The organism is Pelobium manganitolerans (assembly GCF_003609575.1).
Lineage (GTDB): Bacteria > Bacteroidota > Bacteroidia > Sphingobacteriales > Sphingobacteriaceae > Pseudopedobacter > Pseudopedobacter manganitolerans.
Genome location: NZ_MBTA01000027.1, coordinates 229,008 through 286,678, shown reverse-complemented (window position 1 = coordinate 286,678; position 57,671 = coordinate 229,008). Strand labels below are relative to the sequence as shown.

General features: G+C 41.0%; 42 protein-coding genes and 1 pseudogene (2 of these 43 cut by a window edge). 26 read left to right on the top strand and 17 right to left on the bottom strand.

The features are described from left to right. The 5 genes from BCY91_RS14670 to BCY91_RS14650 all read left to right on the top strand — a co-directional run. Nucleotides 1-1,417, top strand: partial view of a putative LPS assembly protein LptD gene (locus BCY91_RS14670; protein ID WP_245989157.1) — the 3' portion only. It extends 1,202 nt beyond the left edge of the window; only the last 1,417 of its 2,619 coding nucleotides appear in the window; its start codon lies off the left edge, out of view; the stop codon is at nucleotides 1,415-1,417. Nucleotide 1,418: 1 nt separating this feature from the next. Then, complete coding sequence (locus tag BCY91_RS14665) at nucleotides 1,419-2,669, top strand: competence/damage-inducible protein A (protein WP_120182788.1); 1,251 nt, start codon at nucleotides 1,419-1,421, stop codon at nucleotides 2,667-2,669. A gap of 177 nt (nucleotides 2,670-2,846) precedes the next feature. Next, nucleotides 2,847-4,196, top strand: a complete 1,350-nt coding sequence (locus BCY91_RS14660) for a dihydrolipoamide acetyltransferase family protein (RefSeq protein WP_120182787.1) — start codon at nucleotides 2,847-2,849, stop codon at nucleotides 4,194-4,196. 252 nt (nucleotides 4,197-4,448) lie between these two features. Then, the gene (locus BCY91_RS14655; RefSeq protein ID WP_120182786.1) at nucleotides 4,449-5,144 is read left to right on the top strand and encodes a PAS domain S-box protein; all 696 of its coding nucleotides are present in this window, start codon (nucleotides 4,449-4,451) and stop codon (nucleotides 5,142-5,144) included. 214 nt (nucleotides 5,145-5,358) lie between these two features. After that, nucleotides 5,359-6,894 carry a SulP family inorganic anion transporter gene (locus tag BCY91_RS14650; protein ID WP_073418541.1) on the top strand — a complete coding sequence of 512 codons (1,536 nt, stop codon included), beginning with the start codon at nucleotides 5,359-5,361 and terminating at the stop codon, nucleotides 6,892-6,894. 198 nt (nucleotides 6,895-7,092) lie between these two features. Here BCY91_RS14650 and BCY91_RS14645 read toward each other — a convergent pair whose 3' ends face one another. Beyond that, nucleotides 7,093-8,133, bottom strand: a complete 1,041-nt coding sequence (locus BCY91_RS14645; protein ID WP_073418542.1) for an IS110 family RNA-guided transposase — start codon at nucleotides 8,131-8,133, stop codon at nucleotides 7,093-7,095. 239 nt (nucleotides 8,134-8,372) lie between these two features. Here BCY91_RS14645 and BCY91_RS14640 point away from each other — a divergent pair. Beyond that, a pseudogene (locus BCY91_RS14640) lies at nucleotides 8,373-8,957 on the top strand (PAS domain-containing protein); the annotation flags it as partial. Nucleotides 8,958-9,162: 205 nt separating this feature from the next. Here BCY91_RS14640 and BCY91_RS14635 read toward each other — a convergent pair. Continuing rightward, nucleotides 9,163-9,510, bottom strand: coding sequence for a hypothetical protein (locus BCY91_RS14635; protein ID WP_120182784.1), 348 nt, complete (start codon nucleotides 9,508-9,510; stop codon nucleotides 9,163-9,165). A gap of 61 nt (nucleotides 9,511-9,571) precedes the next feature. Beyond that, a complete protein-coding gene (locus tag BCY91_RS14630) occupies nucleotides 9,572-10,348 on the bottom strand; it encodes an XRE family transcriptional regulator (RefSeq protein ID WP_120182783.1) in 777 nt (258 codons plus the stop codon). A 154-nt stretch (nucleotides 10,349-10,502) separates the two neighbouring features. Here BCY91_RS14630 and BCY91_RS14625 point away from each other — a divergent pair, with 154 nt between their 5' ends. The 3 genes from BCY91_RS14625 (at nucleotide 10,503) to BCY91_RS14615 (ending at nucleotide 15,398) form a co-directional block, all read left to right on the top strand. Continuing rightward, complete coding sequence (locus BCY91_RS14625; protein ID WP_120182782.1) at nucleotides 10,503-10,844, top strand: GIY-YIG nuclease family protein; 342 nt, start codon at nucleotides 10,503-10,505, stop codon at nucleotides 10,842-10,844. A gap of 93 nt (nucleotides 10,845-10,937) precedes the next feature. After that, complete coding sequence (locus BCY91_RS14620) at nucleotides 10,938-14,435, top strand: PKD domain-containing protein (RefSeq protein WP_120182781.1); 3,498 nt, start codon at nucleotides 10,938-10,940, stop codon at nucleotides 14,433-14,435. 3 nt (nucleotides 14,436-14,438) lie between these two features. Continuing rightward, a complete protein-coding gene (locus BCY91_RS14615) occupies nucleotides 14,439-15,398 on the top strand; it encodes a PorP/SprF family type IX secretion system membrane protein (protein WP_120182780.1) in 960 nt (319 codons plus the stop codon). Between the two features lie 15 nt (nucleotides 15,399-15,413). On the opposite strand, the gene BCY91_RS14610 is transcribed toward BCY91_RS14615, so the two are convergent. From BCY91_RS14610 to BCY91_RS14600, 3 genes are all read right to left on the bottom strand, one after another. Beyond that, complete coding sequence (locus BCY91_RS14610; RefSeq protein ID WP_120182779.1) at nucleotides 15,414-17,240, bottom strand: ABC transporter ATP-binding protein; 1,827 nt, start codon at nucleotides 17,238-17,240, stop codon at nucleotides 15,414-15,416. An 85-nt stretch (nucleotides 17,241-17,325) separates the two neighbouring features. Continuing rightward, complete coding sequence (locus tag BCY91_RS14605) at nucleotides 17,326-17,835, bottom strand: hypothetical protein (protein ID WP_120182778.1); 510 nt, start codon at nucleotides 17,833-17,835, stop codon at nucleotides 17,326-17,328. A 1-nt stretch (nucleotide 17,836) separates the two neighbouring features. Continuing rightward, a complete protein-coding gene (locus BCY91_RS14600) occupies nucleotides 17,837-18,613 on the bottom strand; it encodes an SAM hydrolase/SAM-dependent halogenase family protein (RefSeq protein WP_120182777.1) in 777 nt (258 codons plus the stop codon). A gap of 101 nt (nucleotides 18,614-18,714) precedes the next feature. Between BCY91_RS14600 and BCY91_RS14595 the strand changes: the two genes are divergently transcribed. The 6 genes from BCY91_RS14595 (at nucleotide 18,715) to lysA (ending at nucleotide 24,755) form a co-directional block, all read left to right on the top strand. Continuing rightward, nucleotides 18,715-19,683, top strand: coding sequence for a PhoH family protein (locus tag BCY91_RS14595; RefSeq protein ID WP_120182776.1), 969 nt, complete (start codon nucleotides 18,715-18,717; stop codon nucleotides 19,681-19,683). A gap of 107 nt (nucleotides 19,684-19,790) precedes the next feature. Further along, a complete protein-coding gene (locus tag BCY91_RS14590; protein WP_120182775.1) occupies nucleotides 19,791-20,735 on the top strand; it encodes a phosphoribosylaminoimidazolesuccinocarboxamide synthase in 945 nt (314 codons plus the stop codon). Between the two features lie 56 nt (nucleotides 20,736-20,791). Continuing rightward, complete coding sequence (locus BCY91_RS14585; protein WP_120182774.1) at nucleotides 20,792-21,169, top strand: STAS domain-containing protein; 378 nt, start codon at nucleotides 20,792-20,794, stop codon at nucleotides 21,167-21,169. A gap of 22 nt (nucleotides 21,170-21,191) precedes the next feature. Then, nucleotides 21,192-22,103 (top strand): ribonuclease Z, encoded by a 912-nt coding sequence (locus BCY91_RS14580; protein ID WP_120182773.1) that lies wholly within the window; start codon nucleotides 21,192-21,194, stop codon nucleotides 22,101-22,103. Nucleotides 22,104-22,274: 171 nt separating this feature from the next. Further along, nucleotides 22,275-23,588 (top strand): aspartate kinase, encoded by a 1,314-nt coding sequence (locus tag BCY91_RS14575; protein ID WP_120182772.1) that lies wholly within the window; start codon nucleotides 22,275-22,277, stop codon nucleotides 23,586-23,588. Nucleotides 23,589-23,597: 9 nt separating this feature from the next. Continuing rightward, nucleotides 23,598-24,755 carry a diaminopimelate decarboxylase gene (gene lysA / locus BCY91_RS14570; RefSeq protein WP_120182771.1) on the top strand — a complete coding sequence of 386 codons (1,158 nt, stop codon included), beginning with the start codon at nucleotides 23,598-23,600 and terminating at the stop codon, nucleotides 24,753-24,755. Between the two features lie 173 nt (nucleotides 24,756-24,928). Here the strand turns inward: lysA and murA are convergent, their stop codons facing one another. The 5 genes from murA to BCY91_RS14545 form a co-directional block, all read right to left on the bottom strand. Beyond that, a complete protein-coding gene (murA, locus tag BCY91_RS14565; RefSeq protein WP_120182770.1) occupies nucleotides 24,929-26,233 on the bottom strand; it encodes a UDP-N-acetylglucosamine 1-carboxyvinyltransferase in 1,305 nt (434 codons plus the stop codon). A gap of 27 nt (nucleotides 26,234-26,260) precedes the next feature. Beyond that, nucleotides 26,261-26,980 (bottom strand): DUF4290 domain-containing protein, encoded by a 720-nt coding sequence (locus tag BCY91_RS14560; RefSeq protein WP_120182769.1) that lies wholly within the window; start codon nucleotides 26,978-26,980, stop codon nucleotides 26,261-26,263. A 172-nt stretch (nucleotides 26,981-27,152) separates the two neighbouring features. Further along, nucleotides 27,153-27,791, bottom strand: a complete 639-nt coding sequence (locus BCY91_RS14555; protein ID WP_120182768.1) for a uridine kinase family protein — start codon at nucleotides 27,789-27,791, stop codon at nucleotides 27,153-27,155. Further along, nucleotides 27,781-28,701, bottom strand: coding sequence for a DPBB and LysM peptidoglycan-binding domain-containing protein (locus BCY91_RS14550; protein ID WP_245989155.1), 921 nt, complete (start codon nucleotides 28,699-28,701; stop codon nucleotides 27,781-27,783). The genes BCY91_RS14555 and BCY91_RS14550 overlap by 11 nt, the downstream gene beginning before the upstream one ends. A gap of 16 nt (nucleotides 28,702-28,717) precedes the next feature. After that, a complete protein-coding gene (locus tag BCY91_RS14545; RefSeq protein ID WP_120182766.1) occupies nucleotides 28,718-29,467 on the bottom strand; it encodes a DUF4905 domain-containing protein in 750 nt (249 codons plus the stop codon). A gap of 20 nt (nucleotides 29,468-29,487) precedes the next feature. On the opposite strand from BCY91_RS14545, the gene BCY91_RS14540 reads away from it, so the two are divergent. After that, on the top strand, nucleotides 29,488-30,822 hold the full coding sequence (locus tag BCY91_RS14540; RefSeq protein WP_120182765.1) for an NfeD family protein: 1,335 nt from the start codon (nucleotides 29,488-29,490) through the stop codon (nucleotides 30,820-30,822). 22 nt (nucleotides 30,823-30,844) lie between these two features. Then, on the top strand, nucleotides 30,845-31,327 hold the full coding sequence (locus tag BCY91_RS14535) for a Dps family protein (protein ID WP_120182764.1): 483 nt from the start codon (nucleotides 30,845-30,847) through the stop codon (nucleotides 31,325-31,327). 798 nt (nucleotides 31,328-32,125) lie between these two features. Here the strand turns inward: BCY91_RS14535 and BCY91_RS14530 are convergent. The 3 genes from BCY91_RS14530 to BCY91_RS14520 form a co-directional block, all read right to left on the bottom strand. Next, nucleotides 32,126-34,969: a TonB-dependent receptor gene (locus BCY91_RS14530; RefSeq protein WP_120182763.1), complete on the bottom strand. Its 2,844-nt coding sequence runs from the start codon at nucleotides 34,967-34,969 to the stop codon at nucleotides 32,126-32,128. 34 nt (nucleotides 34,970-35,003) lie between these two features. Next, a complete protein-coding gene (locus BCY91_RS14525; protein WP_120182816.1) occupies nucleotides 35,004-35,846 on the bottom strand; it encodes a hypothetical protein in 843 nt (280 codons plus the stop codon). 199 nt (nucleotides 35,847-36,045) lie between these two features. Continuing rightward, nucleotides 36,046-36,729, bottom strand: coding sequence for a pseudouridine synthase (locus BCY91_RS14520; RefSeq protein ID WP_120182762.1), 684 nt, complete (start codon nucleotides 36,727-36,729; stop codon nucleotides 36,046-36,048). A 749-nt stretch (nucleotides 36,730-37,478) separates the two neighbouring features. Here BCY91_RS14520 and BCY91_RS14510 point away from each other — a divergent pair. From BCY91_RS14510 to BCY91_RS14480, 7 genes are all read left to right on the top strand, one after another. Further along, on the top strand, nucleotides 37,479-40,316 hold the full coding sequence (locus tag BCY91_RS14510; protein ID WP_120182760.1) for an SNF2-related protein: 2,838 nt from the start codon (nucleotides 37,479-37,481) through the stop codon (nucleotides 40,314-40,316). 8 nt (nucleotides 40,317-40,324) lie between these two features. Beyond that, a complete protein-coding gene (locus BCY91_RS14505; protein WP_120182759.1) occupies nucleotides 40,325-40,966 on the top strand; it encodes a transposase in 642 nt (213 codons plus the stop codon). Nucleotides 40,967-40,978: 12 nt separating this feature from the next. Then, on the top strand, nucleotides 40,979-43,954 hold the full coding sequence (locus BCY91_RS14500; protein ID WP_220699484.1) for a DNA methyltransferase: 2,976 nt from the start codon (nucleotides 40,979-40,981) through the stop codon (nucleotides 43,952-43,954). A gap of 11 nt (nucleotides 43,955-43,965) precedes the next feature. Further along, the gene (locus BCY91_RS14495) at nucleotides 43,966-45,864 is read left to right on the top strand and encodes an RNA-binding domain-containing protein (protein ID WP_120182758.1); all 1,899 of its coding nucleotides are present in this window, start codon (nucleotides 43,966-43,968) and stop codon (nucleotides 45,862-45,864) included. Next, on the top strand, nucleotides 45,864-49,088 hold the full coding sequence (locus BCY91_RS14490) for a DEAD/DEAH box helicase family protein (protein ID WP_120182757.1): 3,225 nt from the start codon (nucleotides 45,864-45,866) through the stop codon (nucleotides 49,086-49,088). Before BCY91_RS14495 ends, BCY91_RS14490 begins: the two co-directional genes overlap by 1 nt. A 124-nt stretch (nucleotides 49,089-49,212) precedes the next feature. Continuing rightward, nucleotides 49,213-49,440 carry a hypothetical protein gene (locus BCY91_RS14485; protein WP_147387948.1) on the top strand — a complete coding sequence of 76 codons (228 nt, stop codon included), beginning with the start codon at nucleotides 49,213-49,215 and terminating at the stop codon, nucleotides 49,438-49,440. Between the two features lie 148 nt (nucleotides 49,441-49,588). Further along, nucleotides 49,589-50,656, top strand: coding sequence for a mechanosensitive ion channel family protein (locus BCY91_RS14480; RefSeq protein ID WP_120182755.1), 1,068 nt, complete (start codon nucleotides 49,589-49,591; stop codon nucleotides 50,654-50,656). An 86-nt stretch (nucleotides 50,657-50,742) separates the two neighbouring features. On the opposite strand, the gene BCY91_RS14475 is transcribed toward BCY91_RS14480, so the two are convergent. The 3 genes from BCY91_RS14475 to BCY91_RS17670 all read right to left on the bottom strand — a co-directional run bounded on the left by BCY91_RS14475 (nucleotide 50,743) and on the right by BCY91_RS17670 (nucleotide 56,329). Then, the gene (locus BCY91_RS14475; RefSeq protein ID WP_120182754.1) at nucleotides 50,743-51,735 is read right to left on the bottom strand and encodes a PorP/SprF family type IX secretion system membrane protein; all 993 of its coding nucleotides are present in this window, start codon (nucleotides 51,733-51,735) and stop codon (nucleotides 50,743-50,745) included. 20 nt (nucleotides 51,736-51,755) lie between these two features. Beyond that, nucleotides 51,756-55,817, bottom strand: coding sequence for a PKD domain-containing protein (locus BCY91_RS14470; protein ID WP_120182753.1), 4,062 nt, complete (start codon nucleotides 55,815-55,817; stop codon nucleotides 51,756-51,758). A gap of 371 nt (nucleotides 55,818-56,188) precedes the next feature. Continuing rightward, nucleotides 56,189-56,329, bottom strand: a complete 141-nt coding sequence (locus tag BCY91_RS17670) for a hypothetical protein (RefSeq protein ID WP_182995400.1) — start codon at nucleotides 56,327-56,329, stop codon at nucleotides 56,189-56,191. A 181-nt stretch (nucleotides 56,330-56,510) separates the two neighbouring features. Here BCY91_RS17670 and BCY91_RS14465 point away from each other — a divergent pair, with 181 nt between their 5' ends. Together BCY91_RS14465 and BCY91_RS14460 are read left to right on the top strand one after the other, a co-directional pair. Further along, entirely contained in the window at nucleotides 56,511-57,470 is a 960-nt protein-coding gene (locus BCY91_RS14465) for a 3'-5' exonuclease (RefSeq protein WP_120182752.1), read from the top strand. A 2-nt stretch (nucleotides 57,471-57,472) separates the two neighbouring features. Beyond that, on the top strand, nucleotides 57,473-57,671 hold the 5' end (the start) of the coding sequence (locus BCY91_RS14460) for an aldose 1-epimerase family protein (RefSeq protein ID WP_120182751.1). Its footprint extends 671 nt past the window's final position; 199 of the gene's 870 nt are visible here — the first part of the coding sequence; the start codon lies at nucleotides 57,473-57,475; its stop codon lies beyond the right edge, outside the window.

The window sequence follows — 57,671 nt, the reverse complement described above, 5'->3', positions numbered from 1 at the left end:
GAACTTTAGCATGACCACCCTAAACCCCTTCGATTCAAAAGATAGGGTAGGCGAACAAAAATGGTATCAGCGCATAGCGGTAGGCTATTCGCTACAAGCCGATAACCAGCTAAGCACTTACGATTCTTTGTTGTTTAAGCCGGCCAGCTTACGTAAAATCAGAAGTGGGGTACAGCACAACATCCCGATTTCGATGTCGTCGAAAATTTTAAAATATTTTCAGTTTAGCCAAAGCATCAACTACAGCGAGAAATGGTATTTCCAAACGGTCCGCAAGCATTACGTGGCACGTCCTACGCCAACAGGCACCATAGATTCTACCGCAATTGATACCATCCCAGGGTTCAGAAGAGCATCTGAATACAGCGTAGGCGGAAGTTTAAACACCAAAATTTATGGCATGGTTAACTTCAAAAAGGGGAAGCTGATGGCCATACGCCACGTGTTGACGCCTAATATCGGTTTCTCTTACCGCCCAGATTTCGGTAAGCCCCAGTTTGGTTATTATGATAGCTTGCAGGTAAACCAATACGGCGAAAAACGTGCTTATTCTATTTTTGAGAATGGTTTATACGGCGGGCCGGGCAACGGACGGAGTGCGGCAATTAACTTTGGTTTGGATAATAATATTGAAATTAAAGTCCGAAGTTCCAAGGATACCACCAACAACGGCGTCAAGAAAATTCCTATTCTGCAAGGCTTGTCTATCAACGGCTCCTATAATTTTGTGGCCGATAGCATGAAGCTGTCGCAGTTAAGCTTTGGAGGACGAACTTTTTTTACCGAGAAGTTGGGCGTTAGTTTTTCTGGAACATTAAACCCTTACGTTTTTTATACCGAGACCGTAAGTGGTAGGTTAGTAGGCAAAGATATTGACCGTTATCGCTGGGAAGACGGGAAATTACCGCGTTTAACCAATTTTAACTTTTCTTTTGATTACAGCTTAAACTCCAATTCGCTGGGCAAAAACAATAAATCAAACAATCCGCCACAGCAAAACAACAGCGATTTATTTAGCCGTGTAAACGCCCAACAGGCAGATCAGCTGCAACAAATCAGTCGCAATGCCAACGCTTTCGTTGATTTCAACATTCCATGGAACCTTAGTTTCTATTACAATTTCAATTATAGCAATACGGGCTTGCAACGCCAAATTGTACAAACTTTAAACGCCAACGGCGATTTTAACCTTACACCCAAGTGGAAAGTGCAGTTTAATACCGGCTACGATTTCCGTAACAACGCCATCAGCTTAACTTCTTTCTCCATCTATCGCGATTTGCACTGTTGGGACATGTCCGTCCGTTGGATTCCTTTTGGTCCTTACCAAAGTTACAGCGTGGATTTGCGTGTTAAATCTTCTATTTTGCAAGATTTGAAACTGAGCAAACGCAGAGAGTTTTATAACCAATTTTAACATGCAGGCAGAACTGATTACCATTGGCGATGAGATTTTAATTGGCCAAATTGTGGACACCAACTCGGCCTGGATGGCCGTAGTTTTAAATGAAATAGGCGTCAAGGTCAAACAGATTAGCTCTGTTTCTGATGACGAGGCGCATATTTTAGCAGCTTTAGCCGATGCCGAAACGCGTGCCGATTTAGTTTTAATAACCGGAGGTTTAGGCCCAACTAAAGATGATATCACCAAAAAAACCTTAGCTAAATATTTTGATTGCGATGAGTTTGTGACGCACGATGAAAGCTTGAAAGTAGTGGAACAAATTTTCGCCAAATACAACCGCCCCTTGCTGGAGGTTAATAGGCAACAAGCTTTGGTGCCAAAGGTATGCACACCTATTTTAAACCAGGTAGGCACTGCGCCAGGGATGCTTTTCCGCAAAGGGACCAAACTTTTTATTTCAATGCCCGGTGTTCCGCATGAAATGAAGCATCTGATGACAGCTTCGGTTTTGCCCTTGATTAAACAGCAATACCAGTTGCCGGCAATTTATCACCAAACCATTCTCACCGCCGGTTTGGGCGAATCTTTTTTAGCCGAGAAATTGACAGCCATAGAAGAACGTTTGCCTGCTTATATCAAATTGGCCTACTTGCCAAAACTGGGCTCCGTACGTTTGCGTTTGAGCACCACTTTAGAAGCTTCGCCAGTTTTGATGGCAGAGCTTGATGCTTTTGCTGATGAAATTATGGCAACAGTGCCGGAAGCTTGCATCACGAAAGGAGATTTACCTATCGAAAAAGTGATTTTGGATAAAATGGCTCAAAAAGGCCTAACGCTTTCGTTGGCCGAAAGTTGTACAGGCGGAGAAATTGCGCATCAGATTACCCAACATGCCGGGAGCTCAAAAGTTTTTGTCGGCGGCGGTGTTACCTACTCAAACAGTTTAAAATCTAAGTTACTAGGTGTAAAACAGCAGACTTTGGAAAGTTTTGGTGCTGTAAGTGAAGAAACTGTATTGGAGATGGCGGAGGGAGCGGTGCAAAATTTTGGATCAGATTACGCCGTTGCAGTGAGCGGAATTGCCGGTCCGGATGGTGGAAGCGAAGAAAAACCCGTAGGTACCGTTTGGATTGCAGTGGCAAATAAACATCAAGCGAAAGCTAAACGTTTTACCTTTGGCAAACATCGTATCCAAAATATAGAAAGAGCAACAATGGCCGCTTTTACATTCCTATTTCACTTTTTAAAAGAACAGGAAGATTAGATTTTTATTTTTTTTCGCGTTACTCCGCATCGGTTGATTAGGAAGATGGAGCTAAAAATCAGCTTTATAAACTGTTTTTAGTTGCGCTAAAAAATAGGCTTAACAAAAAAACCACGCTTTGCTTGGCTAGGAAAAACATTATATTGTTAATTTTGATAGCAAAATAAAACAGACTTCATGGCTATATACGAGCTTTTATTGCCTAAAATGGGAGAAAGCGTTGCGGAAGCAACTGTGATTAAATGGAACAAACAAGTTGGCGACCGGGTTGATGTAGAAGATAGTGTTCTGGAAATTGCAACAGACAAGGTAGATTCTGAAGTGCCGTCTCCTGTGCAAGGAACATTGGTGAAACAGTTGTTTGAGGAAAACCAGGTTGCGCAAGTTGGAGATGTGGTTGCTTTAATTGAAACCGCAGACGAACAACAAAAACAGCTGGCGGTTGCTGAAGAAGCTTCTGAGGATTTAGCGGAAAATTCTGAACAAAGCCCGGTTGAAGATATTCCTTATGTTCCGCAAAAAGAAGAAGCTCAAGAAAAGCCCGTTAAAACCTCATTCAACAGTTCGGAGCGTTTTTACTCGCCTTTGGTGAAAAGCATAGCGCAAGAAGAGGGGATAAGCATAAGCGAACTGGATGAAATTAACGGTTCTGGCACAGACGGACGGGTTACCAAAGATGATTTATTGGCTTATATCTCTAATAAAAAACAGAAGGATTTTGCAGGTACAGCTACTCCAGAACAAGAAACTGGGGCGCCGGTAGTAAATACCGCTACTGAAACGGCTCCCAAACCTGCGCCGGTTGAAGTTCCGGCTTTGAAAGACGAAATTGTTGAGATGGATCGGATGCGGAAAATGATATCCGAGCATATGATACACAGCAAGGAAGTTGCCGCGCACGTAACTTCTTTTGTGGAAGCCGATGTAACCAACTTGGTGCTTTGGCGCGATAAAGTAAAGGCCAGCTTTGAAAAACGTGAAGGCGAAAAAATAACTTTTACCCCCGTATTTGTAGAGGCAGTTACTAAGGCTATTAAAGATATGCCTATGATTAATATCTCTTTAAATGGGCATCAAATTATCAAAAAGAAAGACATAAATATTGGTATGGCGGCCGCGTTGCCTAATGGCAATTTGATTGTGCCGGTAATAAAAAACGCCGACCAGCTCAACCTAGTAGGCTTAACAAAGGCCGTGAACGATTTAGCTAAACGGGCGCGCGAAAACCGTTTGCAGCCCGAAGAAATAAAGGGAGGCACTTTCACTTTAACCAATATCGGCGGTTTCGGGAATATCATGGGCACACCAATTATTAACCAGCCGCAGGTAGCTATTTTGGCTGTTGGCGCCATCAAAAAGAAACCTGCAGTTTTAGAAACCGCTTACGGCGATGTAATTGCAATTAGGCATATGATGTATCTTTCTTTATCCTACGATCATCGAATTGTCGACGGCGCTTTAGGAGGGATGTTTGTAAAACGCGTAGCGGATTATCTGGAAGCTTGGGATGTAAACCGAGAGATTTAGCAAGTCGTATCGCGCCGTAGCGGTAGTGTTAAGAGGCTACATGTTCCCGATAAGGTGCTTAACCGATTTTTCCCTGAGTATATAATCTGTAATTGTTTAAGTTAGGATTAGGGTGTATAAACCGTATATTGCCAGCTTTTCGCGGTTCGTTTTTTCACCAATTATGGATTAGTTGAGCTAAGATTATTTTAAACCCGTACAAGAAACGCAGTTATGTTGCATCTGCCAGATACATAACTGATAAGTTCGATTATGTTGAACAGCCCCTGGAAAGTCATATTTATTTATCTAATAACAAGCCTGCTGTGGTTTTTAACTAGCAACGGCTTAGTCCATCTGTCGGCGTCTACGATAGGCGTTAAGGAAGCTCATCTTCATCTGGCCAAAGACGTGCTATACGTGGTAGTCAGCAGCTTTGTTTTTTTTGTCATTATCCGGTTTGAGAGAAAATCCTTAGCGCGGTCAGTGAAGCAATATAGGCAGCTTTTTTTCTCTAATCCAAATCCAATGTGGATATACGACAGGGAAACGCTGAAGTTTGTAGAAGTTAATAATGCCGCAATCAGACATTATGGCTACACCAGAGATCAATTTCTGCGGAAGAAGATATTGGATATTCGGCCCGAGGAAGACCGAGATAAGGTTTTGGAGGCAGCAACGAAAATGCCTAAACAATTTAATATCTCTGGTTATTGGCGTCACCTAAAAAAAAGCGGAGAAATCATTTCGGTTTTTATAACCTCTCACGGCATAGAATTTAACGGTAGAAAAAGTGCGATGGTAATGGCGCAGGATGTGACGCTGACCATTGAAAACCAAGCCGAATTAAAGAAAGCTTATGAACTAGAAAGGAGCCTGAAAGAAGAACTGGAAAACAGCATAATGTTAATAAAGCAATCTACAGAAGAGATTCTGTGTTGTAAAACAAATTTTTTTAGTTTTATTTAGTGATAAATTGTGTAAAATGACTTTAAATTGTACTTTTGCGTAACTCAATGAAAAGAACAGTACAAATATCATCTCAAGTTACGCCGCCTTGATCTTAGGCTAAACTGTTTTATTTTCCCAATTTTAATTTATTGGCTTTTTTATCGTACCCGAAGATTTTACTTCAGTGTACCCACTTTTTATTCAAATTTTACATATTTAAACATAATTTTTTATGGAGAAAATTATCAATTTGTTTGATTTCAAACAGAAAATTAATTACAAGAATGAAATTCTTGCAGGTCTTGCAGTTGCCATGACCATGATACCAGAGTCTTTATCGTTTGCTATTTTAGCGGGGCTATCGCCATTGACAGGTCTTTATGCAGCCTTTTTAATGGGTATTGTAACCGCAATTCTAGGGGGCAGACCTGGAATGGTTTCCGGAGGCGCCGGAGCGACTGTTGTTGTACTTATTGCACTGGCAGCATCACATGGGGTGGAATATCTTTTTGCTGCCGTTATAATGGCAGGTCTTATGCAATTTTTAGTAGGAATTTTTAAACTTGGTAAATTTGTACGCCTGATCCCGCAACCGGTAATGTACGGTTTTTTAAATGGTCTTGCAGTAATCATTTTCATGGCACAGGTAGCACAATTTAAAGTAGTAGAAAACGGAATAGAAGGTTGGATGCAGGGTTCTGCCCTCTATTTAATGGCGGGATTGACGTTGTTAACCATAGCAATTGTATTTATATTACCAAAATTTACAAAGGCGGTTCCTGCATCGTTAGTAGCGATAATTGTTGTATTCGGTATCGTATATTTTTTCGGTATTGATACTAAAAAAGTAATTGATATAGCTTCAGTAGGTGGTTCACTGCCATCATTTCATATTCCAGAAATACCGTTTAATCTGGAAACCCTGAAAATTATTTTCCCCTACGCCTTAGTAATGGCAGGTGTTGGGTTGATTGAAAGTCTGTTAACGCTTAATATGGTTGATGAAATAACTAGTACAAAAGGACAATCTAACCGTGAGGCTGCCGCACAGGGCATAGCCAATATCACCAACGGTTTCTTCGGAGGAATGGGTGGATGTGCAATGGTTGCCCAGACTTTAGTGAATATCGGAGCTGGAGGGAGAGCCAGACTTTCTGCAATAGTTGCATCTATAGCAATCTTATTGATCATTCTGGTTGCAGGTCCTGTAATAGAACAAATTCCAATGGCGGCATTAGTCGGGGTTATGATGATGGTAGCTATAGGCACATTTGAGTGGGTCAGCTTTCGAATTATTAATAAAATGCCTCGACACGACATTTTTATTGGTATGCTGGTAGCAGTTATAACTGTACTATTACACAACTTAGCTTTAGCCGTTTTGATAGGTGTAGTTATTTCAGCTCTTGTATTTGCCTGGGAAAGTGCCAAACGAATACGTGCAAGAAAGTATGTAGATGAAGATGGTGTAAAGCATTACGAAATTTTTGGACCGCTGTTCTTTGGTTCTACTGCCGCATTTATTGAAAAATTTGACGTACTAAATGATCCGAATGAAGTTGTAATTGATTTTAAGGAAAGTAAAGTAGTTGATATGTCTGCTATTGAAGCTTTAAATAAAATTACGGAGAAGTATCACAAGGAAGGTAAAAAACTACATTTACGACATTTAAGCCAAGATTGCAGACAGTTACTGAAAAATGCTGAAACAGTTATAGATGTGAATATTATCGAAGATCCTACCTACAAAGTAATGACTAATAAGTAACATTGGTCTATTTAAGTTTACATCGAAAGCTATCAGATTTTTTCTATGGTTTTCGATGTTTTTTTATGCATTTCAGCCTTTTACTTTTAAACTAAGTTTAAATATTAGATTTAAATAAACCCAAAAATGGTTCGGGGGTTATAAGCTAAAGCCAACCTCTTAAACAAATTATCGATAGAGAATTAAGCTTCTCTTTATTTACATCGCTACTTCCTGAAACGGAATGATTTGATGCTGGTGTTCTGAATTATAATAAGAATTGTTTTTCCATAATATAAAAGTCAATTCTAGCAGTTTTCTTTGGATGGCAACTATAGCCTTCATTTTGATACCATGCCTTGAAACCATTCTTAAGAAAATATCTCTGAACCTTTCATCAGTCCTAATTGCAGCTAATGCTGGAAAGTGCATTACCTTTCTTAAATTCCTATTACCCCGCTTGGAAATTCGAGGTTTGGATTTCACTGAAGTTCCAGATGTCTTTTCTCTTACATCTAATCCTGCATAACTAACCAACTGTCTTTTATTCTTTATTAACTCGAATCCGTTGGTTTCGGCGATAATGGTTACAGCAGTCAGATTTCCAATGCCAGGAATTGAAGATACTATTTTCATCTTTTCTACTAGAGCTTGATCTCCTTTGATAAGGATAGCAATTTCTTCTCTTATCTGCTTTTCCTGCAAATCAATAAGAGCTATTCTTTTTTTAGTTCGTTTAACTGAGCTTTCACTTGAAGTTGCAGAAGTACGTTCTGCGTGCAGTTGATTTTTCAACATTGTACGCTCATGTACAAGCTGCTCACGTTCCCGACAAAGCTGTCTCAAATCATTAAATATTTTTAAAGGAGGTTGCCATAGTTCCAATTGCCTTTCCAAACCAAATCTAGCAATCGCTTGTGAAGCGCTCTTGTCAGTAATGGTTTTTATGTCAAGTGTTTTTGCATAATTACTGATCTTGTTTGGCAAAACGATGCTGACTTGTTTTTGAATACTGTAAAGATAGTACGCTAAGGATTCATGGTAAACTCCTGTTGCTTCCATTACGTACCGTACTTCTGTTGTAGTTGATGTCTGTTTATTTACCCACGATACAAGACTTGAAAACCCTTTTTTAGTATTGGGAAATACTTTGTAGCCATAGACTTCTATGCTGATCTGTTCATCCATTCTACCAAGCGATACAACTAATTCATTTTGTGCAACATCAATTCCTACTGTCTGCTTTAATAATACCTTCATCTTATATGGTTTAGGTAAGTGATAACCTTCCTTCATCTTTTCTCCTGACTGGATATACTGGCTATTAGACTCATAATAATGAGTAAATTCCTTACATTCTGTTCAGATTCTAAAAGGTTAAAGAAGAGGAGGCAGTCTCTTTTCTTGAATATACCATAAGGCTATTTAAAGCAAAATCTGCTCTCGCCCTTCTTCACTTAGATTATATTATACAAACATAGGAGAAGCAAAAATTTGCCGAGGTAATAGAGCGAATTAACAATATGGTTGTTATTACCAATCCTCAGGGCCAAATTACCTGGGTTAACAGCGCATTCACCAATTTTACAGGCTATAATTTAGACGAAATAGTAGGCAAAACCCCGGAAATATTACATGGGCCAAAAACGGATCCTAAGCTACAAGAGAAGGTTATGGAGTCTTTGAAAAATAATGTTTTTGTACCATTTGAGGCATTAAATTACACCAAAGCAGGAAAGGAATATTGGGTAGAATTTAATCTTTCTGCTATTTACAATGATAAAAATGAAATAGAGCGATACATCGCCATCCAAAATGTGATAACGGAGCGAAAAGAAAAGGAAGAAAAAATAAAATCTTACACCAATACACTAAGAAAACTTGCCTGGACCAATTCTCATGCGGTAAGGAAGCCGGTAGCATCTATTTTAGGTTTGGTAGATTTATGCAACCACACTAACGAGATTGACGAAATAAAGAAGCTACACGCGCTCATCCACGTTTGTTCGTTAGAATTAGATGAACTTATCAAAGAAATGGGGAAAGAAATATTTAAATATGAAACGGGAGATTTTGACAGCTAATTGGCTGGTATATAGCGGTGATGCTACAAAGCAAGCAGATAAACCATGGTAAAGAGGAGTTGGCTTAAAAAGACTAGTAAATTTTGATTGGAACTTTTTAATAAACCATAGCCAGCCTTACAACCTCAAAATGCAACCTGCTTTAGGGTTGCATTTTGAGGATACATTAACTAACAAAATTTTTAATTTTTGGATAGCCTTTGGGTTAGTTCGCTTTAGTGGCAGCTTGCTGGGCTTTTAGCTCTTTTTGCTTAGCTTTTTGCTCGTCTGTTAACGTTGCTTTTACTACTTCGTTGTATTTTTTGCTGATGGCTTTCGCTTGTTCTGCATCGGGCTGGTTACCTTTGCCGGCGGCGACTTTTAGGGCGTCCATCGCTTTAAGTTTCTCTAGCTGGGCATTGTAAATAGCCGTTTTTTGTTCGCTGTTTAAGCCCAGATTTTTTTCCATCATTTCCGTAGCGGTCTGCGCTCTTTCTTCAGCGGTTTTCTTTTGGGCCAAGGTTGCGGTGCTTACCAATGCAAGCAACGCAAAAGATAAAATGTATTTCTTCATCGTTATTGATTTATTGCTTTTTGAACTTGAAAAACAATAAAGGTTTAACAGGCTTCCGAAATTAATTTTTGTCTTGTTGCAGTTGGCTAATAGAACGTTGCATTTGCGACATCATGGCTGTTAAGCTTTCCATAGTAGGCTCTGGCGTTGGTTGTGGCAACTCGGTAGAAATGTAGGCTTTGGCGCGCCAAATCTCCATAATCTCCTCTGGCATAATATGGTAAGCTTGGTAAACTGGGTTGTCGGATATTAGTTTTAGACCTTTATCTGCCCTGATTTTTGAGCCTATCCTTTTATATACAACACCTTCGTTGCTGCTGATGATTACTGCCGTTTCTCCTACTTTCAAATCGTTCCAATTCTCTACATACTCCGAAATAATAATGGAGCCAGATGGCAAAGGCAACATCGAATCTCCTTTTATTTCAAAAGCACGGTAAGTTCCTTGCTTAAACATCGGCAAAGAAAATTTGGGCAAACTGGCTACAAACTCGGGGTCGGCGTAGCCGTTTAAATAACCTGCACTGGCCTTTACCGGCACCAGCTCTATGTTTTCTTTGTCGTCTTTATCTACCGTGATGCTAAGTATGCGTACGTTAGATCCATCAGCTTTAGGCTTTGGCTTCCATTGCGCATTAATAGTTTCGTTCACTAACTCATCCATACTTACCTCAAAAAATTCGGCAAACTTTTTCAAAAGGTCGTACTTGGGGTCCGCGCGTTCTTCTTCATAAGCGCCTACCAAAGATCTTTTTATTTCCATCTCATCAGCAAACTGTTGCTGCGTGAGGCCTTTTTTCTTTCTAAGGAATTTGATGTTTGCTGAAATTTTTCCCATTTCAAAAATAATTTGGTTTTACTAAAAAAGTTAGTATTTTTATGCCAATAAAATTAGTAATTAATTTTTGCTTTAAGGAAATCAAATTTAAAATCGTTTTCCACATGTTAACAAAACGGTGGCAAGCGCTTCAAAGACAGTAAAAAAGAAGAAGATGAAAAAGTACGTATTCATAGTAGCCGATAGAAACCGCAACAATTTACACGTGGGCTTAAGTGCTGATATATTAAAAACGATGGAGCTGTATAAAAAGATGCCCAGCTTAATGTTTGATGCCAGCCAACAGCTAACAAGACTGGTGTATTTTGAAGAGTTAAACACCGAGAGCGAAGCTAATACACGTTTTACCCTGTTAAATAGATTTACGCGTTCGCAAAAAGAACGTTTGGTGCGTTCGGTAAATCGCGATTGGACAGATTTAACTACGCCTTTGCGTCATGAGCATTTGAATTTCAGCGTGCGTTTGCCTCAGCATATTTTAAGTTTTGCCTCTTAACACCTGTAAAGCTTAAATCGTTTTTCTTTAAGCTAAGCACTCAACAATGTTCTGTTATATTCGTAATATTGTTGTAATGTATTTTACTTAAAAATGAGGCCGTATTTTAAACTAATTGCTTTTCTCGGCTTCTTCCTGTTTTTCCAACACACGCTGTTTGCGCAACGTATCTCTAACGAAGGCACAGATTTTTGGCTTTGTTTTCCTGATCATGTTCCTTCGGATGATAAACTCGCAACGCTTTCCTTATTTATCACGTCCAAAACAAACTCTAGCGGTAAAGTTACTTGTGGCTCATCTACACAAAGCTTTACGGTAAAGGCAAATACGGTAACAGAAGTTTTTGTGCCACGTGACGCTTCTTTTATCGGTCCGGGCATTAAAATTTCAGAGAATAAAGGTATCCATATAAAAGTAGATGAAGGTATGGGCAAAGTGGTGGTGTATGCTCACGTGTTTGCCGGGTTCCGCTCTGCAGCAACTTTAGTGTTGCCCACAGAGGCGCTGGGGCGTAAATATTTTGCAATGGCTTACGAACAAATTCCGCAAACCGATGGTTTTCTCTCTCAATTGGCTGTTGTAGCGGTAGAACCCCAAACAACTTTCAAGCTTACGCCGGTAATAGGAGGCGTAAAGCAGAGTGCTATATCAGTCACTTTGGAAAATGTTGGGGATGTTTACCAGTTTCAAAACAAATACGATGTAACCGGAAGTCTGGTGGAAGTGGATTCGGCAATTTCGGGATGTAAAAGAATTGCGGTTTTTTCTGGAAGCTCGGCCATAGGGATTAACACCCCAACGTGCAATATATTTCCTCAAAACGGATCTGCCGACCCGCTTTTGCAACAGCTTTACCCTATTGAAAGTTGGGGCAAAATATTTCCGGTGGTGCCGTTTTACGGGCGCGATGCCGGAAGCATTTTTAGAGTTTTAGCGGCAGAAAACCAAACCACCATAAAGGTGAACGGAATTAGCACAATGCTAAACGCTGGCGAGTTTTACACCACAGCTCCAATTACCGCTGCGTCTTTAATTGAAGCCGATAAACCCGTTTCCGTTGCACAATACGCCATTAGCGAATATTGTTCGGACAGCAGAAACCAAATAGACGGAACCCGCCATGTTTACGGCGACCCGGATATGGTTATCCTTAACCCGCTAGAATACAGTATCGATAAGATAACTTTATACTCGTCAACCAAACTAGCCATTAGTGAGCAGTATTTAAACGTGGTGATACCTAGCGCCAAAGTTTCCAGCTTTAGCATCAATAACGATCAAATTAAGGCCAGTTTTAACCCAATTCCAACAAACCCTGCTTATTCTTACGCGCAGATAAACCTTACCGGAAAAGGCGCTAATTTTAGTTTGGTGGCAGATACAGGCTTTAACGCCATAGCCTATGGTTTTGGTTCTACTGAATCTTACGCCTATTCTGCCGGCACAAGCTTAGCCAGTACTACTATCGTAAATGCGCTTAAACAAGGGACCAATGAGACTGTGGATGTTGCGTGTGTGCAACAGGCTTATGATTTTAATTTGCTATTGCCTTACATCCCAACTCAATTAAGTTGGCAAGTTGAGTCTGGCGAGAAGCCGTTTGTTGTCACAAATCCGAGCTATAAAAAGGTGGTAGTCAACAACAAACAGCTATACCAATTCAACTATCCGGCGAATAAAACCTTTGCCAGTGCGGGTACAAAAACAGTCAAAGTTATTGCTTCATTACCGGTAAATGCAAATGTATGCTCCACTACAGATACAGAAGTAATTAGTTATGCTTTAGAGGTAATGGATTTGCCGGTTCCAGAATTTGATGTGCCTACCGAAATTTGTGCAGGCAATGGTGCGCAATTTACCTTTGTAAATAACAATATTGGGGGCAACATTGCTAAATGGTACTGGGATTTTGGCGACGGAACCACATCCACAGATAAAAATCCGCTTCATACTTACGCGGGCGCGGGTACTTATAAAGTTAAATTAAGCTTGATAAGCAGGTCCGGCTGCGCTTCTGATTTCACAGAAAAAACAGTGAAAGTTGTTGAATTGGCTGGCGCCGATTTTGAAATGCTGGATCCTTTGTGCAGCACAAAGGCCATCCGTTTTTCCGATATTTCGCACGCTACGCAAAATGTTAAAACATGGTTGTGGGACTTTGGCGACGGTGGTACAAGCTCGCTACAAAATCCGGTTTATACCTTTGCAAAAAGCGGTACCTATAAAATTGGTTTAACAATCACTTCGCAAAGCGGTTGCAACCAAACCATTCAAAAATCCATTCAAATTTACGATCCTGCGGTAATAGATTTTGCCGATCCGGCATCGTGCATCAGTGATATGGTAAGTTTTGAAGCCATTGTAAAAAGCGGTACGGTTAGCAGTTGGCACTGGGATTTTGGCGACGGCTCTGTAGATCCGGTAGAACAAACCAAGGCTAAACCGCAGCATCGGTATATAAGTGCCGGAAATTACGTGGTAACCTTAAACGCTACAACCGGAGGCTGCGTAAGTACCATAAGCAAACCTATTACTATCAGCGGCGCCAATCCAAAGGTGGCGTTCGAGGTGTTGGATAAAGAGCGGTTGTGTAGCAACGTGCCGGTGAGCTTTAAAAACACATCTAGCATCGCTTTCGGAAACATTGTAAAAATCGAGATTATTTACGATTATAAAAACGCCAGTCCGTCTGCTGTTTTTACAGATATAAATCCGTTGCCTGATAAGGTTTATACCCATCAATACCCAAAATCTGCGTTAAACCAAAATTATCAGGTGGTTTTCAGGGCTTACTCGGGTCAAGGCTGTTTCCAGGAATCGGCACCTACGACCATCACCGTAAACGGTACGCCAGATATTGTTTTTGAGGATGTGCCGCCGGTATGTGCCGATGCGCCAAAAATAGATTTGCGCAAGTACGCTAAAGAACTTTCTGGAATGCTTGGCGCAGCTACTTTTAGCGGAGCAGGAGTTACCGGCAATGATTTTGTGCCAGGTGAGGCCGGGGTAGGGGCGCATCCTGTTACCTTCACTTTTTCATCGGCGAAAGCCTGTGCCACTAGTATAAGCAAAGTAATTACCGTAAACCCTTTGCCTACGGTAGATGCCGGTACCGATGTGGACATTTTATTAGCCGGCGAAAAACAATTAAATGCAAAATCTACTGGTAAAGCAATAACCTATAAGTGGTTTCCGGCCACTGGTTTAAGTAACGATAGTATTGCCAATCCAATAGCATCGCCCACCGAAACCACCAAATACATTTTAACGGTAACATCTACAGATGGCTGTGCCGTTGCCGACGAAATAACGGTTACTGTGCATAAAGACCCACGCATTCCTAATGCGTTCTCGCCCAATAACGATGGCGTAAACGATACCTGGGCCATTAAATACTTGGAAAGTTTTGTAAAAGCAACCATCCGTATTTTTAACAGGGGCGGGCAACAGGTATTTTTTGCCGAGCGTTATACCGACGCTTGGGACGGCAAATACAAGGGAATTGAGGTTCCGGTTGGGGTTTATTATTATATTATTGAACCTAATAACGGCAGAAATCGTTACACGGGTTCTGTTACGGTTTTGCGGTAGAGGATGAGAAGATTAATTTGCTGTTTCTTGTTTTTTTCTATTTCTGCTTCTGCGCAGCAAAGGCCCCATTATACGCAGTACTTGCAAAACATGGAGATTTTAAACCCAGCCTTAACGGGCATGTATAAAGCCATGCACGTAAAAATGGGATTCAGAAACCAATGGCTTGGGATGCAAGATGCGCCAAAAACTGTTTACCTAACAGCCAGCACGCCTTTAAATTTGGACGGCAGTTTGTTAACAGCCGGTTCTGCAGATTATGGCATAGAAGAACCTTACACCCGGGCAGACAAGGACGGATATTATGCATCTGATAACCATCATGGATTAGGTATTAGTTTTATAAATGATAATACCGGGCCAATTAACCGCACAAGCGCTAACCTTGCCTATGCCTATCATTTGTTATTGGGAGATGAAGCTAACTTGTCTTTTGGCGCAAGCGGAGGTGTAAGTAGGATTGCTTTAAACACCGCTGATTTGGTTTTTGACGATCCCGACGAACCTTTACTGCGAAATGTAGAAGCAGTTAAGTGGACACCCGATTTAAATGTAGGCTTTTACTTGTATGGGCCACAATACTTTTTGGGAGGCTCTATGCAACAAGTGATTAAACAAAAATTATCTTTTAACGACCTGTACGAGCAAGGCGCCGAAGTATCGCATTATTTTGTAACTGCGGGCTATCGTTTTTTTGTGGGCGAAGACATTTCTTTTACGCCGTCCCTTATGGCAAAAAAAGTTGCACCATTTCCAGTTTCTTATGATGCTAATTTGAAAATAGCATTCAGAAATAATTTTTGGATGGGCGGTTCTTTCCGAAAAAATGATGCTTTCTCGGTATTGGCGGGCTTTACGGTTAATAAAATGCTCGATTTTGGTTACGCTTATGACAGCAACATCTCACAGATTAAAAGCATTAACTCCGGCTCTCACGAGTTTGTTCTGGGTTTAAAATTTTAGCGTTTATTTAAGATGTTATTGAAACTCAAACTGCAAAGAGCTCAAGCGTTTGTAAATTCCGTCTTCCAGTTCAGAAAGTTCTTTATGCGTGCCACTTTCGGCAATTTGCCCTTTATCTAAAACAATAATTTTATCCGCTTCACGGATGGTAGATAAGCGGTGCGCAATGATGATGGAGGTACGCCCTTTCATCAAAATCTCTAGCGCTTCCTGCACTAATTTTTCCGATTCGGAATCTAAAGAAGAAGTGGCTTCATCCAAAATTAAAATGGCCGGGTCTTTCAGTAGCGCACGCGCAATCGCAATCCGTTGCCTTTGTCCGCCCGAAAGCTTAACGCCACGTTCGCCCACAACAGTTTCATAACCTTCCGGGAAACCAGAAATAAAGTTATGCGCATTTGCTTTTTTTGCTGCTTCAGTAATTTCTTCGTCACTAGCGTTTATTTTGCCATAGGCAATATTTTCGCGGATGGTGCCGCCAAACAAAATCACATCTTGGGGTACAATGGCTACCTGGTTTCTAATATCAGTAAGTGAAAGCGAACCGATGGCTTTGCCATCAAACAACACTTGGCCCTTTTGTAAATCATAAAAACGTAAGATTAAGCTGGCAATGGTAGATTTGCCTGCCCCAGACGGCCCAACTATCGCAACCTTTTCGCCGGCTTTGGCCTCAAAAGAAACGCCTTTTAAAACAGCTACATCTTTGCGTGACGGGTAATTAAAGTAAGCGTCTTTAAACGCGACGTTTCCATGAAGCACTTCTTTAATCTGGTTATTTTTTGGGTCGATGGATATGGCTTCGTTTTGTTCGGCCAATATTTCCAAAACCCGCTCAGACGCACCAATAGCTTTTTGAACATTGGCATACATATCGGGGAAGGTTCCCATAGCGGCGCCAACAAAAAATGAATACAATAAATAGGCGATAATGTCACCAACGGAAAGGCTTCCGGCCTCTACCAACAAAGCGCCGTACCATAACACGCCCATGATAGCGCCAAACAAACAGAAGACGATAAAAGAAGCGAAAACACCGCGGTAATTCGCGCCTCTCAAGGCAATTCTCACTACTTCACGTAAGCTCTTATCATAACGTCCTGCTTCATAAGCTTCGCCTACAAAAGCTTTTACGTTAGAAATCCCCTGCAAAGTTTCTTCTACTATCGTGTTAGATTCGGCCAGTTTATCTTGCGCGCTGCGCGATATCTTGCGCAAGGCTTTACCAAAAACTATCCCCGCTACCACAATCACGGGCAAAATGCACAATAAAAACAGCGTAAGTTTAACAGAAACATAAACCAAAATAGCTATACCGCCCACAAATAAAATAATTTGGCGGATCATTTCGGCTAGGGTAGTGGTGAGGGTGTCTTGCACCTGAGATAAATCGGCAGAAATTCTGCTGTTTAATTCGCCCACGCGGCGGTTGGCAAAAAAATTCATCGGCAAGGTAATTAGTTTAAAGTAGGTGTCTCTCCTAATATCTGCCAATGCTTTTTCGGCTACCTCCACAAAAAGCCTGATCCTGAAAAAAGAAACCGAAGCCTGCACAAACAAAATTCCGAAGGCAATTAAACCAATCTCATTTATGGATGCCGGCAAGCCGTATTTAGGTGCTTTATCTACGGCTACATCAATCATTACTTGGATAATTGCCGGAAAAACCAAACCCACCAAACTAGATATAAAAAGGCATACCATGCCCACCGCAAATTTGCCTTTGTAGGGACCTAAGTAGCTTAGCAGGGCGCTAATTTTTTGAAGGTTTTCTTTGTTGATTTTTGATTTGGTGAACTCCTGAGCTGGAGCGGAACTGCTGTTTAATCCGTTTCTGGCCATTTAAATAAGAATCTTTTTAGCAGCGTAACAAATACGCTACCGCAAACAATGGCAGCAAAAGTAGAATAATAAAGCGCTTAGCAAGCTATTTTGCCGAAATTTTACGGTAAACAAACAGAGCAAAGCTGATGATGGCGAGGCCTAGGGCAAAGGCCACCAACTGATAAAACTTTTTGCTGTGTTTAAAGTTTTGGATCTCGGCTTTTAAGCTTTCGTTTTCGGTTTGCAGCTTGTTGATAGTCCGCATGTAGCCCAAATTCCGGCTTTCCGATTCTTTAGACTCAGATACCACCTTTTCCTGTTGGTAAGTTTTAAAATCCAGAAGTGTTTTGGTTTCGCGCAAAATAGAGTTATCCGTTTCGATAATTTCTTTAAGGATATCCATGCTTTTTTGCATGTCTTTTTTGGTTTTTAAACCAAAAATTCCGGTGCGCGAGTTCAGGCTCTCCGTAAACTGGCCATATTTTGCTACGCGCGAATTAAGCATTGTGTTTATTTTGTTGCGCTGCAGTTCGTAGGCTAAACTATCCGGATTTTGTGCGGCACCCGCGCTTAAAGATGCCAGTATCAGAATTAAAAAAGCGAAAGATTTCATCCTATTTAAATTCAATTAAAACCATATCGTTGGCTTTTAAGCCTAAAAGCTTACCAGCTTTGCCTTTATTAATAGCAATTTCTAAATGGTCCGAGATGCCAAATAAACACAGCTTTTCTCCTTCTGGCACTTCATCATAATGCCAGCTTAGCTGGTTAATGGTTTCGCCACGTTTAAAGTGGAGCTCAAATTTGCGCCCCGCCTGCACCTTGGTAAATAAATCTTTGGTGATGTTGGTAATTACATTCTCAAAAGAATCAATAAATATCACACTGCCCTTAATCGTGTTCTGCTCAATTACTGGGCGGAAGTATATCTTCTCTTGAATCTCAAACGTGCGTTCTCCAATTTCTTGCAGCGCCCCGCCTGATGCCAAATGGCAGGCTGCTTTCACAAATATATCTGCTAAAGGGAAATGCAAAAACTTTAAGCTTTGTAAAATGTTAAGCTCCACCACTTCCTGTGGTGCTTCCTCAAAAATCAGCGAAAAAATCCCGTTATCAGAGCCAACAAAAAAGTGGTCGCGGTATTTGATTGCTAAGTATTTGTTAGATGAGCTGTACACCGTATCAATACCTATTAAATGGACGGTATTTTTTGGGAAATAGTGGTAGCAGTTTTTTAAAAGAAAAGCTGCTTTCGCGATGTTGAAGGCATCAATCTCGTGGGTAATATCAATAATATTAACGGTTGGCAAAGCGCTTAGGATACTTCCTTTAAGCGCAGCCTGGTAAAAATCTTTATAACCCAAATCTGTGGTTAAAGTAATTATTGCCATTAATATTTTTAATAATTTTTCTTAATCTTGTATCACGGGATTAGCGCTACAAATATTCAATTTTTAATCCACATTCATATTAGAAACATAAAAACGATACATTGAACGAACTGAAAATTACTTTAGAAACGGTGAATCCGGCAGTGCTTTGGGGACCAAATAATGAGTATTTTGAGTTAATAAAGCGTTCTTTTCCAAAACTTAAAGTAGTTGCCCGGGGTAATGAGGTGAAAGTTTTAGGCGACGAACAGGAGATTATTCAATTTAACACCAAGCTTACCGCCATCATCAACCATCTGGATAAATACCAGAATATCACCAGCAACGATATTGAAGCTTTGCTGGGCGAAAAAGCCGTACAGGCTAGCAAAACCGTAAATGAAGACGGTACAGTGGCTGCTCCATCTGCATCCGAAGTTTTGGTTTACGGCCCCAACGGCATTATGGTTAAGGCCCGCACAGATAACCAAAGGCGCATGGTGGATAGCATCGTAAAAAACGATATTTTATTTGCCATAGGGCCTGCCGGTACCGGTAAAACCTACACCGCCGTAGCCTTAGCAGTGCGTGCCTTAAAAAATAAAGAAATTAAACGCATCATATTAACGCGTCCGGCGGTAGAAGCAGGGGAAAACCTCGGCTTTTTGCCCGGCGATATGAAGGAAAAAATAGATCCTTACTTGCGTCCGCTTTATGATGCTTTGGACGATATGATCCCGGCCGAAAAGCTGAAAACCTATCTGGAAAACCGCACCATTGAAATTGCGCCTTTAGCCTTTATGCGCGGGCGTACGTTGGACCATTGCTTTGTGATATTGGACGAGGCGCAAAACGCTACCGATATGCAACTAAAAATGTTTTTAACACGCATGGGGCCATCTGCTAAATTTATTGTTACGGGCGACGTTACTCAGGTAGATTTGCCTAAAAGACAACAATCGGGTTTATTTAATGCACTGCGCATCCTTAATAATATAAAAGGAATAGATCTTATCTACTTGAGCGGAAAAGACGTGGTGCGCCATAAATTGGTAGTGAAAATATTAGAAGCTTACGGGGATATACAATAAATAATTGATGTGAGATATGAGATATGAGGTCGATTAGGATTTTCAATAGTCTCCATTCTTGAATTTCTGTCTCAAATCTCACGTCTCCTGTCTCAAATTTCAACAAAATGCAATCCATAAAAGAAACAAATTTTAAGTTCCCTAAACAAACTGGCTTTTATAAAGGCAAAGTGCGCGATGTTTATACCATTGATAACCAATATTTGGTGATGGTAGTTACCGACAGGATTTCGGCATTTGACGTAGTATTGCCAGAAGCCATACCGTATAAAGGCCAAGTGCTTAACCAAATTGCAGCCGATTTTTTAGCCGCTACAAAAGATATTGTGCCTAATTGGGTAGTAAATGTGCCGGATCCGAGCGTTACCATTGGCAAAATTTGCGAACCTTTTAAAGTAGAAATGGTGATTAGAGGCTATTTAGCAGGCCACGCTGCACGCGAATATGCTGCGGGCAAACGCGAAATTTGTGGCGTGAAACTGCCCGAAGGTTTAAAAGAAAATGACCGTCTTCCGGAACCTATCATCACGCCAACCACTAAGGCCGCGGTAGGGCATGATGAAGATATATCGCGCGAAGCCATTTTAGAACGTGGCATTGTGAGCGAAGCAGATTACCTTCAACTAGAAAAATACACACGCGCTTTATACCAAAGAGGAACAGAAATAGCCGCCAAACAAGGTTTAATTTTGGTAGATACTAAATATGAGTTTGGAAAAGCAGACGGGGTGATTTATTTAATAGACGAAATTCATACACCAGATTCTTCACGCTATTTTTATAAAGATAGCTATCAGCAATTGCAAGAAAAGGGCGAGCCACAGAAGCAACTTTCAAAAGAATTTGTGCGCCAGTGGCTTATAGAAAACGGTTTCCAAGGGAAAGATGGACAACAGGTACCGTTGATGGACGTAGCCAAAGTGCAATCCATCTCTGAGCGCTATATAGAACTTTATGAGAAAATAACAGGCAGAGATTTTGTTAAGGCAGACGGAGAAAATGTGTACCAACGCGTAGAACAAAATATTTTAAACGCGTTAAAAAGCCTTTAATTATTCTGTTTTATTTTAAAAAGAAAATAAACTAATTTAGAGGATTAAGTTGTGATATGAAATTTACGATAGATAAGCACGAAAAATATGTTTTGGTGAAATTAGAGGAGAACAAACTCAACTCTTTGGTTTCTCCTAAATTGAAGTCAGAACTAATCTTGACAAACACCGAGGGTCAACGGAACATTATTTTGGATATGACGGAGGTGAAATACGCCGACTCTAGCGGTTTAAGCAGTTTGTTGGTAGGCCACCGTTTGTGCAAAAATGCAGAAGGCGTTTTTATTTTAACCGGCATCAACGACGCGGTTTCCAGGTTAATCACCATCTCTCAGCTAGACAATGTAATTACCATTGTACCAAGCGTAGAAGAAGCGATTGATTTAATTTTTATGGAAGAAATTGAAAAAGAATTAAAAAAGGAGAGCAACTGAAACAGCTCTACAAGCACTACCGATGAAATTTGAGGTTACGATTTTGGGCAGTAGTTCGGCAACCCCTATATTTCATAGAAACCCTACTTCTCAGATACTGAACATTAACGATAAGCTTTTGATGATTGACTGTGGCGAAGGTACACAGCAACAAATGCTTCGTTATGGGATAAAGTATCATAAAATAGATCATATCTTCATCAGCCATTTGCATGGCGATCACTTTTTTGGTTTAGTCGGTTTAATTTCATCCATGCATTTAAACGGGCGCACTAAGCCGCTTTACTTGTATGCACCGGCAGAAATCAAGGAAATTTTAGAAATACAATTTAAACATTCTGGTACGCAGCTTAAGTTTCCGATAGAATATCATTTTACCCAAACAAATGAAGCGGAAATTATTTTAGACAACAATGGTTTTACCGTGCAAACCTTTGTGCTTAACCACCGCATCCCGTGCACAGGCTTTATTTTCAGAGAGAAAGAACGTTTGCGCAAAATCAATAAAGCGCTTACAGAGGAGTTAAACGTTCCGCAACAATATTTTCAGCTTTTAAAAAAAGGGATTGATTTTATTGATGAGGCGGGCGTAAGACACAAAGCAAAGGACCTCACCTTTGAACCGGATGTGCCGCGAGCTTATGCCTATTGCTCGGATACGCTGGCCGACGGGAGCTACAACGTGCATTTAGAAAACGTGGATACGCTGTACCACGAATCTACTTTTATGCATGATATGGCCGATAGGGCTAAAGAAACTTTCCACTCTACCGCACGCGAAGCTGCCGAACTGGCAAAATCGCAACACGTTAAAAAACTTTTGATAGGGCATTTCTCTGCCCGCTATCGCGATTTATCGCCTTTATTGTTAGAGGCACGTGAAATTTTCCCCAATACTTTCCTTGCCCAAGAAGGCGAAACGTTTTTAATATAATCACGCTCACGTATCGGGCGAAAGCCAAAATTAGCAGTTGCGTTTTTTACAAAGGCCTCTGCATCGCGCAAAGCAATATAATTGCCTTTTTGTAGCACAAAATCAAAGCCTTTTGCTATTTTAGCGCGCGTTTAAAAACAATATAAAAATCAAAGATTTATCAATTCAAGAATGAAAGTTTTAAAATTCGGAGGAACATCTGTAGGCAGTCCAGAGCGGATGAAAAAGTTGCTGGATATTGTTAATCCGCAAGAGAGGCAGATTATGGTGTTATCGGCGGTTTCTGGTACAACTAATAGTTTGGTAGAAATAGCCCAGGCTTATTTGGCAACGGATAAGGTGAAGGCTGGCGAATTGGTTAAAGCTTTAAAAGATAAGTACGAGGTTTTTATTAAAGAGTTGTTGCAACAGCCCCAATTTTTGGCGCAAGCTAAAGATTTAATCGATTATCATTTTGGTATCCTGGCGGCTTTTGCTAACGATTTATTTACCGCGGTTGAGGAAAAAGTTGTTTTAGCTCAAGGCGAACTGCTTTCTACCACGCTTTACCACATTTATCTGAAAGAAATCGGCGTGCCTTCTGTATTGCTACCAGCACTGGATTTTATGCGCACAGATGAAGATAACGAGCCAATTGTAGATTATATTACAGAGCATTTGCAGCCTTTGCTGGATGCGTCAAAAGACGTAAATCTGTTTATCACGCAAGGTTATATCTGCCGTAACGCTTTTGGCGAGATAGATAATTTGAGAAGGGGAGGCAGTGATTATACCGCTTCTTTAATTGGCGCGGGCATCAAAGCGGAAGAGGTGCAAATTTGGACAGATATTGACGGAATGCACAACAACGACCCGCGTATTGTTAAAGGCACCAAGCCGATTGCGCGTTTGTCTTTTGATGAAGCGGCAGAATTAGCTTATTTCGGCGCCAAAATTTTACACCCACAATCGGTTTTTCCGGCACAGAAGTATAAAATCCCTGTGCGCTTGTTAAACACCATGGAGCCACAGGCTTTTGGTACTTTAATTTCATTAGAAAGCGAAAAAGGAAAAATAAAATCTATTGCCGCTAAAGACGGCATTACCGCTATTAAAGTACAAAGTAGCCGTATGTTGTTGGCTTATGGCTTTTTGCGCCGTGTTTTTGAGGTTTTTGAGCGTTATAAAACGCCGATAGATATGATCACAACATCTGAAGTGGCAGTTTCTGTAACCATTGATGATACCCGTTACCTAGGCGAAATTACCAAAGAACTGAGTGATTTTGGCAACGTAGAAGTAGATGTGAACCAAAGTATCATTTGTGTAGTGGGCGATTTAGGCGCTGGCAGCCACGGTTTCGCATCGCGTGTTTTTGAATCTTTAAAACATATTCCTTTACGGATGATTTCTTACGGTGGCAGCAATTACAATATCTCTTTTTTAGTGAAAACAGACGATAAAGTAGAAACTTTGAGAAGTTTACACAACCGTTTATTTGAATAAAACTAACACATGTTTAATCAAGATATTGTTAACAATTTCCAAAACAAGGAAACACCGTTTTATTATTACGATTTAGAACTGCTAAAACGCACTTTAAAAGCTTGCGCTGATGCAGCCGATAAATATCGCTTCCATGTTCATTTTGCGCTGAAGGCGAATTTTAACAGCCGTGTGCTGCAAACCGTAAAGGATGCAGGTTTAGGCGCCGATTGTGTATCGGGCGGCGAAGTGAAGAAAGCCATTGAAAGCGGTTTTAATGCCCAGCAGGTGGTATTTGCCGGTGTAGGTAAATCGGACCGTGAAATTAATTATGCTTTAGATCAGGATATTTTTGCCTTCAATGTAGAGTCTATCCAAGAGCTTGAGGTAATTAACGAGCTTGCCCGCGCAAAAAATAAAATTGCGAGGGTAGCCATTCGTATTAACCCAAATGTAGATGCGCACACGCACCATTACATTACTACCGGGCTTGATGAGAATAAATTTGGAATTAACTCTTGGGATTTGCAGTCTGTAGCAGATGCATTAAAACAAAGCACAAATCTAAGTTTCTTGGGCATCCACTTTCATGTGGGTTCGCAGATTTTGGACATGAACGTGTTTAAAAGTTTGTGCGTTAAGGTAAACGAAATGCAGGCTTGGTTTGAAGAAAGGGGGATGCCAGTGAAAGTGCTTAACGTTGGCGGCGGTTTAGGCGTGGATTATCATCAGCCAGACACCAACCCAATCGCAGATTTTGAAGCCTATTTTAAAATATTTGCCGACTTTTTAACAGTTAAACCGCACCAGGAAGTACATTTTGAATTGGGTCGTGCGCTGGTAGCGCAGTGTAGCAGTTTAATATCGCGGGTGCTGTACATGAAGCACGGTATCAAAAAGAATTTTGCCGTTTTAGATGCCGGGATGACGGAGCTGATGCGCCCCGCTTTATACCAGGCTTATCATAAAATCGAAAACATCAGTAAGCTAGGGCAACCGGAAACAATGGCATATGATGTTGTAGGGCCTATCTGCGAATCGTCCGACTGTTTCGGTAAAGATGTAAACTTGCCAACAACCCAGCGTGGTGATTTGATTGCTTTACGAACAGCAGGTGCTTATGGAGAAGTAATGGCTTCGGCATACAATTTACGTCCAGATATCAAGCACGTTTATTCGGAAGATTAGTTTGCGTTTGCATAAGTGTTTTAAATCCCGGTTTCTATTGGAAATCGGGATTTTTTACAAAGTTTGAACTAGATACCTTACCTTGTCCGAGCAGGGTCTTTCGCAGAAGACCCTGCGACTTTTGTTTCAACCAATAAAAAAGCCCCAAATTTCTTTGGGGCTTTTTTATTCATTTAAACTCTTCTGATATCAGCGCCAAGCGCTTTTAAACGTGTGTCAATATCTTGGTAGCCGCGTTCTATCTGTTCTATATTATGAATTACGCTTTTGCCCGACGCAGAAAGTGCGGCAATTAATAGGGAAACTCCTGCACGTATGTCTGGCGAAGTCATCTCAATACCTTTTAACTGGTAACGTTTGTCTAAACCAATCACCGTAGCGCGGTGCGGGTCGCAAAGGATAATCTGCGCGCCCATATCAATCAGTTTATCTACAAAAAATAAACGGCTCTCAAACATCTTCTGGTGGATCAGCACAGAACCTTTTGCCTGCGTAGCCACCACCAATAAAATAGAAAGCAAATCTGGCGTAAAGCCTGGCCAAGGCGCATCTGCAACGGTTAATATAGAACCATCAATAAAGGTGTCTATCTCATAGTGTTTTTGTGCCGGAATGTAAATATCGTCGCCACGAAGTTCGAACTGTATGCCTATCCTCCTAAAAACATCGGGGATGATGCCCAGTTCTTGGTAACAAACATCTTTGATGGTAATTTCCGACTCTGTCATGGCAGCTAAACCGATGAAAGAGCCAATCTCGATCATATCTGGCAGTAAACGGTGCTCTGTACCGCCTAAAGCTTCTACGCCTTCAATAGTTAACAAATTAGAACCAATGCCAGATATTTTTGCGCCCATCCGGTTCAGCATTTTGCACAGCTGTTGCAGGTACGGTTCGCAGGCGGCATTGTAAATGGTGGTAGTGCCTTTGGCCAATACCGCAGCCATTACAATATTGGCGGTTCCGGTTACAGAGGCTTCGTCCAATAAAATGAAAGTTCCTTTTAACTGCGTTGCGTCAATGTTGAAAAAGCCGGTTTCTGCATTGTAAATAAACTTTGCGCCTAATTTCTCGAACCCTAAAAAATGGGTATCTAACCTGCGCCGACCAATTTTATCGCCCCCGGGTTTAGGAATGGCCGCCTTGCCAAAACGTGCTAAAAGCGGACCTACAATCATAATAGAACCTCTTAAGCTGCCGCCTTTGGCTTTGAAGGTTTGCGACTGGAAAAAATCGAGGTTAATATTAGCAGCTTTAAACTGATAAGTGTCTTTAGAGATGCGGTTAACCTCAACACCTAAATCGCCCAACAGCTCAATCAGCTTATTTACATCTTTAATATCGGGGATATTGCTGATGGTAACTTGCTCTGGTGTTAAAAGAACGGCAGATAATATTTGTAAAGCTTCGTTTTTTGCTCCTTGTGGGATAATTTCTCCCTTTAAAGGTTTGCCTCCGCGAATCTCAAATGCATTCATATAAAAAGCGCTGATTGATTAGGTGTTTTATTGCTGGTTAGGTCTTCTGTTACCTCCGCCGCCGCCGTTATGGTTGCGCTGGCGGTTTTTATTATTGTTGTTATTGTTTTGCTTGCCCCCGCCTTTGCTCGAGTTTTTTTGCGAGCGGCCGTTGTTGTTATTGTTGTTGCTGTTGGCAGGTTTTAAATCAACTTTTGCTAACACCACATTGCTCACATCCAGCTCACCGTCAGAAAGCTCGGTTAAATCGCTCAAAATTTGGTCATCGGCAACGTGGTCTTTATTCCAAACTACATAGGCCATCTTCATAAAGTTGGCGATAGAGTTGGTCATCTGGTCGCGCTTCTCGGGCTCGGTAATAGCTTTTGCCTTTTTTATCATCAGCTCTACCGTGTGGCCATAGTGTTTAAACTTTATGCGCTTTTGCGGATAGCTAAGCACCTCTGGCTTAAAATTAATTTGCTCTTGCGTTGGGTTCGGGTAAGGCGAATCTACGTCAATCCTGAATTTAGAGATGATTTGCAGATGATCCCAAAGCTTATGCTTAAAATCGGGCACGTCGCGCAAATGCGGATTTAAAAAACCCATCATATCTATAACTACTTGGGCGTAGCGGTTTCTTTCTTCCTTGGTTGGAAGAGCTACAATATACTCGACCATGTTTTGCACATTACGGCCATATTCGGCTAAAATGAGCTTTTCCCTGGAAGTGTTGTAGTCGAAATTGTTTTCTATGTTATTTGTCATTCTTGATGATTGCTGTATTTGCCCGGCCGGATGCCTGCAAAAACAAAAATTTGTGCAAATCTAAAAAAAGCTTTGTGTATTAAATTAAAGCCTAAATATTTTTGTGGAATTATTTATTTCAAAAGCAGTACATAAAGGTATAAAATCCTCAGCAAAAAGCAAACGTGCCTTTTTAAAGCTTTAGCCTTTGCCTCAAGTCTGCCGAGATATTTTCGGTAAAGCTTAAAATATTAGCCAGCTCGTTGCTGTTATTGTCGATGATTACGTCGCATTGCTTGCGGTGCGGCATCAAAAACTGGTTAAAAGCAGGCATTACGTGGTTTTCCCATTTGTACATCACATCCTCGTGCGAGTAGCCACGTTCCACCAAATCACGCTTAAGCCTTCGTTCTAAAGCTATTTCTGCCGTGGCGTCAATAAATATCCGGTAATCAAAAATTTCATTGATCTTTTTAAAATGATAAATAAAAAGACCTTCCAAAATTAAAATGGGCGCCGGTTGTATGGTAAGCAGTTTGGCTTGCGCTTTAGGATTGTTAAAGGTGTATTCTTGTTTCCGAACGGTTTTGTAACTTAACAAGTCAAAAACGTCTTGCTCAAATTGCTCTACTTCAAAGCAGGTAGGCAAATCAAAATTGTGCAGGCGGTTTTCTTCGGGCGTCATAGGCCCTTGCGGGATATAGTAATCGTCTTGCGATACCAAACAAACCTCTGCCGGCGTAAAATGGTTTAAAAAAGCGTTTAAAAAGAAGGTTTTTCCCGAGCCGCTTCCGCCGGCCACACCAATAACATAGGGCTTTTTATTGCTCATTCGGCATCCCAAAAGTAATGTTTACCAAAAATCTTTTGTCCAAAGCGCCTATGGCTTCTGCACATGATTTGGTAACCACAATAATTACGTCTTTGGTGGTTTCATTCTCTGTAAAACGTCCTACAACCTTGGCAAAAACGCTGCGGTTGGTCATGGGGTTGGTTACTTTCACAATAGTGCCTACCGGTGCCACGCGGTGCAAAGCGTAACTTTTTGAGGCGTCTAAATTATTGTCGTCTATCCAAACCGCCAAGCCTTTATCGTTCATTTCGGTAATGCCATAACGGTTTTTAGGTATAGCGATGCCTTGCGAATCGGTAGAGTCCATATAACGGATGCGGTTAGGGTTTTGTGCTATGGTTTCCGTTTTCTTTTCTAACACAACGGGCTTTCCCTGCTCGTTTTTTTGGACTACCGGATTAAGGCTTACGGCCTCACTACTGATTACTTTTAAGTTTTGCCCTACGCTTAAGCTGTTGCTTTTTAAGTTGTTCAATAGCTTTAAATCATCCACACGCATATTGTATTTGCTGGCAATGGCGTAAAGGGTTTCGCCGGCCGCTACTTTGTGTGTAATCTCTTTTTTAGCATTGCTGTCTGTTTTAGGTGGCGAGCTAAAAGTTACCGGTTTACTGCTAAAAGCTTGCTCGGTAGGGATTTTTACGATATTGCCTGGGTGCAAAGCGATGTTTCCGTTAAAGTCCATAATCTTCGCCGGACTAACATTATACAACCTGCCCAGGGCGTAATAGGTCTCTTTAGTTTCAACTTTATGTAGGATGATTTTTTTTCCGTTGATGTTTTCAACTCCGATGGAGTCTCTGAGCGAAGCGGCAAATAAACCCGGGCTAAGCAGCATCAAAAAAAAGAACATTAGATTTTTAGTGGTCATGAAACAGCAATTATTCATGTTAAAAATTTTGCAATTATACGAAATATGTCACAATCTCCGACTTGTTTTTTAGGTACACCAGCCGGTTGTGCCATACAAAAAACGTATCAAAACTCAATTTTTGTATCTCGCTATTCATAATTTCTTGTAACAAAAGCTGTCCATTTTTTTGCACCTCAATTAATTGCTTGTAAGCGTTGTTGTTAGGCTCAAAAAAAGAAGTAATGGTTAAATTATGGTAGTTTAAAACATAACGTGTATCTAAAATAGCGCTACCCTGTAACATTTTGGGGAGCAAAATATCGTTACCTAAATAAGTAAAGTTGTTGATGTCTTTGGTTTCGATGTTTTGCAGAAGAACGCCGGTTTGAGCGTTTAGCAAAACAAATTTGCGAGGCAATAGGCGGGCATCATAAGCAATAATTCCTTCATTAGTAAAAGCTTGCAGGCCTACGCTAAAATTTTGCCAAACAGTAGCTTTAGTGCTTAAATCCATGGCTACTATCCCTTTTTGCACCGGCGAAAACTCGGACTCTAATCCGGTGAAATATAAAATGCCTTGGTGCACCGTATGGATGTTTAGTTGCCAATCTGGAGGGAAAGCATAAGCATCTAAAAGAAGTTGTTTGTTTATAAAATCATAAGCATAAAAAGTAATGCTTTTATCGGCTTTGCGGCATTCCCACACCATAATGTCCTGCGCCTCATCTAAAATAATTTTCCAAATTATGCCCTCAACTTTTAAGGAGTATGCCAGCTTTAAGCTATCTTTATTTGCAATCATGATTTTCAAAACTAGTAAATATGAATTTTATTAAATACCTATGCCTTTTTTTATTGCTTAGTGGCGGCCTGCAAACCTTTGCCCAAACGCAAGTTTATCAGCTTAACCTAAAAAACGAAATTAATCCGGCTGCTTGGCGTGCTACCCAAAAAGCTTTTGCCAATGCCCAGGCCAGTGGCGCCGAAGTGCTGTTAATTGATATGAACACCTATGGCGGGATGTTGGATTATGCCGACTCTATCCGCACTAAAATTTTAAACAGCAAGCTAAAAACCATTGTTTTTATAGATAACAACGCAGCATCTGCGGGTGCTTTAATTTCTATTGCTTGCGATAAAATTTACATGAGCAAAGGCGCTACTATTGGCGCTGCCAGCGTGGTGAACGGGCAAGGGGAGGTGCTGCCAGAGAAATACCAATCGTACATGCGAGGGTTGATGCGTACCACGGCCGAAAGTAAGGGGCGCGATCCTAAAATAGCAGAAAGCTTTGTGGACCCCGTTGTAGCCATCCCGGGATTGGTAGAAAAAGGTAAAGTACTAACCTTAACCACCGCAGAGGCTATAAAATATGGCTATTGTAACGGCGAGGCAAGTTCTGTGGAGGATGTTTTACAGCAAGAAGGCATCAATGATTTTAGCAAAAACGTGTACGTGCCTAGCCCCATGGATCATATCATCGGTTTTTTAACCAGTCCTGCGGTAAGCAGCATTTTAATTTTGTTGATGATGGGCGGCATTTATTTTGAACTACAAACGCCCGGAATAGGCTTCGCATTATTGGTAGCGGTAGTAGCCGGATTGCTGTTTTTTGCTCCGCTGTATTTAGAGGGCTTAGCCGATAACTGGGAGATTTTGCTATTTGTGGTGGGGATTGGGCTGCTGGTGTTAGAGATATTCTTTATCCCCGGATTTGGAATATTTGGCGTAGCCGGGATTGTGTGCATTGTGGTTGGCTTGGCCATGAGTTTGATATTAAACGACTTTTTTGATTTGAGCGTGAGCGGTAGCGAACGCGTAGTACAATCATTTTTAATTGTACTTGGCTCTATCATCGGTTCTATATTTTTATCGGTGGTGTTTGGGGGCAATATTTTACGTTCCCGCGCCTTCCAGCGTTTGGTTTTGCAAGACGAACAGAAAGCCACCCAGGGCTATCAGGTTAATAAACCCCAGTTTGAGCTGTTGGGCAAAAAAGGCTTTGCTAAAACGGACCTGCGGCCCTCTGGTAAGATAGAGATTGACGGCGAATGGTACGAAGCGGTTTCTAATGACGGCTACATCGAAAATGGAACAGATATTGTTGTATCTAAAATTGAAAACTACAACCTAATTGTACGCAGGTTTAGTTCATAAAACAACATACAAAAACAATATTATGGCAGTAAATAAAATTGGGTTAAAAGACAAACCCGTTATCGAATTAGCAGATCATTTAAATATTTTATTGGCAAATTATCAGATTCATTATCAAAAAGTTAGGGGTTGCCACTGGAATGTAAAAGGCCACCATTTTTTTGATTTACATGTTAAATTTGAGGAATTGTACAACAATGCACAGCTAACTATTGACGAGCTTGCCGAGCGCATTTTAACTTTAGGCAAAGCACCGGTAGCGACCTATGCAGAATACATCAAAAACTCTAGCATTAAAGAAATTACAACAGAAGGCTTATCTGAAGAGAAAATGGTGGAAGCTATTTTGTCCGACTTTAAACAGCTAATTGAGCTGGAGCGCGAAGTTATTGAAAACGCCACCGAAAATGCAGGCGATGAAGGTACAGCCGACATGATAATCGGTTTCTTAAGATTTAAGGAAAAAACCAGCTGGATGTTTAGAGCTTGGACCGGTAAAAACTAGTAATCTACCTTTTTGATCTATCTATAAGGGGCTGTCTTTTAAAAGGGCAGCCTTTTTTGTTTGTTAGGTGGTAGGTGTTTGTTTGTTGGATGGTTAGGTGTTAGTTGGTTAGGTTCTCGTGCGGGTTTGTTGGATGGTTGCGGGGTTAAAGAAAGTGGGAGAGCAACGTATGTATGCTGCTGATGTTTTAAGCCAACGACTAAGTGTTGCGATTGTAAATATGTCTTCAGCTGTACGCTTTTGTCAATATTAGTCATCCAATGTCATGGTTTGTCATTGCTTGTCGTCCAATGTCGTGGTTTGTCTAAGTTTGTCACAGCGTATTTTAGGAATATTCGATCGCTCGTCCTGTAGTGGTCCTGTGGTGGTCCTGTAGTGGTTCTGTAGTTGTGCTGGGTGGCGAGCAAGGCTAAAGGAAAAAGGCGTAAGGTATAAGGGAAAGGTGGCGAGCTAAAAGGCTTAAGCATAAAGGTGTAAGGCTTAAGCATAAAGGTTTAAGGTGAAAGGTGTAAGGCCCCAGCTAGCGCTGGTTTATAACAGTGTTTATTTTGGGTTTTTGGACAAGCGTGTTAGCGAGTCATAGCCTCTTCTCCATTATTTAATCCGGAGAGACGCTCCGCTTAACTCTCCGGACAGCGATGGTGGCAAGCTATAAGGCTTATGGAAAAAGGTGTAAGGCTTAAGAAGCTTGCAAGTTCTCATATCTCAAATCTCCCATCTCAAATCTAAACTTTCAGTAAGGAGCAAGGTAGAGGCGCTTGCAAGGTCTCCCGTCTCATATCTCAAATCTCCCATCTCTTAATAAAAACTTCCGTCACCGCGTCTTCTTATATCCCTTCCGCCTCTGCCTACTGCGCCGGTCCATTTTTGCAGGTTCATGCTTAGGTTAAGCATCACGTAGCGGCTATTAGGGTTGGTTACTATCTCGGTAAAACCGTATTCGCTGGTGCTGCGGTTAATAAAGTTATTTTGGTTAAGCAAATCATAGGCTCTTAGCTGTAGCGAACCCTTGTTTTTAAACACGCGCATCTGCAACATGGTATTAATTACAAAAGGATTATTGGTTACGTTGGTGCCAATGCCGCTTACAAAGTTTTTGCTTAGGGCATAGCCAAACTGCAGGTTTTTAGTGAAATAAATATTGCCATCTAAACTTAAAGCCCATACTCTTTGCAAAATATTTCTGCCGATAGAGTAGTTGGTTTTGTTAAAATCAAAAGATACGTAAGGGTTAATCTCCAACCAATCATTAGGGTTTATGCGCGGACCAAAACTTTCTTTAAAGCCCCAAGTATCAGAAAAGGTTTTAATGTTGTTGCTCATCGCTACTCTTCTGCTTTTATCAATACTGCCACTTAAAGAAAGGTTATATTTACGATCTGCACTCTGTTTAGAGATGCTGTAATCCACACTTTGGTTATTGCTTCCGCTGATGTTGATATAGCGCAATTCGCTCTTTTTACTGCCATAAGCATCCGGAATAATCACCGTATTGCTGGTAACTTGGTTTTCTATAAAAGAAGAGTTGATGCGCAGGTTGTAGTTAAAACGCGAATTTGGCAGGTAATTGCCGTACTGGCCCACCACAGAATGCGTAAAAGCGGCTTTCAAATCTGGGTTACCCACCACTGGTCTTTGTGGGTTAGATACATCGCGCACCGGCTGTATCTGGTCAAAATTTGGTTCGCTGGCGTTACCGCGATAGTAAACGGATAGAGCATGTGTACTGGACCATCTCACCTGAAAGCGCGCTATCGGGATCAGCTTAAAATAATCTTGATCTGTTTTGGTACCTAAGCTTACTTTTTCGCCTACCAAAGAGGTGTTTACACTGGTAATACCCAAAGAAAAGCTGTATTTGCTGCGGTTATCGCCATACTTATAGTTTACCGAGTTACGATACTGCGTAAAGAAATAATCGAACACGTTACTTAAAGAATCAACCACGCTACGGGTGCCGTTTAAAGCAATATTGCTGGTATAGCGGGCATTATCATAACCGCGGCGCTCCACGTTCGAGTTAAACTCTAAACGCGACATGGCGCCCAAAGGCTCGGAGTAAGTTAAGCTTCCGCGATAGTTTTTTTGGTCGTTGTCTGTATTAATGGCGCGGTTTACGATAGAGTCTTTAAGTACAGTATTGGTATCGTCCAGATAATAGCGGATGGTATTGTTCTGTATCGATTCGTTGTCGTTTATGCGCGAGCCCAACGTAAGTTCTGCAGAAAAAACACGTCCGGGTTTACGCAACCACAGGTGCTGGTAGGCGATGGTTCCGTCTATATTGGGCGTTTTGTTGCTATTGCTGCTGTTGTTAAACTGGTCTTGATGGATAAAACCGGTTTGCAACGAAGTTGAGGTGTTGCGCGAACTGGTATTTGATAAATTGATATTTGGCCTAAACTGTATAAAATTGGCGCTGTCGATATTATACTCAATCTCGAAATTGATATTGTGCGAGCCACCAAAGTTCAGGTTATCAGCATTCCGTTTGGTAAAAGTAGTTTGCCTTACGTCGTTACTGTCAATGGTGCTCATTTCCGAGTAGCTGTCTGTAAGCGTGTTGTTATCGTTGTAGTTGTAGGCATAATTCGCTAAGAACTCTACTTTACTGCCAAATTTATCCCGGTAAGTAAAAGAAGGGCGGGTTCTTAAGCTTTCGCCGCCAGAGGCATTCCCGCTTCCGCCACCGCCAAATCCGCTGCCGCTACGCCCCCCACGGTTACCGCCGCCGCCTAAACGGCCAATGCTGCTGTTGCCACCGGCTATACCGTTTGGCGTTTGCATAAAAGTTCCGTTAAACGTAAGGGTTTGGTTCATGTTTATCCGGGTAAGGTTGGCACTGGCTTCGGCCTGGTTTAATGTTCCGGCACCAAAGTTTAGCCTTGCCATATTACCTACAGATTTAGATGCTTTTGTGGTGATGTTTAAGATTTTTGAAGGGTCGCCGTCTTTAATGCCGGTGCGGGCTGCGGTATTTCCATAATCATCTACAATCTGTATTTTCTCCACAATTTCGGCAGGCAAGTTTTGCACGGCAGTGGCTACGTCGCCACCGTAAATTTCTTTGCCGTTTAGTTTTGCTTTGGTAATAGCCGTCCCGTTTACGGTTAAAGAGCCGTCGTTACCTACTTCCATGCCCTCCATTTTCTGCAAAAGCTCATCAACCGTTGCGCCTGCCCGCACCACATAATCATCGGCTCGGTACTCAATGGTGTCTGTTTTGTAAACGATAGACGGGGTGCCGTTTACAGTAACGGCATCTAACATGCGGGTATCTTCTTTTAAAACAATCGGGTCCAGCGTTAGGCGCGGGGTAGCATCGTTATACTTGCCCGAAATTACTTTGCCGGCATAACCAATAGAACTTACGCTTAAAGTAAACACCCACGATTTTACGTTGCGGAATACGAATACCCCATCTTCATTGGTGCTGGTACGCATGGTGTCTGCAGATGAAGTTAAAGTGACAGTAGCGCCAATAACTCCTTGGTTTGTAGAGTCTTTTGCTATTCCGTTAACCTGTCTTAGCGGCAGTGGCTGCGCTTTTGCCTGTGCAAAAGATTTGTTGCTAAAAAGCAAAGCGATTAAGAAAAAACAGGCAAAGACTGTCCCTACCAACTTTATGTAAAGTTTTTTCATGTTTTATTTTAACGATAAAATTTTCTTTGAATAATTATTTAGCCAACGTGTATTTGCCCCAGAAATCAGTTGGGGTCATCATGTCCTGAAAGTTAAAACCCCCACGCATTCCACCACCTCCGGGCGCACCGCCTCCAAATCCGCCGCCTCCGCCTCGGTTGCCACCAAAGTTACCGCCACCACCAAAGTTGCGCATCTCCAATCCGTTCACTTTAATGTTATAACCAAAGCTATCGCTAATGCCATCGGGGATAAGCTCTAGCGGAATGCAAAGCTCGTAGGTATAAACACCATCTTTACTTAGTTTGGCAACTGCCTTAATGCTATACTCGTTGTAAACAGAAACAGAGCTATCGGCCACGCCTTTAAAGCCAAAAACTTTAATGTCTTTAGCTAAATCCAACTGCTTCTGCATCATGGCGTGTTGCATAGAATCGCGTTGCTCTTGCGTCATCTGCTGAAAAGATCCAAAACTACGTCGGCCGCCGCCACCCATAGCTGCCCGTCGGCTGGTCTGTGTAATTGCCGGATAAGTTAGGCTTAGCACTTCTTTTGTTCTTTTTTTACCATCGGCATTAATGCTGAAGGTGATGCCTCCCATCATAATTTTGCGCGTGGTATTTATGTCAGATGCCTGCATCACCACATAAAGTTTTTTATCATCATTAGCAACGCTGTAAGCTAAACCGGTACTCTTGTTAAATGCCTTTAAGGGGCTTTGCCAATCTTTGGCGTCGCCATCTATTTTAACGGTGTTCGCTTTTAGGTTGCCGTCTTGCACATCGGGCTGTTTTTGCGCAAAGACACTACCGCTACATAAAATAGCCGTAATAAGCAGTGTGCTAGCCAAACGGGAGCTAGGGGTTAATTTGTTCATTATGTTGGATTTTTTTGGAGCATTCATCGCCGTTGTTTTTTAAAACCAGTGCGCTAACTGCGCTTGTTTGATGTTTGTTTTTTTACAGCAACAAAAATAGTTTTTGTTAGGCAAGCAAAAATTAAATGATACAAGATTGAATAATAGTGCTACAAAAGCACTTAAAAAATCGATGAAAAAGCCAGATGAATTGTCGGCTCTACAATTTAAAGCCCATCAGCTGGCACATGCGTAAAAATTCTGGCTGAGGCCTAGCCAAATAGTTTACCCATTGTTTGTTGATAGGGTGGGCGAAACTGAGCGAAGAAGCGTGCAACAACATGGTATCCATTTGCCAGTTGGTTTTAAAAAACTTGTTCTGTTTATTGCAACCGTGGGGTCTGTCGCCTATAATAGGATGGTTGATGTGGGCAAAGTGCTTGCGTAGCTGGTGCATACGGCCGGTTTGCGGACTGGCTTCTACCAACGAATAGCGCGAGGATGGATGTTTGCCGAAGGCAATAGGCAGTTCTGCCCTCTGCAAAGTTTTAAAAGCGGTAAAAGCATCCTGTAGCACGCCGTTCTCTTTTAATAATGGATAGTCTATTTCGCCTTCATCAGGCGCAAAGCCCCGCACAATAGCCAGGTATTTTTTGGTGATTTTATTCTCTCTAAAGAGTGCCTGCAATTGCTGATTGGTTTCGGCATTTAACGCAAACAGCAACAAACCGCTTGTTTTACGGTCCAGCCGATGTGCAGGCCACACGTTTTGCCCCAGTTGGTTACGTAAAAGCTGTAAGGCAAACTCTTCGGCATCTCGCGCTATGGGCGATTGATGCACCAACAGTCCGTGAGGTTTATTGATGAGCACTAAATCTGCATCTTGATGTACGATTTCGAGCATTTGCGAAGCTGTTATTTTTGCGCGAAGTTAATGTTATGCAGCGGATTTGCTTTGTTTATTGTGCTTTGCTTTTGCGATAAATCAGGGTCGTGCCTATTGAAGTACGAGGTTTTCTATGGCAGTTGTTGCGGTTTTGCGTGTTTTGGACGGGATGCTTTAGAGCGCTTTTGTTGAAGCCTCCTTATTTTTTAGGGTGCGTTTTCGGACAAAAATAAGGTTAGGTTTACTGAGATTAGGAGCGAAATTTGGTCGTTTTTATTATGTTTACCCATTACAAGAGGGCACTTGTATATCTTGCAGCGTATAGCTTTCTAAAGGGCAAAAAAAGCAATTTAGGCCTAATCCTCTAAAAAAACTATTTCCTAAAGGCGCGCTGCCGAACTTTGCTGGGTTTTGCCGGACTTTGCCGAGTTTTGCCACATTTTTGCACTTTTCTTCGAGACTTCTTCGAGACCGCTTCGAGAAATGCCCCCATTTTCTCGAAGGATTCCCGAATGAGGGCGGGAGGGGGTTGGGGAAGCATATAGCTGTAACCAGTGATCGCCATACGCTTTTCCTTAATCAAAGAAATTAACCCGAATTTATCTTTATCAAAAAATATAAATATTTCGCTTTCTACTACGCTGGAAGCGATTTTTAATAGCTAATTTTTATAATTTAGCTTAAAAGAGTTTCATGCTAAGCTATCCTATAGTAAACACCTTAAATGCTTGACATGGCGTTATCTTATTATCTTTAGCACTTAAATAATGATAAACAGTTATCAAGCAAAATACTTCGCTTACGAATTATCGAAAAAGGCTACCGCAGAAAGTCCAGAAAAATTTGGTGCGACCTTAATGGATGCTAAAGTGGAATTAAATCCCCATCAAATTGAAGCGGCATTATTTGCATTTAAATCACCCTATTCAAAAGGAGCAATTTTAGCAGACGAAGTAGGCTTAGGTAAAACTATCGAAGCAGGCATATTGCTGAGTCAAAAATGGGCTGAAGGTAAACGTAAAATTTTAATCATCTGTCCATCATCGCTGCGTAAGCAATGGGTAAACGAGTTAGCTGATAAGTTTTATTTAAAGGCTGAAGTAGTTGATAATATTTCCTATAATAAAAAAATACGTGACGGTGTAAAAAATCCATTTGATGCGGAAGCAACTATTAAAATTTGCTCCTATCAATTTGCACGTAAAAAAGCAGAAGAAATTCAATTAACATCTTGGGATTTAGTGGTCATAGATGAGGCCCATTACCTGCGAAATGCCTACAAATACGGTAACGTTACCGCCCAAACCATTCAAAATGCAATACGTGATTACAAAAAAGTATTGCTTACGGCTACTCCACTACAAAACCGTTTAGACGAATTGTTTGGCCTGGTTTCTTTTATAGATCCGGAAATTTTTGGAGACATAAAGTCATTTCGCCGTAACTATGTATTGGAGTCAGGAGCACGTGATATTGAAGGTTTGAAGGAAAGATTGCATAGTATCGTTCATAGAACACTGCGTCGTGATGTGAAAGAATTCATTAATTATCGTGAGCGCATTCCCATTACCCAAAAATTTACGCCTACCGCAGAAGAACAAGATTTATATGAAAAAGTATTAGATTATTTGCGTCAAGAAATAACTTATGCTTTTCCGCCAGGTCAAAAGCATTTAATGCAGTCGGTGATTTTTAAATTATTGGGTTCATCATCTTTTGCCATTAGTAGAACCCTGGAAGCTTTGATCAAAAGATTAAAACATCTTCTGGAAAGCTCAAAAATTGTGGAAGACGATTTATATGAAATGTTTTTGGAAGAATATGAGCATTTGGACGATGATTTAGATGAATCTGACGAGGAACTAGAAGATGATTTTGTCGAAATAACGCTTGATGATAAAATCGCTATTGAGGCAGAAATAAAGCAACTGGAGGAATTTTTATCTTTATCAAACCAAATCCAGCACAACGAAAAAGGTGAAAAATTAATCATTGCTTTGGAACGCGGTTTTGAAAAGCTGAAGGAGTTGGGTGCGTCTCAAAAAGCATTAATTTTTACTGAGTCTACCCGTACCCAACATTATTTATTTGACCGTTTATCAAAAGAAAAGTATAACGGCAGAATCGTTTTGTTTAATGGGCAAAACAGTGATGAAACTTCAAAGCAAATCTATCGTGACTGGTTAGCGGATGAAAATAATGCCGGAAAAATAACAGGTTCGCGAGCGGTAGATATTCGTCAGGCATTAATTGATGCCTTCAAAAGTGATGGGTTTGATGTGATGATTGCTACTGAAGCCGGAGCTGAAGGCATTAACCTGCAGTTTTGCAGTATGATTGTGAATTATGATTTACCTTGGAATCCGCAAAGGGTAGAACAGCGCATTGGGCGTTGTCATCGTTATGGGCAGGAACACGATGTGGTGGTCGTTAATTTCTTAAACGCATCCAATGCCGTTGAAGCACGGGTTTACGAGCTTCTTGATAAAAAATTCAGATTATTCGACGGTGTTTTTGGCTCATCTGATGAGGTTTTGGGAACCATTGAAAACGGAGTTGACTTTGAAAAAAGAATCATTGAAGTGTACAAACTCTGCCGGACAAAAGAAGAAATAGAAAATTATTTCAACCAACTCCAGAAAGAATTTGAAGATCAAATCGATAGCAAAGTAAAGGCTACACAATCTAAACTATTCGATCATTTCGAAGCTAGTGTAATCGATAAACTGCGTATCACACTTTCCGAAACCACAGTGTTTATCGAGAAATACGAAAAATGGCTGTGGGAGCTTCTACGATTTTATATGAAACATAAAGCCCAGTTTATATACGACGATTTTACTTTCGTTCTTAATACTGGTGAGAAATACACGCTAAACAAAAAGCGAGAAGACGCTAAGCCTTTTCGTTTACAAAGTGCTATCGCACAACAAATCATTCGACAAGGAAAAAAGGAACAAACGCCTTTCGCGCATTTAAAATTCAATTTTTCGGATGCAAAAGTTACCTATACCGATATTGAAAAACTAAAATCAAAGCAGGGAATTCTTAAAATAACCAATTTAGAAGTCTCCTCAGAAATCGAATCACATTCTGTATTGTTATTTACAGGGAAAACTATCAACGGCGAAATCTTAAACGATGAAATTTGCCGTTTCATCCTTGGATTGCCGTGCATAGAAGAAGGAAAAGGCAATTTTAAAACGGAAGATATAGAGCAGGTGCATCAAAAAAACAAGCAGCAAAAGCTGGATCATCTCGAAGATACGGATGCTTTGTTGATGCAGCGCGAATTCAAAAAATTTCACAACTGGGCTGATGACAAAATTGCTTTTACCGAATCCGAATTACGAGAAGCCAAAAAAGCAGAAAAAGAAATAGACCGTCAGGCCATGCAGGAAGGTATTTCTACCAGTGAAGCTTTAATATTTCAGGAAGCATTGGCAAAAGCAAAGAAAAAAGTGAGTAGGCTGAAGCGTGAAATGTTTGATCGTGAAGATGAAATTGAACAGGAACGTGACCAAATGATTGAGGAAGCCAGGCAAAAACTAAACAGAGCAATTACAGAAGAAGAAGTGTTTACTATTTCTTTTGAATTGATATAACATTCCAAATGGTACAGCCGTTGAAAAACAGAAAATCGCCGAGAGCATCGTGGTGGGATTATTCCACACCAGGTGCCTATTTTGTGACCATCTGTACCAAAGACAGAGTGCATTTGTTTGGCGAAATTCAAGACAGAAAAATGCAGTATTCCCATTCCGGAATAATTGCCAATATTATTTGGTACGAAATCAAAAACCATTTTCCGACCGTGGAATTGGATGAATTTGTGGTAATGCCCAATCATATTCACGGGATAATCAATATCAATCCGCCATTGGATTTGGATTCCGGTTCAAATTCCGATTCGATTGTACAAACGGGGCGCGACGATTCGAATATCGTGGTAGGGACAGGGCGTCATATTGTAGGGACAGGGCGTCATATTGTAGGGACAGGGCATGCCCTGTCCCAACCGAATGACGCCCCGCCAAACGACGCCGAAAAAAAATCCACGTCCCTATCGACGATTATTGGTTCCTACAAATCTGCGGTGACCAAACATTGCAATCGGTTGGGATTGCCATCTGGCTGGCAATCCCGATTTCACGATGTGATTATAAAATCGGAAAATGACTACGAACGCATAAAAAACTATATCATCAATAATCCGGACAACTGGAAAAATGACGATTTTTACAACCATAATTAACAATTGATAAACGTGAGCAACTACGATAACCTGCAAAAAGTTTTAAAAGAAATATTCGAGATGGACAAGGCGGATCTGGATTTTGGAATCTACCGCATTATGAACCAAAAACGCGATCAGGTAAACGAATTCATCGATAAAAAACTACCCAAAGAAATCAAAGATACTTTAGCACAAATACAGTCTAAAGACAGCATCAGCCTGCAAGCCGAATTGGATAAAATGGGCAAAAACCTTGATGATGCGGGTGTAGCGCGTGAGTCTTCAGAAAAATATTTGACTTTGCAACAGCAGATTACCAATGCTATTGACACCAATGCCCTGGAGCAGGAAGTGTTTTCGCATTTGGCCAATTTCTTTAAACGCTATTACAAAGACGGCGATTTTATTTCGCTTCGCCGTTACAAAAAAGATGTGTATGCCATTCCGTATGAGGGCGAAGAAGTAAAACTGCACTGGGCAAATGCCGACCAATATTACATTAAAACATCGGAGTACTTAAAAAATTATGCCTTCAAACTCAGCGATGGCAAGAAAGTACATTTCCAACTGAAAGAAGCCAGCACCGAGCAAAACAACAACAAAACACAGGGCGATGTAGAACGCCGTTTTGCCATTTTTGAAGAGTTGCCGGTGGAAGTAATTGAAGACGAACTGTACATCAACTTTACCTACGAAACGCATAAGAAAACCGTAAAGCAGGACGAGCTAAGCAAAACAGCTTTTGAAGTTATTGAAGCCAATATCCCAAGTGCGTTTACTTTGGCTTTTGACAAAGCGCCTACCGAGAAAAACAAAAACCGTACGGTGCTGGAAAAGCACTTGAACGACTTTATCTCCCGCAACAGTTTTGATTATTTTATCCACAAAGATTTAGGTGGGTTTTTGCGCCGTGAGTTGGATTTTTACATCAAAAACGAAGTCTTGTTTATAGACGACATCAATACGGAAAACCCGGTTTATTTTACGGCCCAGTTGTCTAAAATAAAAGCACTGAAAACTGTTGCCAGCAAGATTATTGCCTTTTTGGCGCAGATAGAAGATTTTCAAAAGAAGCTTTGGCTCAAAAAGAAATTCGTGATAAGTACCAATTACTGCATTACGCTGGACCGTATTCCTGAGAAATATTACGAAGAGATTTTTGCCAATAAGGCACAATTGGCAGAATGGAAAACATTGTACGATGTCACGCTGAGCGGAGTTGAAGCGCTACAACAAGAAAAATTCTTGGTGCTTGATACCAAATTTTTCTGCGAAGAATTTAAAGATAAATTACTGGAAGAGTTTGATAATCTGGATGAAGAAACCGATGGCTTGCTGATTAATTCTGAAAACTTTCAGGCTTTGAAAATAATGGAGGAAAAATTTAATAAAGAAATTGCTGTTTCCTATATAGATCCGCCATATAACGCTCAATCTAGCGAAATAGCTTACAAAAATAACTTTAAACATTCATCTTGGATTTCTTTAATTGAAAATCGAGTTAACTTTTCTAAATCATTATTAAAGGATGATTTTGTTAAAATAATTGCCATTGATGAGGTAGAAAATTTCAATTTAGGTAAGATGTTGGAGAATATATTTACAGACTGTGAAAATTCTACATTGTCTATTGTGCATAATCCTACAGGGCAACAAGGGTCAAACTTTTCATTTACACACGAATTTGCACATTTCATTTTTCCGTCAGGAAAAAATGTTATTGGATTAGAAGATAGGGAATTGGATAATCGAGAAGCTAAGCCTGATGTAAGACCACTTAGAAATGTGTCCTCTGGTAAAGACCATTTAAGAGAATCTGCTGCAAATTGCTTTTATCCGATTTATGTGAAAGACTTTGAAGTTGTTGGATTTGGAGAAGTTTCTAGTAATGATTTTCATCCCAATTCAATAAATATTAAAAGAGATGACGGAATTATAGAAATTTATCCCATTGATCCGTCCAATGTAGAAAGTAAATGGGTTTTTGCACGAGATACTGTTGAATCAATATTTAATGAATTGACTGTCAAATATGATTCAAAAAAGGATATTTATGATATAATAAGGACGAAAAGCAAATTTAGATATAAAACACTTTGGAATGATAAGAGATACAGCGCTAATAGTTGGGGAAGTGTTATTTTAAATAATATCATTCCAAATAGCCCGTTCAAATATCCCAAATCAATATACACGGTAATCGATTGTGTAGACGCAGGTTTAGGTAATAGAGACTATGGTATTGTTTTAGACTACTTCGCTGGTTCCGGGACAACAGGTCACGCCACCATCAAACTCAACCGTGAAGACCAAGGCAAACGCAAATACATTCTGGTAGAAATGGGGACCTATTTCAATACCGTTACCAAACCGCGTATTCAAAAAGTAATCTATTCTGATAACTGGAAAAACGGCAAACCACAAGATACCGCGGGTATTTCGCAAATGTTCAAATACCAGGTTTTAGAAAGCTACGAAGATGCTTTAAACAATCTGCAATTGGGCAAAAGCATTCCCGATGGTTTGTTCCAGTTTAGCGAAACAGCGCAGGAAGATTATTTGCTCCATTATATGCTCGATGTAGAAACACAAGACCATTTGTTCAACATCGGGATGTTCCGCAATCCGTTCAATTACCAGTTAAAAGTTACCGAGAACAATGAGTTGGTGCCCACCAAAGTAGATTTGGTAGAAACCTTTAATTACCTCATCGGGATGTATGTGAGCCGTGTGCAACGCATCAAAGACATCAAACTTATTGAAGGCAAAACCCGCGAAGGCATCAAAACCCTCATCATCTGGCGCAATCTGGAAACCACCACACATGATGAAGTTGCAAAAGTTTTCAGAAAACTGTACGACGGTGTGCGTTCTTCAGAATTTGACCAAATTTACATCAACGGCGACCATCATTTCGATAACATCCGCAGCGGCGAAGATACGTTTAAAGTGAAACTGATAGAGGAAACTTTCTTTAAAAAGATGTTTAATATTTCTGAATTGTAATAAACTAAAGCGTGGAAAAACAATTAAACCTATTTGACGAATTTGACCATCCAAGTTATCTGATACATTCGGAGGTATTTCCTGATGCCGAATCGGAAGAGGTAGAATTTAAATTGGCGCAGGGCGGTTTCCCAAATGATTTTTGGAAAAGCTATTCTGCATTTGCCAATACACAAGGAGGCATCATTGTTTTAGGTATCGGCGAAAAAAAAGGGAAATTTACGATTGAAGGTCTTAGCAGTGCACAATTAGAGAAATACCAAAAAGATTTTTGGAGCGGTGCAAACAATCGCAACACCATTTCTTTTAATTTATTATCAAATAATGATGTGAAAGAATATGAGTTAAAAGGCAAAAAGCTTTTAGTGTTCCATATTCCGCCGGCAGATAGAAAAGCAAAACCGGTTTACCTCACTAAAAATCCGCTAGGTAATACCTATAAGCGTAACTACGAGGGCGATTATATTTGCAGAGATGAAGAAGTTAAACGAATGTTTGCTGATGCGGATACCTCATACAGTCCAGACAGTCGCTTACTAACTGCTTACACCATTGACGATATAGATCAAGCTTCGTTAAAACAATATCGCCAACTACTATCCGTAGTTCGACCGTCGCACCCGTGGTTAGCATTAGATGACATTGCGTTTTTAACCCAGTTGGGCGGTTACCGTAAAGAGCGTAAAACCGGAAAAGAAGGGTTTACTGTAGCAGGAATATTAATGTTTGGCAAATATCTGAGCATTACGGACGAAGAATGCTGTCCTAAATTTTTTCCTGATTACAGAGAAAAACATACAGATACCATACAAGAACGCTGGGCAGACCGCATTTATCCTGATGGAACATGGGAGTGTAATTTGTTTCAATTTTACAGATTGGTTTATCCAAAACTGAGTTCGCGGTTGCCAAAACCTTTTCAAATGGAAAAGGGCCAAAGAATAGATGAAACCTTAGCTCATACCGCACTTAGAGAAGCGTTTGTTAATACCTTAGTTCATGCCGATTACACAGCGCCCGGGAATATTATTATTGAAAGCAGGCCAGAAATGTTCAGTTTTACCAATCCGGGTACTTTGTTGGTTACTTTGCATCAGTACTATTCCGGCGGAATCAGCGAATGTAGAAATACACATATTCAGAAAATGTTTTTGCTAATTGGAGGTGCTGAGAAAGCCGGAAGCGGTGTAGATAAGATAATGAGTGGTTGGGTGGCTTCGCATTGGCGGAGACCGTATGTGCTGTTAGAAGCCGAACCTGATCGTGTGGTGTTGGAAATGCCTTTGTTTAGCGTGCTACCAGAAGATACACTAGAAAGTTTAAAAAAATATTTTGGAAATGTTGTTGAGACTTTGGGCAAAGATGAACTCACAACATTGTCTATCAGTGAGATTGAGGGAGAGGTATCTAATGCCAAGCTTCAGTATTATCTGGACAGGCACAAAACAGACATTACCAGATTATTGCAGGATTTATGCAAACGGGGATTTCTTACGATGGAAGGTAAAAGCCGATGGACTACGTATCGGTTAAACAGAGAATTCGCAAAAAATGAGGACACTTCCAAAAATGTGGATACTTCCAAAGAGGACACTTCCAAAAATGTGGACACTTCCGAGAATGTGGACACTTCAAATGTGGACACTTCCAAAAATGTGGACAGTTCGGATGATTTTATTTACACAAAAACTAAGTTGGTATCCGAATCTGCATTGGGCAAACAGATTAGAGAAATTTGTCTGGATGAGTATATATCAGTAGAAGAAATTGCAAAGCGTGCCGGTCGTTCTGAAAAATATCTAAAAAACCGAATTATACCAAAAATGCTAGATGAAGGTACATTGATTAAAATGCACCCACAGAAAAATCACCCTCAACAGAAATACATCACAAAAGGCAAATCAAACTGATGGCAAACTTCCACGATAAACTCGTACTCAATAAATACATGCTGTCGCTTTTTGGGATAGACAGTATCGGCAAAAAAATAATTGGTAAAAAAGGCGTTGAGATTTTTACGGATTTGAAGCTTTCTGTAAACGAAGGTTATACCGAAGAAGGCAACACCATGTATCTGCAAACGCTCATCAGTCATTTGTACGGCTCGGAGCAGTTGACACCCACCATGTTGCAAACCTACGATGAAAACATTGTGCGTTACACCAAAGAGATTTCTGAAAATAGGGAAAAACAGATTACCTGGAAGTATTTTCAATATCTCTCGCTATTATTTACAGAGGTGTATTTGGATAAGTACTTTCAGAATAAGGTGAAATTGCTGGCAGATTTGAATGAGTATGTCGCTGAATTTAATTCAAAACTGACGCTGACCGGCACAGGAAAGAAAAAAGATAAGGATGTTTTCACGGCTTCAAAATTTACGCTGGAAAGCTTAAACAAATTAGCTTTTTGGAATGCTACCGGTTCGGGGAAAACCTTGCTGATGCACATCAACATCAAGCAATACCTGCATTACGCCAATCATTACAATCAGCATCATCAGAATAAAGTTTTGCTCATCACACCCAACGAAGGCTTGAGCAAACAGCATTTGGAGGAGTTTGCCAAATCAAACATCCAAGCCAACAGTTTCAGCAAAAGCAGTTCGGGAATGTTTTCGGGTAAAGAAGTAGAAGTGTTGGAAATTACCAAACTGGCAGAAAACAGTGGCGACAAAACCGTTGCGGTAGAAAGTTTTGAGACGGACAATTTGGTTTTGATTGATGAAGGTCACGGCGGAATGAGTGGCGACAGCTGGAAAAAATACAGAGATAAACTGAGCCAAACCGGTTTTGCCTTTGAATATTCAGCCACTTTTGGGCAAGCTATCAACGCATCTTCAGGTGCTAAAAAAACGGAATTCACACAGGAATACGCCAAGAGTATCCTGTTTGATTATTCTTATAAATATTTCTACGAAGACGGTTATGGTAAAGATTACCGGATTCTGAACTTAAAAGATGACGACGACCGATACAGAAAATTGTATCTAACGGCTAATTTGGTTTCTTTTTTCCAGCAACAATTATTGTTTAAAGAGCAAAAAACAGCGTTAAGAGATTTTCTCTTACACAAGCCATTGTGGGTTTTTGTAGGGGGAAAAGTAAATGCCGTGCGGAAAGAAGGAGGCAAAGAAGTTTCCGATGTTTTGGAAATTATTTATTTCTTGACAGATTTCTTGAAAAACCCAACTGTTTCTATTCAGCAAATAGATGAAGTAGTCAATAACAAAGCCGGATTGGTCGATAAAAAGGGCTATTCCATTTTTGAAACATCTTTCAGTTATTTGCTGGAACAAAATCTGGATGCACCAACCATTTTCAACCAAATCAACGAACTGGTTTTCAATAATACAACCATTGGTGCTAATTTATATCTAGACAATCTGAAAGGTGCAGAAGGCGAATTGGGATTGCGTGTCGGCGATAGCGATTACTTCGGTGTCATCAATGTAGGTGATGAAAAAACGTTGTATCAATTGGCCATTACCAATAATGTTTTAGGAACTGAGAAAGACTTTTCAGATTCTCTTTTCAAAAAAATCAATGAAGATACTTCTCCCATTAATTTACTTATTGGATCCAAGAAATTCTCAGAAGGCTGGTCTTCGTGGCGGGTTTCGTCAATGGGGCTAATGAATGTTGGTAAAAGTGAAGGTTCGCAAATTATACAGTTGTTTGGTAGAGGCGTTAGATTAAAAGGGTATCAATTTTCTCTAAAACGTTCTACAGGTTTAGACGATTATCAAAAACCAGAAACCATCAAACAAATCAAGTCTTTGCTTCGCCATTTAGAAACGCTACAAATCTTTGGTGTAAAAGCCGACTACATGGAGCAATTTAAATCGTTTTTAGAAGAAGAAGGTTTGCCGGTAAATGATTCGTCTTGGATTACCATTAAAATTCCTACTGAGCAAAAGAAAATTGTAAAGCAAAACAAACTGAAACTCATTGCCGTTAAGGAAAGCGAAAACTTTAAACGGAATATTTTAGTTCCGCTGATTTACAATGAGAAATTGTTTGACGGAAAGTTGATAGAGCTCGATTGGTATCCTAAGATTGATATTCTGGAGAAAAAACCTTCGGCTGTAGCATTGACCAAAAACAGAGGTTTTTTAAACAGCAATCATATTTCTTTATTGAATTGGAATGCTGTTTATCTGGAAATACAGAATTTTAAAGCAGATAAAAGTTACCACAATTTAAGCCTACAGTTAGCAGATTTAAAAACCATCTTGCAAAATGTATCATGGTACAACCTGTATATTCCGGCACACCATTTAGAATTTACGAAATATGAAAATGTCGCTATTTGGCAAGAGTTAGCCATTACTTTGTTGAAAAAATACATTGAGCAGTTTTATCTCTTTTACAAAAACGAATTCCATTCCAATCACGTAGAAGCTATTATTTTAAATGGTGCCGATGAGAATTTTATACTAGAATATGATTTTAGGTTAAATACCGAGGAAGACGTTGCGCAGTTTCAAAACAAAATTGAAGAGTTGAAAACAACGGTTTTAGAACCAGCTTTCTCTAACATCCAAATAGCATCAGAAGCCAGTGCCTTCGACAATCTACTGCATTTGTATAAACCTTTGGTTTATCTGGGCAAAAACTATCAAAACCAAATACAGGTAAGTCCGATAGCCTTAGACGTGTCTGAGAAGCAGTTTTTAGATGATTTGGTAGATTACACTTTAAAAAATCAGGAATCGCTGAGAGAAATAGAAGTACATGTGCTGCGCAACCAAAGTAAAAAGGGCTTAGGTTTTTTTACAGATGGAAATAATTTCTATCCGGATTTTATATTATGGATTATTAGAGGCGGGAAACAACACATCAAATTTATTGATCCAAAAGGGATACGTAATTCTAAAGGGATTAATGATCCAAAAATTCAGTTTCATAAAGTCATTAAGGAAAAAATACAACCACAGGTTATTGAAAGCGGTATAGAGTTAGATTCCTACATTATTTCTAACACCTCGTACCTAGAGGTGCAGTGGAAGGGTCATTTGTCCATTGAAGATTTTAATAATGTGAATGTGTTTTTTCAGAAAGAGAATTCGGAGACCTATGTTGGCAATATATTATTGCAAGAATTTTTAAATTGTCCGCACCAAACTAATTGATGTTCACTTATTAAAAAGTAGTTACCGCAACTCAATAAGCGTATTTATCCCCTGCGGTTTGGTATGCTATGTGTTTGTAAGAACAGATATTTATCTTAAAAATTTCATAATCAAAGCAATCATCATGAAAAACACTTTTTTAAAAGCAGGTTCTATTTTGATGTTGGCGGGTTTTACGCTGGCAGCATGTAACTCGAACAGAAACTCAGCAGACGACACAAGCGATTCTTTGAACGCGGTTAACTCGGGCACGGGTACCATGGGTGATGTAGCAGACAGCACCGATATGAATGGCCAGCAAATGGACACTTTAGGCACCGATACCAGTAACACCACTATGCCAAACAGGTAAGTGCTTATTCTTTACCATTCATCGAAAACCGTAAGTTTTGCTCTTGCGGTTTTTTTTGTGTTTTAATTTCGATACAATCATTGCAAGTGTGTTGGCTACTCCCCCCAGCTTGGTTTAAATTTTGTACAGCTCTACAAAATTAAGCGATATGCAAACATCAGAACCTATAGAAGAACACGAGCTTGCGCACATCAAGAATGATGAAAAAGTGCAAAAAGCTTTGAACGAGCATGGTAACAATCCAAAAAAAGTAGGAGAAAGCGTTAAGAAGCAGGCACCCTTGCTGGGCCTGTCGGCCCTGATATTTGCAGTTTGTGCCACGCTTTTTTATCTTTTAAAATTCAAAATACTTCCTGTGCCGCAACTGTACCTTCCGCTTGCGCAAAAAATAGTGCTGGCGGCCATGTTCATTTGTTTGGTTTTGCTGGCCAACCGTTTGTTAAAAAAAGTCTTCGGACGCAAGATTTCCGATAAAACTACCTTGTTTAATTTTGAGCGTATAGCCAACCTCTTTGCTGGTTTGTTGGCTATGGCCATTGTTTTATCGGTGCTATTTGCCAATTGGTACACCGCCATGGTGTCTTTCGGCATTGTGTCGCTTATTTTGGGCTTTGCGCTACAAAATCCTATCACCAGTTTTTTCGGGTGGATTTACATTCTGATTAGAAGACCTTACGAAGTGGGCGACCGCATACGCATTGGAGATGTTTATGGCGATGTGATTAATGTGAGCTATTTTGATACTACTTTGTGGGAGGTGCGTGGCGATTACCTTTCCAGCGATCATCCCAGCGGGCGCATTATCCGCTTTGTAAACTCTAAGGTGTTTGATGAATATGTTTACAATTACTCTTGGCCTTTATTTCCCTTCATCTGGAACGAGCTGAATTTTTACATTGCTTTTGAAAGCGATTTTAAATTTACATCAGAAACTATAAAACGCGTGGCACAGCAAGAAATAGGGGAGGCGATGATAAGGCGCGTAAAACGTTTCAAAAAAATATTGGACGATACCCCTGTTGACGAATTTGACGTGAACGAATATCCTTCTGTCACCCTCCGTGCAGATGGAAATACTTGGGTACAGGTAGTTGTCCGCTATTTGGTTGAGCCTAAAAAATCTAGCCGGGTAAAAAGACAGCTCTTTGATGTAATTATGGAAGAGCTGAAAAAACACCCCGACAAAGTGCTGTTCCCGAAAACGAATATGAGATAGGAGATTTGAGATATGAGATGTGAGAATCTAAAACGAACTCAATACCCACTACTCAATACTCACTACCCAATACCCACTACCCAATACTAATAAAACTCATAACATCTGCCGGCACCAAATTCTTGTTCGCGGTTTTCGCCGGTTTCAAAGCCAACGCTTATTTCTGTGGTACCGCTGGTGTTGCCGTAGTTCAGTTTGTTCATGGTAGCATCATGGCTGATGCCTAAGCGCATTTTTTGGTTTTTCTCGCGCTTGGTGAAAATATCGAAAATGAAAGAAAGCACAATGGCATCGCTTTTATAATCGCCACCGGCGCGGTACCACAAACCTGCGTTTACGCCGTTATATTTAAACTGCATGCCGGCACTCATGGATGTTGCTTTTGCTTGGTTATAATAAACCACCGAAGGCACCAACAACATATTCTCGCTTCCGTCGCCACTTAAATCTACCTTGTAGCTCATATAGGCGGCCGTGCGGATAGGGGTTGGCACTTTGCTGCCGCTAAAAGACTCATCGGGTTTGTTAAGGTGCAATACCGAACCGCCCAGCATCAGTTTCCCCCAAACGAAGTTGGCGCCTGCTCCGGCATCAAAATAATATTTATTGTCGTTAAAAGGTTTTTCTGCCATAGATTCGGTACCGGTAAAGCCCAGACGTAAATCCAATTGGTCCGAGAAAACCAATTTGCTAAAATCCATGCTTCTGTTAGTAACCCCTCCCTGCAAGCCAAAAGAAGCAGAAAAGCGTTCATCGCCAATGATATAGGCATAAAGTGCCGATAAGCTGTTTTTGCGCAGGTAAGCAATGCCTTCCGACGAGCTGTTAGCCAGCAGGCCAACACCGCCGGCGCCGTTTGGAAGCTTATAATCGGCAGAAACCGAAACATAACTTAGCTCGCCACCGATAGACGACCACTGGTTGCGGTAAATCATGTTCATGCGGAAAGACCCGTCAAACTGACCTGTTAAGGCGGGATTAAGGTAGCTTGGCGCATTATAAAACTGCGAAAAGATATGGTCTTGCGCTTGAGTGTTCATCGCCCAAAGGCAAAAAAACGTGAAAATTAATTTTTTCATAGTGTGTTTTTCAATTGATTTTAGCGTATTAGATTTAGTGTGCCTGCTTTTTTAGGTTCTGCGCCTTCGCGATAGCTCATGCCCGCCCACTCGGTTCCGTTAATGAATTTTGCAGATGCTTCCCAAAAGTAAATGCCCTGTGGTGCTTTATCGCCGTACATCAGACCGTCCCAGCCTTCAACCGGCCTGCCTTTATCGTCTAAAGCTGTAGTTTCCCAGATGAGTTGGCCCCATTTGTTAAAAATGCGGAAATGCCACTCGGCCATGCCCGATCCTTTTGGCTTAAACACGCGTATTTCATCTACCAAACTGTTAGGCATAAATGCGTTGGGGATAAACAAACTGCCCGGTACACCCAGGATTTTAACGGTTTGCTCTAGGCTGTTGCTACAGCCGTTGGCATTAACAGCAGTAAGTTTCACTTTGTAACTGCCTGTATCTGCGTAGCTGTGTTCGGCATCCATCCCGGTAGCACTTTGTCCATCGCCAAACTCCCACAAATAGGATTTAGTGTCGCCTACTGTTTCATTTTTAAAGGTAAAACGATAGTTAGGGTATTGGATAGTAAGTCCCGGCGATACCACAAACTTGGGCTGTGGCGTATTACCAACATGGATAAGGTCTATTTTTTCTAAAGTATCTGCGCAAGCGAAAGCACTGTAACTGATGAGTTTCACGCTGTAACTGCTTTTGCTGCCGCGATACAGGTGCACCGGATTTTTTGCCGTGGAGGTTTCGCCATCGCCAAAATCCCATAGGTACGAGATGGCGCCGGTGCTTTGGTTTTCAAACTGAACGTTTACCGAATCGCAGGTGCCACTGCTGCGCACAAAAAACGCACTTTTAGCATTGGGGAACACGCGGATGGTTTCTGTGGTAGTAGTGTCCGAGCAGCCGTTGGAAGCCGTTAGTTTTACCACGTAAGTACCGCCTTGGCTAAAAGTATGGTTAATGGTTTCTGGCGATTGGTTGCCTTCAATAATGGTTCCGTCGCCGAAATCATATTTATAAAAGGTTGCGCCCTTAGAGTTATTGAAAAATTGCACCGTATGCGGCGCACAACCTTCGTACTGGTCGCCGTTTACCACCAGTTCTGGCTCAACCGTGTTTGGCGAAACACGGATTACATATTGGCTGGTATATACGCCACAATCTGTTTCTGTAGTCAGTTTTGCGGTAAAAACTTTGGTTACCGGGCTGTTGTAAGTATGTTGCACAGGCTGGTTACTGTTGCTTTGGTAGGTGATGCCGTCGCCAAAATCCCAGAAATACTTATTTGCCGAACCTTTGGTGTTGTTTTTAAAAGTGATTTTCAATGGCGAACAACCCGCGGTCCTGTCCGGCGAGAAAGTTGTTACACCCCCCGATGCAGAAACGTACAAAGTTAGTGTAACCGGATCTCCGGCGCAGCCGGTGCTGTTTTGCGGTACAATGGTGTAAGTGACCGTGCCGGTGCTGTCGCCATCATTAAGCAAAGTTTCTGTAATCTCTTTTAATGCTTTAGATGTATTGTTTTGGCTGTTGCCTGATATTTTTGCGCTAGCTACGCTGGTCCAGGTGTATTTTAAATCTGCGAAAGCAGAATTTAGTAAAATAACCACCGTTTTGCCCGAACAGATGGTTTCACTGCTTGGCATAGCGCTGAAGGTGGGCTTAGTTTTTACTTCAACTTTCAGGGTTGCCGTATCACTTAGGCAGTTACCTTTTTTAGCCACAATTTGGTAAATGGCATAGCCATCCGCAGTAACATCTGCACAAGCGAACCTGCTTTTTATAGCTCCGCTACCTTTAACAACAGCGCCATTTACATTTTCTGCCTTGGTTAAAAACCACTCATATGTAGCTTGCGCTACGTTGCTTGTGAGCTGGTAATCAAGGTTTTCGCCACTGCAAAGGCTTATTTGTTTGGCACTTGTAATTTGGATAGCCGGATTAATGGTAATTTCTACAGCGTCTTCTACCACATCGCAAGGTGCGCTGTTTTGGGTTTTTACCGACAGCAAAAGTTGTAGCTTACCCTGCTGACGTTCTGTCTCGGATGGCGTATAGATTGGGTTTGCCACATTCCGCGACGGCCGGAAAGTTCCCGTACCGCCCGTCCAGGTCAAGTTTTCGTAAATGCCCTCCACCTTGCCGTCTAATGCTACATCGCCGCTGGCGCAAATTTCTTGGTTGGCGCCGGCATTTACGGTAGGCGCTTCGCTAAAAGTGATGCTTTTGTTTAAGGACGTTGAACCGCAGTTGTTTACTTGGCGCACCACAATTTTGTAGGTTCCAAAATCTTCAAATAAAATGCTGGGATATTTAGAGTTTTCGTTGCTTCCGTTTTTAAAGCTGAAGCGCCCTCCGCTGATTTCCCATTGGTAAGTATCGCTTTCTGCCAAGCTGGTACCGGTAAAAAGTGTCTGCATGGCGTTCCCGGTTCTATCATCAAAGCTCAGTAACTGGTTTTTTCCGCAAAGGTTTTCGGCCCAGTTGGCTTTGATGGTAGGTGTTTCATTAATAACCACCGTTTTTTCTACCGCTGCCGCATTGCAGGGCGAAAGCACTTGCAACTTCACTTTGTAAACACCGGCCTGTTTAAAGCGGAAGACCGGATTTTTACTGCTGGCATCTGTGCCTTGTATAAATTCGTAGGCGTTTCCTTCAACCTGCCAGTGGTAGCTGTTTCTGGCATTCGGGTCCAAATCATAAACGGAAGCATCTGTGGCGTAAATTTCTGCGCCAACACAAGCCTTAGTTTCTGAAAGGCTAAAATCGGGTTTGGTGGCCTCTTGCACATATACGGTACGCGAAATAGGCGCTGCATCACACACGGCAAAGCTTTGCGACTCTAAACGGATGGTATGAAAGCCCGGCGTATCAAAAACATGTTGCAGATTGTAGCTGATGGGCACGCCTTGCGGTGTAATGGCTACATCGTCCACATACCAATAATATAAATTTTTGCTGTTACCACATTCTGGGGAGGTAGCGCTTGGATTATCGCCCGGCAAAGAACCGTTGGGGATGGTGATAGCGGTATTGATACAAAGTGACTCGGGAAGTTTGAAACGGTTTTCGGGCTGTGTTACCACTTTAGACTGTGTAGAGATAGGCACGCTCACCAAACCGCAAAACGGACTTTTCACCTGATAGATGATACCGTACACGTTGTAATAATTAACATCGTTAATACGGATTTGCTTACCGCAGGATGATTGTACGTAACGGTGACTAATTTGAGATTTGGCAGCCATAATCTGATTAGGCGTAACTTCCTCTATCACGCCGTCGCCCCAATTAATTTGGTACGAGTAGCCGGGGAAGTTATTTTGAATGCCGTTGGATGACTCCGTTTCAATATCGTATTGCAAATCGGCAGGCAAACAAACGGTGCTGTTAGCTGGTGCACTAAAACCGGGTTTAATAATATTGTTGATTAAAAAGAAGGCCTGCGTAGCAATTACGCCGTCTTTTTTTGTCCAAACCCATAAAGTATAATCGCGCATGGCGGCATTAACGCTTAATATTGGCTTGTCGGTAAAATCAAGTTCTTCGCTGCTGCCGTCCCTATTATCTACAACGGTAAGTTTGGTGCTGGCACCTGTGGAGCTATTGCTGAAGCGGAAAACGCTGCTACGCTCGGGCTGGCACAAGCCAAATGTTTTAGGTTGATTGCTGATAGTTTGGTTGGCATTGGCATCAATAGCGGCTGTGAGGCCTTTTTTTGCTGCTATTGTGAATGGGTCAGAAGCTTCGCTGCTTAAACCGGCGCCATAACTTACTTTTACGCGGTATTGCCCGGGCGCTAAGTTGGCCGGAATGGTTCCATTAACAAAAGTGCTGTAAAAGCCCTTGTACTCGCCAATTTCTTTAGGCGAAGTAAAGCTGCCGTCGGCATCCGAAAGTAACAGCTTGAAAACGTTGTTTACAGGCAGTTTACCATCGGCATCTTCAATACTAATGGGCACGGCAATAGTTGAGCCTTGGCCAAATGCACCATCCGCAATATCACCTATTTTGACGCTTTGACCTAAAACAGTGTGAAGATTTAAAAATAGCGAGAAGATGAATAATAGGATAGATTGTGTTTTCCGCATTTACGTTCCCTCCATCAGCTATTGCTGATTGTTAGGCGTATACGAGCACACAAAAGAAAAGTGGCGGAAAAAATCGTCTATGATAAATAAATTACAAACTGACTATTTTTTAGGATAAACCGGCTGATTCAAATTAACTAAACCACGTATCAGCGCTTAGTTAAAGGTAACTAGCCACCCTATCCGGAGCATTAACTCCGGATTGTTTAATGGAATTGAGTTTCCAAACTCAACAAATGAGAAACCATAAACCTGTTTTGTGGTGTTTAGGAGTCTTAGCCTCTTTTCCATCGTAAATCCTTAGATGTCCTTCGGAGTTCTAAGGAAACGTGCGCTTTTGATTATTACTGGCGTGGAATTATTAGCTCGGTTTAAAGGCTGTTGGTAAGCACCCAATAGCGGTAGGCGGTTAGCACTTTTTCAAATTTAGTTAAGCGATTAGGATCTTTACGGTATAAGCTTGGCAATACCATTTTGTTCAGCCTGTTCAGTAATTTAAAAAGAGCTTTCATATTTCAGCATCGTCAAAAACTGTACCTTAGAAAACCTTAACCTTAAGCCATTCGCCTTCCACCTCAAACCCTACACCTCAAACCTCCTACCTTATACCTTCCACCCAATTCTCAATTAGGTTTTCATACTCTGCAAAAAATAACGACCTTCATTTTTTATTAAAGAACGCATAAACAATAGATGAAACTAAACTTAAAACGGCCGCTTGCATTTTTCGATATCGAATCTACCGGCGTAAACGTCGCATCAGACCGCATTATCGAAATCTCAATCCTCAAAGCATCGCCAGCAGGTACAGAAGAAGTAAAAACCATCCGCGTACATCCCGGAATTCCAATTCCGTTAGAGTCGTCGTTGATCCACGGAATTTACGACGAGCATATCAAAGATGCGCCATATTTTAAACAAGTGGCTCAAGAAATTATTGATTTTATTGGCGAGGCCGATTTGGCGGGCTACAATTCTAATAAATTTGACATCCCGATTTTAATTGAAGAGTTTTTACGGGCAGGTATCGAGTTTGATATTGAGAACCGCAAATTCGTGGATGTGCAAAATATTTTCCACCAAATGGAACAGCGCACGCTTAAAGCGGCATACAAATTTTATTGCGATAAGGAAATTGTTAATGCACACTCGGCAGAAGCCGATATTCGAGCCACCTACGAGGTGTTGCTTGCGCAGATTGAGCGTTACGCCGATAAAGAATTTGAGGACAAAAAAGGAAATATCAGTAAGCCAGTAGTAAACGATGTGGATGCTTTGCACGAGTTTACCAATTTAAATAAACCGGTGGATTTTGCCGGCCGTATGATTTTTAACGAAGACGGCATTGCCTGTTTCAATTTCGGCAAGCATAAAGGCAAAAGTGTTTTTCAGGTGTTTGATGAAGAGCCCAGCTATTATGCTTGGATGATGAACGGCGATTTTCCTTTATACACCAAAAACCGTTTGGATAAATATTGGAAAGAGCACCGCTCACAAAAAACAGATCAACGCCAGGCACAAAAACCGCGCGATGCGGCAAAGCCTTTCCAACAGAGGCCTCAACAACAGAATTTTCAGAAAAAAGAAAAACCGAGCGCACCGGCAGACGCCGATATGTTGCAACAGCTGGCCAATAAATTCAAGAAAATATAATTATGGTTATCCTCGAAAACGACTTTATCAAAGCCACCATCAGCAGTAAAGGCGCCGAAATACATTCCTTAATTAACAAAGCCAATGGCACCGAATATATGTGGCAGGGAAATCCGGATGTTTGGGCTTTCCATGCGCCAAACCTGTTCCCCGTTGTTGGCGGGCTAAAGAACAATACGCTAAATGCCAAGGGGCAAGCTT

Excerpts from the sequence above, each read along its gene's own strand:
- BCY91_RS14665 (WP_120182788.1), top strand. The coding sequence starts at position 1,419 with ATGCAGGCAGAACTGATTACCATTGGCGATGAGATTTTAATTGGCCAA.
- BCY91_RS14660 (WP_120182787.1), top strand. The coding sequence starts at position 2,847 with ATGGCTATATACGAGCTTTTATTGCCTAAAATGGGAGAAAGCGTTGCG.
- BCY91_RS14655 (WP_120182786.1), top strand. The coding sequence starts at position 4,449 with ATGTTGAACAGCCCCTGGAAAGTCATATTTATTTATCTAATAACAAGC.
- BCY91_RS14650 (WP_073418541.1), top strand. The coding sequence starts at position 5,359 with ATGGAGAAAATTATCAATTTGTTTGATTTCAAACAGAAAATTAATTAC.
- BCY91_RS14645 (WP_073418542.1), bottom strand. The coding sequence starts at position 8,133 with ATGAAGGTATTATTAAAGCAGACAGTAGGAATTGATGTTGCACAAAAT.
- BCY91_RS14635 (WP_120182784.1), bottom strand. The coding sequence starts at position 9,510 with ATGAAGAAATACATTTTATCTTTTGCGTTGCTTGCATTGGTAAGCACC.
- BCY91_RS14630 (WP_120182783.1), bottom strand. The coding sequence starts at position 10,348 with ATGGGAAAAATTTCAGCAAACATCAAATTCCTTAGAAAGAAAAAAGGC.
- BCY91_RS14625 (WP_120182782.1), top strand. The coding sequence starts at position 10,503 with ATGAAAAAGTACGTATTCATAGTAGCCGATAGAAACCGCAACAATTTA.
- BCY91_RS14620 (WP_120182781.1), top strand. The coding sequence starts at position 10,938 with ATGAGGCCGTATTTTAAACTAATTGCTTTTCTCGGCTTCTTCCTGTTT.
- BCY91_RS14615 (WP_120182780.1), top strand. The coding sequence starts at position 14,439 with ATGAGAAGATTAATTTGCTGTTTCTTGTTTTTTTCTATTTCTGCTTCT.
- BCY91_RS14610 (WP_120182779.1), bottom strand. The coding sequence starts at position 17,240 with ATGGCCAGAAACGGATTAAACAGCAGTTCCGCTCCAGCTCAGGAGTTC.
- BCY91_RS14605 (WP_120182778.1), bottom strand. The coding sequence starts at position 17,835 with ATGAAATCTTTCGCTTTTTTAATTCTGATACTGGCATCTTTAAGCGCG.
- BCY91_RS14600 (WP_120182777.1), bottom strand. The coding sequence starts at position 18,613 with ATGGCAATAATTACTTTAACCACAGATTTGGGTTATAAAGATTTTTAC.
- BCY91_RS14590 (WP_120182775.1), top strand. The coding sequence starts at position 19,791 with ATGCAATCCATAAAAGAAACAAATTTTAAGTTCCCTAAACAAACTGGC.
- BCY91_RS14585 (WP_120182774.1), top strand. The coding sequence starts at position 20,792 with ATGAAATTTACGATAGATAAGCACGAAAAATATGTTTTGGTGAAATTA.
- BCY91_RS14580 (WP_120182773.1), top strand. The coding sequence starts at position 21,192 with ATGAAATTTGAGGTTACGATTTTGGGCAGTAGTTCGGCAACCCCTATA.
- BCY91_RS14575 (WP_120182772.1), top strand. The coding sequence starts at position 22,275 with ATGAAAGTTTTAAAATTCGGAGGAACATCTGTAGGCAGTCCAGAGCGG.
- lysA (WP_120182771.1), top strand. The coding sequence starts at position 23,598 with ATGTTTAATCAAGATATTGTTAACAATTTCCAAAACAAGGAAACACCG.
- murA (WP_120182770.1), bottom strand. The coding sequence starts at position 26,233 with ATGAATGCATTTGAGATTCGCGGAGGCAAACCTTTAAAGGGAGAAATT.
- BCY91_RS14560 (WP_120182769.1), bottom strand. The coding sequence starts at position 26,980 with ATGACAAATAACATAGAAAACAATTTCGACTACAACACTTCCAGGGAA.
- BCY91_RS14555 (WP_120182768.1), bottom strand. The coding sequence starts at position 27,791 with ATGAGCAATAAAAAGCCCTATGTTATTGGTGTGGCCGGCGGAAGCGGC.
- BCY91_RS14550 (WP_245989155.1), bottom strand. The coding sequence starts at position 28,701 with ATGAATAATTGCTGTTTCATGACCACTAAAAATCTAATGTTCTTTTTT.
- BCY91_RS14545 (WP_120182766.1), bottom strand. The coding sequence starts at position 29,467 with ATGATTGCAAATAAAGATAGCTTAAAGCTGGCATACTCCTTAAAAGTT.
- BCY91_RS14540 (WP_120182765.1), top strand. The coding sequence starts at position 29,488 with ATGAATTTTATTAAATACCTATGCCTTTTTTTATTGCTTAGTGGCGGC.
- BCY91_RS14535 (WP_120182764.1), top strand. The coding sequence starts at position 30,845 with ATGGCAGTAAATAAAATTGGGTTAAAAGACAAACCCGTTATCGAATTA.
- BCY91_RS14530 (WP_120182763.1), bottom strand. The coding sequence starts at position 34,969 with ATGAAAAAACTTTACATAAAGTTGGTAGGGACAGTCTTTGCCTGTTTT.
- BCY91_RS14525 (WP_120182816.1), bottom strand. The coding sequence starts at position 35,846 with ATGAACAAATTAACCCCTAGCTCCCGTTTGGCTAGCACACTGCTTATT.
- BCY91_RS14520 (WP_120182762.1), bottom strand. The coding sequence starts at position 36,729 with ATGCTCGAAATCGTACATCAAGATGCAGATTTAGTGCTCATCAATAAA.
- BCY91_RS14510 (WP_120182760.1), top strand. The coding sequence starts at position 37,479 with ATGATAAACAGTTATCAAGCAAAATACTTCGCTTACGAATTATCGAAA.
- BCY91_RS14505 (WP_120182759.1), top strand. The coding sequence starts at position 40,325 with ATGGTACAGCCGTTGAAAAACAGAAAATCGCCGAGAGCATCGTGGTGG.
- BCY91_RS14490 (WP_120182757.1), top strand. The coding sequence starts at position 45,864 with ATGGCAAACTTCCACGATAAACTCGTACTCAATAAATACATGCTGTCG.
- BCY91_RS14485 (WP_147387948.1), top strand. The coding sequence starts at position 49,213 with ATGAAAAACACTTTTTTAAAAGCAGGTTCTATTTTGATGTTGGCGGGT.
- BCY91_RS14480 (WP_120182755.1), top strand. The coding sequence starts at position 49,589 with ATGCAAACATCAGAACCTATAGAAGAACACGAGCTTGCGCACATCAAG.
- BCY91_RS14475 (WP_120182754.1), bottom strand. The coding sequence starts at position 51,735 with ATGAAAAAATTAATTTTCACGTTTTTTTGCCTTTGGGCGATGAACACT.
- BCY91_RS14470 (WP_120182753.1), bottom strand. The coding sequence starts at position 55,817 with ATGCGGAAAACACAATCTATCCTATTATTCATCTTCTCGCTATTTTTA.
- BCY91_RS17670 (WP_182995400.1), bottom strand. The coding sequence starts at position 56,329 with ATGAAAGCTCTTTTTAAATTACTGAACAGGCTGAACAAAATGGTATTG.
- BCY91_RS14465 (WP_120182752.1), top strand. The coding sequence starts at position 56,511 with ATGAAACTAAACTTAAAACGGCCGCTTGCATTTTTCGATATCGAATCT.